The sequence below is a fragment of the Hydrogenobacter sp. genome (assembly GCA_041287335.1).
GTDB lineage: Bacteria > Aquificota > Aquificia > Aquificales > Aquificaceae > Hydrogenobacter.
Genome location: JBEULM010000032.1, coordinates 1 through 56993 on the forward strand (window position 1 = coordinate 1; position 56993 = coordinate 56993).

Genomic DNA, 56993 nt, shown 5'->3' on the forward strand with positions numbered 1-56993 from the left:
TCACAAGTTAGAGCTTCACATGGCTGTCTTTGTCAATAACCTATTTACAAACCAAACACAGAAGATAATGGAAAGCAGTTTGCCTGAAGATGTTAAAAGGCAAACCCTCCAGCTACTTCACAAGAGCCTCAAAGAATACCAGGCTTTGACAAAGGAAGAAAGAAAGGAACGGCTCAAGATAGCCATAAGCCATATTTTTGATGAGCTAACGGGTAAGGGGTAGGGTATTAACTCCATTCCACAGGTTAAAGCATTAAGGGAGTTAAAACCAGTCAAAGCATTGAAAGACAAGGCTTTTATGCCTTTTAACATGTTAAAACCCTTCCAAGCCTTTACTGGCAAGGCTTTAAGGCATAGTCTTTTAACACCTGCGGGCGGGTTATAGGCTTTTAACACCTGAAAACCCACCTAAGCCTTTACTGACAGGGCTTTCCTGCCATTTCTTTTAACATGTTAAATTAAACCCTCTTCAAGTGCTTGATAGACAAGCTTCAGAAGTGTTAAAGAAAGGTTAAAGATTGGATGTAATTTAGTGGGTCATAATGGGTCATAGTGGGCTATTCAAGTTATTGACTGACAAGGCTTTTAAAAGGAGCTATTTTCAAGGCTTTGAAAGGCAAGGGTTTGAAATCGGGGTGAGGGGACTTGAACCCCTGACCTTCGGCTCCCGAAGCCGACGCTCTACCACCTGAGCCACACCCCGGAATAAGTAAAAATTATAAACGTTAAGGAATTAGAGGGTGTCTATTATCCTTTTTATTATTAACTCCGCAGAGGAAAGCTTTTCACCGAGTTCTATCTGCTCTTCTGTACCATCTTTATATAGTATGTATCCAGTGTGAAAATCTTTATCCATAACTTCCAAAGGGTTGGCAACGATCATGTCTAAGTTTTTTGCCTTCAATTTCTTACGGCTGTTTTCCAGAAGGTATCCTTCCTCTTCAAGGGAAAAACCTACTAAGAACTTCCCATCTTTATGTCTGCCTAATTCTTCAAGTATATCCGGCGTCCTTACAAGCTTGAGTGTTATACTTCCAGACTTTTTCATTTTTCCTTCCTGTTTATTTTCCGGCATGTAGTCAGATACAGCAGCGTTCATCACAATTATATCAGCCCACCTTTTCAGTTCCATAACCTTCTGATACATTTCCTGAGCTGACACTACCTTTAGTACTTCAATTTCTGTTGGCTCTTTTGCGGTTGTAAATCCAGCTACCACTTTCACCTGCGCACCGTACCATCTGAAAACACTCGCAAGGGCAAAACCCATCTTTCCGCTTGACGAATTGGATATAAAGCGTACGCTGTCTATGTGTTCCCTCGTTGCACCGCACGTGATCAGCACCTTTTTATCCTTTAAGGGTTTTGGTCTTATAGCATATTCTACCCAATCAAGTATCCTGTCTTCACTGGCGAGCTTTCCCTGACCTTCTTCTTCACACACGAGCTTCCCCTCCTCTGGCTCTATGATAATATGTCCCATAGCTTTTAGCTTTTGCACATGCTCTCTTATGAGAGGATTTTGGTACATGTGTGTATTTGCAGCCGGGGCGATCAAAAGTTCACGATTGTGTGCCAAAACTGTTGTAGTGAGCAAGTTATCACCTATACCTAAAGCTATCTTGGAAAGAGTATTTACACTGCAAGGTGCTATAACAAAAACATCGCACCACCTTGCAAGGTTTATATGGGCTAAGGGGTCATCTTGCCAATCTGAGTAAACTTTGTATCCAGTGAGAGCCTCAAAAGTAAGCCTGCTGACAAATCTCTCGGAAAAGGGTGTCATTATTACTCTAACTTGATATCCTTTCTTCTTTAAGGATCTCACAAGGTCACACGCTTTGTATATTGCTATACTTGAAGAGACACCGAGAAGGACGTTCGTCATTGAAGATAATATTTTAACAAACCCTCAAGCTCTCCTCTTAGCTCAAGCAGGTACTCTATAGCTTCCCGGACAGCTCCGCTACCACCGTTTGCCTTCGTAACATACAGAGCGGTTTTCTTTACCAAATCCGGCGCATCATTCACCGAAATGGGAAAACCCACCTTCTTCAGTACGGGCAGATCCACGTAATCATCTCCGATAAAAGCTACCTCTTCGTAGCTCAAGCTGTTTCTACTGATTATATTCTCAAGTAAGGGAAGCTTTTCGTTGTATCCCAAATGTATTTCCTCAACCCCCAGCTCTTTTAACCTGTTTATCAGTGGTTTTGAATTTCTTCCGGATATGACTCCCGTTTTGATACCTACCTTTTGTAGCATTTTTATACCCAAACCATCTCTTACATTGAAAACTTTTATCTCCTCACCTCTTTCCGTGTAGTAAAGCTTTCCGTCTGTCAAAACACCGTCCACATCCATAAGGAGCAGTTTTATCCTTTTAGCTTTTTTGACCAGTTCCATAGTATAATAATTCAATATAACCCTTAGGAGGAAGCGTATGAACCTTTACGAATATGAGGCCTATGATAAGATATTTAGAAAATACGGGATCCCTACACCAAAGTATATGTTTGATAACAGTTTAAGTGACAATCTTATCCAATTTATAAACGATTTGGGGGAGTGTGTAGTAAAGTCTCAGGTGCTTGTAGGCAAAAGGGGAAAGGCTGGTGCGGTAAAGGTGTGCTTTGATCCTCAGACTGCTATTGAAACCGTGGAGACCTTATTGAGATACCCCGTTTACGGTGAAATGCCTGTAGGAATAATTGTGGCTCAAAAGGTGAACATTCTCAAAGAGCTTTACGCTTCCGTTACATACTCAACGGAAGTTAGATCTCCCGTGCTTACTTTAAGTTTGGAAGGTGGCATGGATATAGAGGAAGTTCCTCCGGAAAAGGTAAGAACATGGAGCATAAATCCTCTAAAAGGACTTTATCCCCACATGGTGAGAAATTACCTTTTAGAGCTTGGCTTTCCTCAAGAGTACATGGGAGTTCTCAGAGAACTTTCGGAAGTTATATCCAACATGTACAGAGCCTTTTGGGAAGCTGAAGCGCGACTTTTAGAGATAAACCCCCTTGCTATATGTGATGTTGATGGAAAACTGAAGGTCTACGCTCTTGATGCGGTTGTAACTATAGATGATGATGCTCAAGTACCGCCTTCCAAAATATATGGTGTAAGAACTGCTATGAAGAGACCTCCAACTGAAAGGGAGGTAGAGGCATCCCTGATAGACAGGGATGATCATAGAGGAAAGGCAGGTTCTTATGTAGAGGTGGATGGTGATATTGCTATGATGACCTTCGGTGGAGGAGGTTCTACGGTTACCATAGAGACTACTTACGCGGTTGGACTCAAACCCGCTAACTTCACCGACATAGGTGGGAATCCCCCCGCTGAGAAGATGTACAAGATAACGAGAATAATCTTATCAAAGCCTGGTATAAGGGGAGTGCTTGTATGCGGTGGAACAGCCAATAATACGAGGATAGATGTAACACTTGGTGAAGGAGTAGCGAACGCTATAAGAGATCTCCATAAGGAGGGTAAACTGAATCCCGATTGGATATGGATAGTGCGCAGAAATGGACCGGAAGCTCAGAAGGGTCTTAGGATGCTCTTTGAAGCCTTTAAGGAGTGTGGCGTAAAGGGGGAGATATACGACTCCTCTCTGCCTTTGACGGAGGCTCCCATAAGACTCAAGGAGTTACTTGACAGATGCTCATCCTTAGAAAAGGAGGATAGACATCTGACCGAAGAGCAGGCAAAAGACTTGGGAGTGTAATTATTACCTAACGCCGCACTCGGTGAATTTACTCCTTATTGAGGATAGTATTTCTCCAAACTCTTCGTCGGAATAAGTGGTTTTGTTAGAAAATGTTGGATCAAGAGTCTTATCAGGGAGGAACTTCTGAAGGTAATATCTCTTCGCTCCTTCTATGATCTCAGCTATCTTCATTATATCCTCTTTTGTTAGCTGTTCTTTAACCACGGTAGTTCTAAATTCGTAATCTACTCCAGAACTCATTATGAGGTTTATGCTTTTGTGGATCGCCTTAATATCCACCTTTGCCCTAACTACCTCCATATATTTATGGGGAGGTGCTTTTACATCCATAGCAACATAATCAATAAGTCCATCTTTCAAGAGTTCTTCTATAACCTCAGGCATAGATCCGTTCGTGTCAAGTTTTACAGAGAAGGGAAGCTTCTTAACTTTTAGTATGAAATCTTTAAGCCCAGTATGTATGGTTGGTTCCCCACCAGTGATGACCACACCTTCGAGTTTTCCTATCCTTAAATTTAGAAATTGGAGGATATCTTCTTCGGGTATGGTTTCTCCGAAATGTTCTGGAAGAACAAGTTCGATATTATAACAGTAAGGACATCTGAAATTGCATCCTTGGGTGAACACTATACACGAGATCTTACCGGGGTAGTCTATTAGACTAAACCTCTGAAAGCCTCCTATTTTAAAAAGGCAGTGAGGACTTTTGTTGTTTTCTGAATGTTCCTTGTAACTCCTAAGCATCAGGATATTCTCTCCTTTTTGAAAGCCCTTCTTAGCTTGAATTCTTCCCTTTTACCTTCATTCCACTGATGGACAGGTCTTAAGTAGCCCACTATCCTTGAATATATTTCCGTTTTTGCTCCACACAATGGACATACCTCTTTTTCTCCAGATATATAACCATGATTTGGACACACGCTAAAAGTTGGGGTTATGGTAAAGTAAGGTAATCTGTAGTTTTCGCAAACCTTTTTTATAAAGTTTTTAAGTGCCTTCGTATCGTATATCCGCTCACCTATAAAAAAGTGAAGTACGGTTCCTCCGGTGTACTTGACTTGAAACTCATCCTGTAAGTCAAGGGCTATAAAGGGATCGTCCGTATAATTTACGGGAAGTTGAGTGGAGTTTGTGTAAAACGGCTCCGCTCCTTCACGATACCTATCCTCATTGGCAACAATTATGTTGGGAAATCTTTTCTTGTCTAGCTTGGCAAGTCTGTAGGCTGTTGACTCTGCAGGTGTAGCTTCAAGATTGTAGTTGTTTCCAGTCTCTTCTTGAAATTCAAGCAACTTTTCTCTCATAAAGTCAAGTATGCGAAGGGTGAAGGACCTACCTGCGTCCGTATATATAGGTTCACCAAGAAAGTTCAGGCAAGCTTCATTCATTCCAACCAAACCTATGGTGGAGAAATGATTTTTCCAATACTCGCCAAACCTCTCCTTTACGTTCCTTAGATAAAACTTGGAGTAAGGATAAAGCCCTCTCTCCGTGAGATCCTCAATGATCTCTCTCTTTCTCTCAAGGCTTTCTTTGATGAGTTCCATCAGATGGGATAGTCTCTCAAAGAACTCCTCTTCAGAGCTGGACAAGTAGCCTATTCTGGGCATATTTATGGTAACAACGCCTATTGAACCAGTGAGTGGATTAGCACCAAAATAGCTTCCCCCCCTTCTCTCAAGCTTCTTTACCTCAAGTCTCAACCTGCAACACATACTTCTCACATCCTCTGGCTTCATTTCGGAATTTACAAAGTTGGCAAAGTACGGTATTCCATACTTACCGCTCATTTTCCAAAGACCTTCGTAATTGGGATTATCCCAGTCAAAATCCTTGGTAATGTTGTAAGTAGGGATCGGAAAGGTAAATACCCTTCCTCTGGCATCTCCTTCCGTCATAACCTCAAAGAAAGCTTTGTTTAACATATCCATTTCTTCCTGAAACTCCCCGTAAGTTTCGTTCTTTATTTCTCCACCTACAAGAACGCCTTGATGCCTGTAATACTCGGGAACCTTTAAATCAAAGGTAAGGTTAGTAAAAGGTGCCTGAAAACCCGTTCTTGTAGGTACATTAAGATTGTATACAAACTCCTGTATAGCTTGCTTTACCTGCTTGTAACTAAGTCCATCATACCTGATGAAAGGTGCAAGAAGAGTATCAAAATTGGAAAAAGCTTGTGCGCCAGTAGCTTCACCTTGCAAAGTATAAAGAAAGTTAACTACCTGACCGAGCGCTGAGCTAAAGTGCTTGGGTGGCTTACTTTCTGTTTTACCGGGAACGCCTCTAAACCCGGTAGCCATGAGATCCCACAAATCCCATCCTACGCAATATACACTTAAAGCCTGTAGCTGATGTATGTGGAAATCGCCTTCCGTATGTGCCTTTTTTATGTCTTTACTGTATATTTTATTGAGCCAATAGTCCCTACTTGCGTGTGACGTTACATAAAAGTTAAGCCCTTGAAGTGAGTAAGTCATATTACTGTTTTCTCTTACCTCCCAGTCTTCTAAGTTTATGTATTTATCAATGAGTTCAACGTTGCTTCTGTATAGTATAAAGGCTTTGGCAAGCTTTTTAAAAGGACTTTCCAAAAGCACCTCTTCTACTATACGGAAAAACTCGCTTTCGCCGGGTTGTACATCTCCGACCCGTTTGACCACTTGCGAAATTATACTTTCTATTTCTTCGTCTTTTATCCCTCCCTCTTCAATTGCGAGATTCCTTATAATACTTACTGCAAGATCTTCTATATCGCTCATATAATTTATTTTAATACAGGCTTATCTTCGTTTTCTTTTTCTCCATAAAACCTTTTCTGAGTTGATACCCCTCTTGAGGATAAAGCCCGTAAAATAGGTTTTGTACGTGGTTACCCTCTACAAAGAAAGACCATCTTTCTAAAGAGCTTCCAACTAATAAGCTTGCGTATGTGAGAACGTAAAAAGCGTAGTTGTAGTTTTGGGTTACCAAGGAGTAAAGTACCAACAGTATAGGTAACACGAAGGTAAGTATGTAAGCTATCGGGAGAACGAAACTTAGCATTTCTTTACCCTTTCTGTAGTAAAACTCTTCCGTACAGTAATTGCTGGTAGTAGTCCCAGTATCAAGTACCCTTATGGATCTGTTGTGTGGAAGGTTTAAAGCCTCGTTTATGGTAGGTCTTTTGATGTAGAACTGTCTTATGTTAAAGGCAAGCCTGAAGGCAAGACCCAAAGAGAGGAAGAGGAGGGTAAGGAAAAGGTAAGTGTTTATAAACTCAGGTCTGTAGTGATATGTAAGAGCCAAAAAGGCAGAAGATCCAAGCATCAGATACATGTTAAGGTAGTACAGAACAGTCAAAGAGGTGTTCCACTCAAGCACAAATTTGTTAGAGGCGTATATCATTGCGGTGGAAAAGGCAGAAAGCCAACCGAGTATAAAAGTGAGGATGCCAAAGAAGTGAATAATAAAGGGTGAAACCTTAAGGTAATAGGAAAGACCAAACAAAAGTAGTGTAAAGCCATAAGCTCCGCTAAAAACCGCTTCTCGGGAAAGCCAGGAGGTGTGAAACCTCTTTATAGCCTTCCAAGCCCTTAGCTTGTGTCCCAAGTGAAAGCTGGCACCTACGGCTCCAAGACCTATGAGGATTAAAGAGACAACCACAGAAACAAGCATAGCCCTTTCTGGCATTGCGGTTTGTTTGCCAAAGAGGGTTAAAAACTCCATAAAGTAGGTAAAGGTAAATAGTCCTATGGAAGTGCCAGCAGTTAAGAAAAACCATATTAAAGAAAGGGGTGGATGCATATTAGCCTCCTTTATAGTGTTTTTGCATAACCTCAAGAAAGAGAGGGTTTTCTGGCTTTAAGAGGTGGTCATCAAAATGAATTTTGGTTTCTGTTCTGGGAAGATAGTGGTTGGCGGGGTTTGTGCCCATATCTGGGAATAGCACAAAGCCGTTGCGCTCCTTTATAACCTTATACACCTCGCTGTTGGGGTCTTCTATATCTCCAAAGAAGCGAGCCTTTGCGGGGCATGTTAGCACGCAGGCAGGTTTTCTGTGTTCTGGCGGTAAAGACTCATCGTATATCCTGTCTATGCAAAGGGTGCATTTTTTCATAACCTTGTCAGCTTCGTCAAACTCTCTACAGCCATAGGGACAAGACCAGGAGCATAGCTTACAGCCTATGCAATCATCGTAATTGACAAGCACTATACCGTCCTGCTCTCTTTTGTAGCTGGCACCGGTGGGGCATACAGGCACGCAGGGAGAGTCCTGACAGTGCAAACAAGACTTAGGAAGGTGAAAGACCTGCGTATTTGGAAACTCACCCACTTCATAGGTCATTATCCTGTTATACCACACACCTTGAGGTTCCCTTCCGTAGGGGTCAAAGTCAGAAAGGGGTCCAAAAGATGCCTGCGTGTTCCACTCTTTGCAGTTTGTAGCACAGGCATGACATCCAACACAGGTGTTTAAGTCTATAACCAAGGCATACTGTGGCATGTTTATACCTCCGAAAAGACTTCAGAAATTTCCAATTCAAGCTCTAAGACTTCTGAAAAAACCTTGCCTTTTCCTTCTGCCCTGCAAAGCATTTTAAAGCCCTCTTGTGTGTTTTTGTATATCCCTACAGACTTTTCTATGGGGTCAATAATCCAGTATTCCCTTACTCCAGCCTTCTCATAGACATTCTTTTTTATTTTAAGGTCGTAGTAGGCGTTTGAAGGCGAAAGTATCTCAATAACCACATCAGGAGATCCATAAACACCCTCTGAAGTAATCTTAGCCTTTGAACCTTTTAGAATTACCATAAGGTCTGGATGGTAGGCATCTTCTTCATCAAGGTATAGGTCAAAGGGTGCGTAAATTACCTCTCCCTTGCCTGCCTTCTTCAAAAGCCCATAGAGTTTTACAAAAAGTCTTTTAGAATTTTTAAAATGCTCAAAACTTGGGCTTGGGCTCATTACAAGCTCCCCCTCTATCAGCTCATATGGACTTCCTTCTGGCAGTTTTTCATAATCCTCTACCGTGTATTTCTTTTCCTTTTCCAAAAGCCTCATAGCTCTACTCCTTCAAATACCTCTGAAAGCTCCAGCTCAACGCCAAGAAGCGGGGACAGTATTTTTCCTTCTTCTTTTGCTTCCACAAGGAGCTCAAACCTGCCTTCTCTGTTTGTGTATATCTCAAGGCTCTTTTTTAATGGGTCCGCTATCCAGTATTCTTTCACGCCATACTTTTCATAGACTTCTTTTTTTATCCTGAGGTCATAGTATGCATTGGAAGGAGATAGCACTTCTACCACAAGCTCTGGAGCTCCATATATGCCCTTTGCGGTAAGTTTAGCCTTTGAATTCTTCAAAAGCACCACAAGGTCTGGCTGATAGGCGTTTCTCTCATCAAGGTATACATCCACAGGAGAAAAAAGCACAAGACCCTTTCTTTTCAGTTCCCTTCTGAGTATGCTGTATATATTTCCTAAGACCATCTGGTGGTAGGGTATGGGCGCAGGGCTTATTACAAGCTCACCTTCTATCAACTGATAGGGACTTCCCTCCGGAAGCTTTTCATAGTCTTCTACTGTGTATTTCCTTTCAAGAAGCTTCATGGCTTATACCTCAGCACAGGCACCCATCTTTCTTTAATATAGTCCAGAGGCTCTACTCTAAACTGTGGATATGTCTCTGGCGTCTGGTCTTCCGCCTTATATACCTTTACCTTAGTGTCAAACCAAGCCAGGTGTCCTGTTATCGGGTCTCCGTAGTATATCTCCTTACCTCCTATCTTTATGCTGTGGGGTATTACATGGTTCAAGAGAAAACCTTCATGTCCTTCTTCAGCTTCTGGCTTAAGCCCCCATGCTCCCTGCATCTTACCTATGGCATTCCATGTCCATACAGAGTTTGGCTCTGTGGTTTCTGTTAAAAAGACCTGACACTTGACTTTGCCTATACGGGATTCTACCCACACCCAGTCTAAGTGCTTTATACCAAGCTTTTCTGCGGTTTTTGGGTTCATGTACAGGTAGTTTCTTGAAGAAATCTGCCTGAGCCATGCGTTCTGAGAGTCCCAGGAGTGATACATCCACTGAGGTCTTTGAGTAAAGGCATAAAGGGGATATTCCTTTCCGGAAACTTCCTCCTCAAAGGGTGGATACCAGAAGGGCAGTGGGTCAAAGTATTTTATTAGCCTTTCTCTTAGGATTGGGTCGTTGGGTGGCTGGTTCTTGCCTTCCCATAGTCCCTGTCCTGCAAGCCTGAAGGTCTGGAGGGTTTCAAGATAGAAGTTAAAGATGATGGGAGCCACCTTTTTCATAAAGCCTACGCTTACAGCCCACTCCTGATAGTCCTTATTAACATGCCTGTAATACCTCATATTTTCTGGCAGTTTGTAATAGAAAAAGCCCTTGTTCTTTATATACATCTCAAGCTGGTTAGGGTTTGGCTCTCCCACAAAGTGCTTGTCACCCTTTTTACCCCTCCAGCCTGCAAGGGCACCCACGCCAGGACGCACCTGCCAGTTTATGAGAAAGTCCTTAAAGTCTTTATACTTTCTTGAGCCATCAGGATTTACAAAGCCGGGCAGTTTAAGTCTTGAGCCAAGCTCCACCATCACATCACCCCATCCCTTCACATCGTAGCCGTTTTCTTTCGGGTCTATTATGGGATGCCTGAGAGCATCTACTGGACCATCTACAGCGGAGGGCGGTCTGTCAAGAAGCGACAGAGCAAACCACTGCTCAAGATAGGTGGCATCTGGAAACACCAGGTCTGAGTATGCCACCTGCTCGCTATAAAAGGCGTCAATGGTTATAACCTTTGGTATGATGTAGTTGCCTGCATTGTCCGTGGCGGTAAGTGCTTCTATTATGTAAGGAATGTTCTGGGAAGAGTTCCAGGCCATGTTTGCCATGTAAATCATTAAAACCTCAATACCGTAGGGATTTTGCTGGTAAGCGGCAGGTATAACATTCTGGATACAGCCGTGGGCTGTCAGTGGAAACCACCAGCTGTAAGCCCAGTCTATCCTTATGGGATTGCCCTTCTCATCCACAAGGAGGTCATCGGGGTTTTGAGGATACCCAAGGTGAGGACCCGGATACACTTCTCCATACTTTATCTCATCAGGTTTTGAGATTTTGTAGGGCTTTGGAAGGTCCTCTATGTGTTTTGGATAAGGAGGCTTGTTCAAAAAGCCCCCGGGCACATCCACCACACCCAAAAGCATCATGAGCAAGAAAACAGTCCTTGCACTCTGAAAGCCATTGCTGTGAGAAGCCACACCCCTCATCATATGGAAAGAGACAGGTCTTCCTATAACTTTTTTATGTTTTCTGCCCCATACATCCGTCCACTCAATAGGTAGCTCTATGGGATGATAAAGGGCTATGGTGCCCATTTCTTTGGCTATTCTTTCTATATCCTTAGCAGATATGCCCGTTATCCTTTCCACCTTTTCAGGGCTGTAGTCCTTTACCAGCCTTTCCGCAAAAAGGTCAAAGGCTGGTCTTACCCTGTAGCCTTCCGGTGTGGTAAACTCTCCTATTAATGCAGGCTCTAAGTCCTCAGGCACTATGCGGTCTGCCGGTTTAAAAGTGCCGGACTTTTTGTCAAAGACCATAGGCTTGCCTTCTTCGTTTCTGTAAAAGAGTCCGTCCTTTGAAGTGCCCGGTGCCTGAATTACAAGCCATGGAGCATTAGTGTATTCTTTGAGAAATTCCCAGTTTATGAGGTTATACTTGAAAAGCACATGCATAATGCCCATGAAGAAGGCACCATCTGTCCCGGGTTTTATAGGCACCCACTCGTCCGCCACCGCCCCATAACCCCAGCGGACAGGATTTACCACCACAAACTTTCCACCCTTACGTTTCATCTCTTGAATACCAAGCTTAAAGGGGTTTGATGAGTGGTCCTCCGCCACGCCTATGAGCATGAAGTATTTGGTGTTTTCAAAGTCCGCCTCACCAAACTCCCAGAAGGAGCCTCCTATGGAGTAAAGACCGCTCGCCGCAATATTTACAGAGCAAAAGCCACCGTGAGCTGCCCAATTAAAGGTTCCCAGCTGGCTTGAAAACCAGCCATTTATAGCCTGCATCTGGTCCCTGCCTGTAAAGAAGGCAATCTTCTGAGGTCCCTTCTTCCTCGCCTCTTCCAACCACTGGACAGCTATTTCAAAGGCTTCTTCCCACTCTATCTCTTTGAACTGTCCTGAGCCTCTTGGTCCAACCCTTAGAAGAGGCTTTCTCAGCCTTGCAGGACTGTACTCTTTCATTATTCCAGAAGAACCTTTCGCACAAAGTACTCCTTTATTGGTGGGGTGAGCGTCGTTTCCCTTTATGTAGGTTACCTTGTTGTTTCTCACATATACTTCTATACCGCACCTGCAGGCACACATATAACAGGTGCTGTATGTCTTTCTGTCGTAAAAACTACTCATAGAAAAAACCTCCTGATTTAATAAAATACATCAGTATTAATAGCTCTAAAGTTTCAACTTTCTTATGAAATTATAAGAAGAGCTTATAGAAATTATAAGCTAAGCTTAAGTTTTCTTTAACTTTCCTCTTTCCAATATTCTTCAAAGGCTATCCAAGTTTTTGGGATTATATTATGAAGGTTTTCCCATTTTTTCATATATCTTTTGCGTTTATGGGCAGCTCTGTTGAGAGTAGCTCCGAACACCTCCTGTGCTTCCTCTTCATAGTCTTCCAACTTACCACAAATCAACGCCTTGCCCGCCATAGATCCAGAAAGTATGGCACTGGCTATACCTCCACCCGTTATGGGATGACAGAACCCTCCAGCATCACCTACTAAAAGCACATTTCCCCTGACAACATCTAAAAGCCCCTCTGCTGGTATCCAGCCTCCCGTTCTTGATACTATACTGTGTTTTACTATACCTATGTCTAAAAGTTCTTTGATAAAGATCTTCAAACTTTCCATGACGTTTATTGGATAAACTGGATCTATACCCACACCTACATTGGCAAATCCACCCTTAGGAAATACCCATCCGTACCCGCCAGGTATGTAGTCTCTGAAGAATATGAGGAGATCCTTCTGCTCTTTCTTGAGTGGCATTTTAGCTTGAGCGGTAGTCAGAAACTCTTTTGTATGCTGACCAGTCAATTTAGCGACTCTTGAGTGTGGTCCGTCTGCACCCACTATTATGTCCGCTTTAACCCAGAACTTTTCTCTGGTATCTATACTTTCAAGCCAGATCTTGCCTTCTTGAATACCCAAAAATATGGTGCGCAGAGAATATTCTGCACCGAACCTTTTAGCCAGTTGTGCTATATGATGATCGAAGATATCTCTGTTTAATACCAAACCCCTGGAATTCATGGTAATCACTTCCCCCCAAGGAGTGAAGTGAACCATATCTTGAACCTCTTGAGAGATGCTATCTTTGGTAAAAAATTCTGGAAAGGAATTAAAGAGCTGTATGGGTACAAACTCTGCACACTGGACGGGAGTACCTATCTCTCTCTTGAAATCGACCACCAATACGCTCGCACCTTCTTTTGCTAACGTGTAAGCGCACGAAGATCCTGCAGGACCACCACCCACTATGAGGATATCATATTTCTTCATTGAGCTTTTTGAGAAGTTTTTTTGAAGGTTTGAAACTTATCAGATACCTGTCTTCTATGTACATCTCTATACCCGTTTTTGGATTTTTAGTAAAACGTCCGTTCCGTCTTTTGAGTTTGAACACACCAAATCCTCTGATCTCCACCCTACCTTCTTCTGCTGTCTTCTGGACTATCCATGAAAGAACTTCCTCAACAAGTTTTTTTGCAACATCCAAAGATATATTGTGATCCTCCGAGAGCTTATTTATTATTTCCGACTTTCTCACCTTTCTCCTCCACGTAAAAAGTCCTCACTCTCTTACCCTTACTTAAGGCTATTGCCCTGTCTTCTCTCTTATAGTACACTATCTCATCAGCTTCAACAAAGTTTTTATTATCTTCCACCTTTGCGTTTCCGTAAAGTTTTATCACATCACTTTGAAAATCGTATTCAGCTTTATCCGCAAAAGCTCTTCTGCTGCCTTCTATGTACTTCACGTGTCCCTCAGCTTCTGCCCTCTTTGCCTTTTTGTTTTCATCCAAGTATATGATCACCTTATCGGCTGTAAGCACACCGTTACCCTTTGTTAGCTTCACGTTACCCGTATATACGATTTTATCTTTCTCGTAAGTCAGACTGTCCGCTTCCCCCAGTATAGGTTGGGAAAAGGCAACATAGACTGAAAAAAGCCACATGATCAGCAAAATTATCATCCCATTCTCACCTTAGCTTTTTTAATTATAATCTTTAGGGGTCTTAGCTGCACTTGAAAGCCTGTGCCTGTCGTTTCTTTACTCCCTTCCCTCAAAAGTATATATCCGTCACCCCACACTTTACCTTCTTTGAGATCAAGTTCGGCTCTTTCTGTTCGTGCGTAAAAGTCTTCACCGAATAGTTCTACATTTCCTTCCACATATCCTCTGAGCGTATCTCTGTTTATAAAGGCTCTATCAGCCTCTATCCTTTCCTTATCGGTTTGCATAAGAGCGTTATTGAGCATCACGTCCCTGCCTTCTATGGAAAGACTTTTACCTTTCAACGTCCATTCAAATCCGGATTTGCCATATGCCCTTATACTTATATCCTGAGCGGTACCTTTATTTTCTTCTGTGCTCCTGGGAATATTTTGATAAGTTTCGTTCACATATAGATTCAAAAAAGTGAAAAGGACTATCAGCGACACACTAAACAGCAGTATTCTAATCATCTTTTAAAGCTTTGTATAGCACAGCCATACGTGTATAAACCCCATTTTGTACCTGCCTTAGAATAAGGGATTTTTCAGAGTAAACTACGTTGGCGTCTATATCCACGTTTAGGTTGACGGGACCAGGGTGCATGAAGTAGCCCTTCAGTTTATTGTGACGCTCTAATGTAAGTCCGAACTGTGAAAAGTAACTTTCTTTTGACGGTACGTACCTCTCTTTAAATCTTTCCTCTTGAAGTCTCAAGCATATTACCAGATCAGCCCAACTTAAAGCATCTTCGTAATTATCAAAAACCATTTCCACACCGAAAGGTTTGAGATCCTCCGGTATAAGGGTTTTTGGTCCAAACACACCTACCTTTGCAGAATACATGTTGAAGAGATAAGATCCTGACCTGAATACCCTGCTGTGAGCTATGTCACCTACGTATAAAACCCTAAGTCCCTCCACAGACCCGTAAACTTCCATAGCGGTGTAGAGATCTAAAAGTCCTTGCGTAGGATGCTGGTGAGTACCATCACCAGCATTTATGAGCGATATACCCTCGTCAAGATAGGCACTGTAAGGGAAAAGTACAAAAGGCACTCTAAAGACTAAAGCTTTGAAGCCCAAGGAAGACAAAGTCCTTATAGTATCGTAAAAGGTTTCCCCCTTTTCTAATGATGTTTCTTTAGTTCCCGCAAAATAAGTCCTGAGAGAAAGGTTTCTGCAAGCTTTCTCAAAAGATAGCCTTGTTCTCGTTGAACTCTCCAAAAATAGGAGAGCTACATCTCCTTCAAGCACTTCTCGTCTGCCAGCTTTAAACTCCGTAAAAAGCCTAAAAAGCTCATCTACTTCATCTTTTGTGAGGTTAAAAACGCTTATAAGGTGTTTCATCGGTAGTTATAGTATATCAGAAAGTGTATATCCGAAACTACCGGAAAACTTGACAATAACATACTAAAGTTTAATATAAATATGATGTAAAGGAGGAAAACATGGCACAGTCTGCAAAGAAGGATTACTACGAGATCTTAGGTGTACCCAGAAATGCAACACAAGAAGATATAAAAAAGGCTTATAGGAGGCTTGCAAGAAAGTATCATCCCGACTTTAACAAAGATCCGCAAGCTCAAGAAAAGTTTAAGGAGATAAACGAAGCCTATCAGATACTTTCAGATCCTGAAAAGAGGAAGCTTTACGATCAGTACGGACATTCTGCTTTTTCTGCACAGGGAGGTGAAGGTTTTGCTCAAGAAGTCTTCAGCACAAACATAGGTGACATACTTGAGGAAGTTTTCCGAGGTTTTGGCTTTGAAGATATCTTTGAGAGGGCAACCAGGGAAAGAAGAAAAGCTTACAAAAGACCGATAAAGGGTGAAGACATTTACTACACAGCGCAGATCACCCTTGAAGAAGCTTTTACAGGTACCACTGTAAAGATACCGCTACTTCGTGAAGTGGCGTGCGATGTATGTCAGGGAAGTGGATACGATCGGTCTAAGGGTGAAAGGGTATGCCCTACCTGCGGAGGTAGGGGAGAAATATACCAAAGGCAGTTTTTCGTTACCATATCCCAGACATGTCCGACTTGTGCAGGTGAAGGTATCATAAGGGATATATGTTCTAAGTGTAAAGGTAGGGGAAGCTTACCGATAAAAGAAGAGCTTACCGTCCGTATACCACCTGGTGTGGACAACGGTTCTAAGATACTCTTTGAAGGCAGAGGGCATGCGGGAAAAAACGGCGGTCCTTATGGCGATCTTTACGTAGTAGTGAAGGTTCTACCACACAAGATTTTTGAGAGGAAAGGCGATAACCTTTACGTAGATGTGAATGTTAAATTTACAGAGGCTGTTCTTGGAACCGAGATAGACGTTCCTACTTTGTCCGGAGATAAGATAAAGGTAAAGATACCACCCGGTACTAAGGAAGGTGATATAATTCGTGTTTCAGATCAGGGCATGCCAAAACTTAGGGGGAACTCAAAAGGTGACCTTTTCGTTCGTGTACACATAGATGTACCAAAGTTAGGTCTTATGGACAAAATGTTCGGAAACGGAAAAAGAATAAAACACATACTTGAGGAACTTGACAAACTGCTTCCTGAACCCAGCAGAATAAAGGAGAGGGAAACATGAAAGAGAGGAAAAGGTATTATACCATAGGTGTGGTTGCACAAATGTACAGCATTCATCCACAAACTCTTAGACTTTACGAAAAAGAGGGACTTTTAAAACCATCAAGAACAAAAGGTAAAACGAGGCATTATACGGACGAAGATCTCCAGAAATTGGAGTTCATACTCACGCTTACCAGGGATCTCGGTGTTAATTTGGCAGGCGTTGATGTGATACTTCGTATGAAGGAGCAGATGGAGGAAATGGAAAGGCAGATAGAGAAACTCGTTGAGTTCATACAGAAGGAGATGTCTAAAATATACGGTGAAGACGAAAATATAAAATCCATAGTACTTTCGGAGAGGAAAAAGGTCGTAAGGATACAGGATATAATAGGGAAGAATGAAAGTAAGAGAGACTGACCTGCCTGGTATAGGCAAAAAGTATGCGGTAACGCTATCTGAGGGAAGGGATCTGGTGATCATTATCTACAATACGGGCAAAAGGGAGATATACCTAATGGATCAGGAAGAACCTGTTTGCTCCTTTGAGCTGACAGACGAAGAGGCGAAAGAGCTGGGCTTTTTAGTTGCGGGCGTACTTTATCAACCCATAAAAGTTGAGAAGATGGAGCTTATACTTAAAGAGGTACTAATTGAATGGATTAAGGTGGAGCAAGGATCTAACTTTGTGGGAAAAACCATCGCCGATCTTCAGATAAGAAAGCTCACAGGTACATCGGTGATAGCCATAGACAGAAGTGGTAGAATAATACCTAGTCCAGACCCTTATAAAGAAAAGGTAGAGGTGGGGGACATTCTCATAGTGGTTGGTACTCGCCAACAAATAAAGCATCTTTTAGAACTTTGTGGCAGGTGTAGTACGTAATGTCTCACAGTACGGATCTTACTTATGCAGGTCTCATTCTGCTTTTTATGTTCTTTTTAGCCTACAGCTTGAAAGCTTTAAAGTTTCCTTACATAGTTTCTTTTATGCTTTCTGGCTTTGCTCTAAGACCCTTAGTACCAGAGAGTATTTCGGATTTTCTTTTGGTATTTGAACACTCAGCTGTTAGTCTCCTTTTTTTCTTTGTAGGGCTTGAGTACTCCTTTGAGAGGCTTGCTGGGATGATCCGTATTGTAAAAGCTGGCTTTATAGATCTTTTTATAAATTTCGTGCCTGTATTCGTCATATCCTACCTCTTTACGGGGGATCTTATTCTTTCCTTGGTGATCTCCTGCGCGATATACCCTTCAAGCACCGCTATAACCGCAAAACTCTTTATGGATTACAAAAGACTTATATATCCGGAAGTGGATCTTCTCATAGGTATTCTCATATTTGAAGATCTCGTTAGTATAATTCTTTTATCTCTCTTGGCAGGCTTTTTATATTCAGGTAATTTGAGTGTGTACTCGGTTGGTAAATCCATGCTTTTTTTATTCTCGATCTTTTTGTTTTTTTACTTTCTTAAGGATATTACAAATAGATTGCTTGAGTTTCTTGCCAGAAAAATTGATGAAAGTATGCTCATCTTTCTCACTCTGGGAACTTTAATGATGTTCAGCGGTATAGCTATACAATTTCATATGTCTGAAGCCCTCCTTGCCTTCATTCTTGGTGTATTGGTACCTGAAGATTCAAAGATTTTCAAAAACATACAAAGCTCTCTTTCCTCTCTGAAGGAATTATCTGTAGGTCTTTTCTTTTTTTTCTTTACATACAAAGCGCATCTGAGTTATTTGGTAAATACATCTTTTATAGTTATTCTGATCTTCACATCTTTACTTTTTAAACTTATTTCCACGTACATCTCCTCGCTTCTGTATGGTTTTGATAGGAAAGTTTCGCTTAGGGCATCCCTATCTTTCCTGCAAAGGGGAGAGTTCTCCCTCATATTTGCGAGTCTGTATCAGCCGGCTCAAGCTGTTACCTTTCTCCTCATACTCATCACATCTTTGATAGGTAGTTTCAGTTTTGTACTCGCTCCAAAACTGGCTGACCTCGTTTTTCCAAGGAGGAGATCCTCAAAAGCTCCTCCTCAAGTTCCATGACCTTTTGTACCGTGCTATCTTTGCTTTCCACTTTTATAGGCTTTCCCACAAGTACCCTACCCTTTGTAAAGGGCAGAGGTATGATAAGACTGTCCCACGAGTTTAGCTTTATGTATCTGTTAAACTCCGCAAAGGCTGGAAGTATGACAGCGGAGGTTTTTTGGGCGAGAAAGATTACTCCTTCTTTCACTTTAAAGGCTGGTCCTTTGGGTCCATCAACGGTTATAGCTACGTTTCCACCCCCTTTTATGACTTTCACGAGCTTTATGATACCAGATCTACCACCTTTCTCAGTTCTACCCTCTTCCGTTGAACCTCTTATCACTCTGTATCCAAGACTTTCAAGAAGGTACGCGGCTATATCTCCATCCCTTGATCTGCTAACCAAGGTGTATATGCCTCTGTCCATACCAAAAAGCGCGATGCCTAAAGCGTTTCCATGCCATATGGCGTATATTTTGCCTCTGTCAAGATCAAAATCGTACCTCTTTTCCCATCTTATAGTTCTTCCCAAGATGCGCACCAAAAGTGCAATGAGAGGTAAAAGTAGTTTAATCAAGATAGGCTTTATACTCATTGTGTACTAAAAACCCTCTCTATTCTGGTCTTTATCCACTTTGCGTCAAGCCACTCTTTTGGATTTACCTCAATACCATGAACAAGGATGCCAAAGTGCAGGTGGTCACCGAGAGCTAAACCTGTGCTACCTGTGTTTCCTATAATATCACCCTTCTTTACAGTTTGCCCTTCCTTTACTGTTACACGAGAAAGGTGACCATACAGACTCATAAGACCTAAACCGTGATCTATGACAACAGCATTTCCGTATATACCCAACTTTCCCGTAAAAACAATGACGCCATCGTTACTCGCAGGCACAGGAGATTCCTGAACAGATGCAAAGTCATATCCCATATGTCTGCTTGTGCTTATTTCCTCACCTTTGTAGTAATAGTACCTTATATCTCCGAAAGTGGATATAACTTTACTGTGAGGAAGCTGTAAAAAGTTACCGTTCCAAAGCTTTTTTCCTTCACTTCCCAGACCTATACGCATAAGCTTTTCTACATCCTTTTTCCTCCACACTTCATTTACCTCCTTAAATGCCAAAGCGGGAGGCAAATGTTTTCCGATTAAGGGCATTATAACTTTATCTATAAACTCATCGCTGAGCTTAATCCTGTCCACTCTAAAAATACCTTTACCTATTCTGGTTTTTAAATCTAATGTGGAAATATTCCCTGCATTATCAAAAGCTACCACCCTAATAGGTGTGGACGGATCCTGATCAACTTTAACAGGGTATAGTGTAAAGAACTCCCCATTACCTACCGGATACATAGGGTACTTATCCTGCCCTACATAAAGGTATACGTAAGCCCCATCCTTCACTTTTACCTTTACTGCTCCCGTTCCGCCTTGAGGTACGTACTCAGTGTAACTCAGCAGATTAACGGTGGGTGGAACGGTATCAATGTTTGCATCCACACTGTAGGTTCTCCTACCTATTAGACCGTATCTCAAGCTTATAAGTACCTGTGCTTTACCATCTTCAAGTCCCATCTGTTTGGGAATAATCTTCAGACGAACAGTACCATCTTTGGCGGGCGCAGAATTATACAAAACAACTTCCTTTTGCCCCTGAAAGATTTTTACACTTACTTGCTTTATACCAGACGATGGTTCCAGCTTCAGAACCACTTGTTTATGCGCAGGTATTTCGGTAAGGGAGCTTAGATCTTTCACCCTGGGCTTTTGAAATACGAAGATGTTTATAGTATACAAAATGACTCCCAAAGTACTCAGAAGAAGTATGAGTCTCACAAATTTTTTACCCTTAGGCTTTCTGCTTTCCCTCCTTTCTAATTTGTACCCTTTATATCTCATTGCTCCACCACCACTCCGTACCAACCCTTTAACTTTCTTATTTTAGTAACTCGAAGACCTTCAAGCATATCCAGAAATTCATCAAGTTCATCCTTTCCGTATATACCCGAAAATACAGCTCGCCTTTTAAAAAGAGGTAAAAGGTGTTTCATTTCACTTTTGAAAATATCCAGCTCCAAATTTGCGGTGAGGAAGTCAAAACTATCTTTTATGTCTTTTGGTGTTGCCTGGAAACACTTTATCTTCAATCTGTTGACTTTCGCATTTTTTTTGCACTCTTTTATGGCTTTTTCATCTACATCTATCGCTAAAACCTCGCTTGCCAAACACTTTTTAAGAGCTAAGGCAAGGATACCACTTCCACAACCCACGTCTATAGCGCTCCATCCCTTTTTGAAAAACTCCTCTATAAGCATAAGACTTAACTGCGTTGTAGGATGGAGTCCTGTACCGAAAGCCATACCGGGATTTATAATGAGTATCTTCATTCGTGGAGGCACAACCAGAAAATTTCCCACTTTGACGGATTTTAATATACCTTCTGGAGATTTTACTGAAAGCTTTTCAACCTTCAAAGGTTCTTGATCTTTTAACTCTTTGTATGTGGCAAAAAACACCATCTTGCCTTCCCTTTTGATAACCTCAACACCCTCAGAATAATCAGCTAAGAATTGGTAAAAATCCTCCTCAGATAGTGAGTACATGTACCTTGTATATATCACTTTATGCGCTTAGATATAGCTTTAAACTCTTCAGTACCTGCAACTTGAAGGTGTTGAAAGAGTACAGTTTCTGTACATGTTATAACAGCTCCAGCATCTCTCATGAACTCAAGTCCTGCACGATGGTTTTCATAAGAGCGTGAGCATACCGCATCTGAGACTATATGCACCTTATAGCCTTCCTTTAAAAGTCCCAAAGCTGTTTGAAGTACGCATATGTGCGTTTCCATACCAGTAAGGATTATACTTTTCCTGCCGTAGCTCTCTATTGCCGAAATAAATTCTCTTTCGTTACAGCAGTTGAAACTTAGCTTCTCTATAGGTCTGTATTCGGGAAGAGCGGTCTTTATTTCCTCAACGGTCTGTCCAAGTCCTTTCGGGTATTGTTCTGTGAGTATTATGGGAATAGAGAGTAGCTTAGACATCTCCACAAGGTGAAGTACATTGTCAATTACGCTCTGTCTCTTTTCCATAACTCTGGCGAGCCTTTCTTGAATGTCAATGATCACAAGTAAACTATCTTCCTTGTTCAGGAAAAACCTATCTAAGTTCATGTGCCAACCTCCCACGAGGATAGATATGTGACCTGCTCTTGAGTAAGGCTATCTATATGAACGCCCATACTTCTAAGTTTTAACTCAGCTATCTGTCTATCTATATGATCCGGTACTTTATACACATTCTTTTGCAGTTTGTCATGATTTTCAAGTATATACCTTGCTGAAAGCGCCTGATTGGCAAAAGACATATCCATAACCGATGCAGGATGACCTTCCGCACTTGCGAGGTTTACAAGTCTTCCTTGAGCCAAAAGGTAAATCCTCCTTCCGTCTAAAAGTTCATACTCCTCTACGAATTTCCTTATTTCCCTCTTTTTTACGCTCATCTTCTCAAGGGCGAGTATGTCTATTTCTACGTTAAAGTGCCCCGCATTAGAAATGATAGCACCATCTTTCATAACTTTGAAATGTTCTTCCCTTATGACTGATGTGTTACCCGTCACAGTAACAAAGAAATCTCCTAACTTTGCTGCCTCCATCATGGGCATTACCAAAAAGCCGTCCATTTTTGCCTCAAGCGCTTTTATAGGATCTACTTCGGTGACTATCACCGTAGCACCCATACCTTTTGCTCTTTGAGCTACACCTTTACCGCACCATCCGTAGCCAGCAACTACAAAGTTGGAACCAGCTATGAGCCTGTTGGTAGCTCTCATGATAGCGTCAATGGTAGATTGTCCTGTCCCATACCTGTTGTCAAACATATGCTTTGTATACGCATCGTTTACAGCTATAATGGGAAATTTCAGAACTCCCTGTCTTGCCATAGCCTTGAGCCTTATTACACCTGTGGTAGTTTCTTCCATACCACCAAGCACCTTCATAGAAAGCTCAGGATAATCTTTGTGAAGGGTAGATATGAGGTCAGCGCCGTCATCTATAACTATGTGAGGTTCTTCTTTTATGACTTGGTGGAGATGCGTGTAATAAGTTTCCGTGTCCTCACCCTTTATGGCAAAGACTGGTACTTGATAATACTTTACGAGCGCCGATGCTACATCATCTTGTGTGGAAAGTGGATTAGAAGCTGTCAGATATACCTCAGCGCCACCTTCCTTAAGGGTAATTACCAAGTTGGCTGTTTCTGTAGTGACGTGAAGACAGGCTGAGATCCTAATACCCTTTAACGGTTTTTCCCTTGAGAAGCTTTCCCTTATGCTCCTGAGAACAGGCATATCTTTTTCTGCCCACTCTATCCTACTTTTGCCTTCCTGTGCGAGAGAGAGATCTTTAACGTGGTATTCCATACCTTTCATTATAACCTTTCCAGAAGCTCTTTGATCCTTTTCATGTCCTCGGTAAATTCCTTGTCCGCAGAAGGGTTTCTCAGCACGTAAGCGGGATGATAGGTGAGAAAAACCTTTATGTTCCTGTTATACGGGTACTCAAAGAGTTGTCCACGATGCTTGGTTACTGGAAGGCTCTTCCCCAAGAGACCCTCAAGGGCTGTAGATCCTAAACACACTAAAAGCTTAGGCTTTATTATATCTATCTCCTTTCTCAGATAGGGAAGACAGCTCATCATCTCTTCCTTAGTAGGCTTTCTGTTACCAGGCGGTCTTGATTTTACTACATTGGTTATATAAACTTCCTCCCTTTTGAGTCCAACCTCTTCAAGCTTTGTATTTAAGTATCTTCCAGCCTTTCCTACAAAGGGTCTCTTTTGCCTGTCTTCTTCCTCACCAGGTGCTTCCCCTACAAAAACTACAGGAGAATCGGGATTTCCGTCACCGAACACGTAACCTCCACTGCCTTCGTAAAGGATGCATTTTTTCTCCGCACTCAACCTTTTAAAAAGATCCTCAAGCATGATTTTTTTGTCAGGTTCTTCCGCTTTACTTTTAAACCCGTAAATCTCGTTTATACCTATCTCTTCAAGGGATCTCAGCGTTGCAAGAAATTTTCTATCCATGATCTTTCAAAGCAAGCACTACCTTCTTCGTAAGTTTGGCTCTTGTCTATGCAATCTCTCAGCTTCTCAAGTTTGTACAGAGTGGCTTTTTTACATAAAAACCAGGCATATTTGCACCAATCGTGATCCTTTAAAGGATTTGTATTACAGCTCTTTTCCTCTCCGAAGGACAGTCCAAAGGTAAGTATCAGACAGAGACAAGTTTTCTGTATCTTTCCCATTCCTGTGGAAACTTTTTCATCGTTTGTCTTATAAGTCTTCCCGCTACTGCACCCAGACCGCATATGGAAGTAGGTTGTATGAACCTGTTTACGAAATCGAAGCCTTCCCAATCTCTCTCGGTTGCTCTGCCTTCTACTATCCTTTCCAGAAGATTTGCCTGTTCGTAAGTTCCTACTCTGCAAGGCGTACACTGCCCACAGCTTTCGTGAGCATAAAACTCAGCCACCTTCAGACACATCTTGACTATATCATCTTCTTCGGTAAGTACTATTACTGTACCAGTTCCACCAAAACCTAAAGGTGAGTAATCCATAGGTGTATCCAGCTCATCAGCCGAAAAACAGTCCAGAGCGCCCGAAAATACCGCCTTTACCTTCTTGTTGTTTATTGTACCGCCCGCATATTTATAAACCACTTCCCTAAGCGTTGTATTCATCGGAAGCTCATAAACTCCGGGTTTTTTTACCTTACCGCTTACGGGGAAGAGTTTGGGTCCCGGGTAATCACTCGGTCCTATATACCTGTACTCCTCCCATCCGAGCTTTATTATAAAGGGTATGTTACATAAAGTTTCTACGTTATTGACAACCGTCGGTTTCCCAAAAAGTCCATACTGCACTGGAAAGGGAGGCTTGGTCCTAGGAAATCCCCTTTTACCTTCCAAAGACTCTATCAGCGCACTCTCTTCACCACATATGTATGCACCTGCACCCCTTGCTACGTATATCTCAAGATCAAAACCGCTCCCCATTATGTTCCTTCCAAGAAAACCTTTCTTCTTTGCCTCCTCTATGGCATCTCTGAGTATATAGTAACCTGCTGGATACTCTCCCCTGATGTATATGAAGGCTTGATTTGCACCGAGTGCGTAAGCTGATATGATCATGCCTTCTAAGAGGAGGTGTGGGTCTCTCTCTATAAGCACTCTATCTTTAAAGGTACCCGGTTCGGATTCGTCCGCGTTGCATATAAGGTATCTGGGAGGTGGATTCTGAATAGCGAACTTCCATTTTCTCCCTGTAGGGAAACCTGCCCCGCCACGACCCCTTAACTGACTCCTATCTACCCACTCTACTATCTCCTCAGGCTTCATGTTGAGAGCCTTTTCAAGAGCTTGATATCCACCATCTTTGAGATAATCATCTATAAAATGGACTCTCGGCTTTTTTGCTCTCTTCAGAAGCATATCAAGTGTGGTTTCTGTGTATATGTTAGGTGTAACGGGATAAGATCTCATGGAGTTTCTCCTTGTTTTCAAACTTATACGAATCCTCGTCTATCATAAAGAAGGGGGCTTCGGAGCATGCACCCAAGCACTGTACCGCTATAAGTTTAAAGCGCCCATCCTTTGTTACCTCGCCAAAGTCTATGCTGAGAAGCTCTTTAAGAGCCTTTATCAGTTTATCCTTGTTCATAAGGTCACATACTATACTTGTACATACCCTTATTCTGTGTCTCGCAGGTTCCCCTCTGTCAAACATATCGTAAAAGGACACCACATCTTCTACATGGTTCAAAGGTAGATCAAGAAGCTTAGACACTTCCTCAAGAGCAAACTCAGGTATTTTCCCGTAGTAGTCTTGGACTTCATGCAGGCACATAAGTATAGCTTGCTCTTTTTTGGGAAAGTAAGCTGCATGATCCTTGAGTTTTTCAAGGAGCTTTTCTTCAAGCATAACTTGATAGATTATACCTTCACTTTTGATCAAGTGTAAACTTTTTATGATTTAAATCATAATAAGTTGGAGGATTAAGAAAGATGTGATATCTTAACTGGAAGCCATGGAAAAAAAGGTGAAGATAGTCATAGATGGAAGAGAGATAGAGGCTCAAGAAGGTAAAACTTTGCTTGAGGTAGCCCTTAAGGAAGGTGTTAGTATTCCATACTTTTGTTATCATCCCAAACTTAGAATCATAGGTGCGTGCAGGATGTGCATAGTTTATAACGAAAAAACGGGAAGACTCATAACTTCCTGTAACACAAAAGTTGAAGATGGTATGATCATATCCACACAGCACGAGCTTGTCAAAAGTAATCAAAAGTATTTACTTCAAGCTTTTATGACGAGACATCCTCTTGATTGCCCCATATGTGACAAAGCTGGTGAGTGTGACCTTCAAAATTATGGCGCTATCTTCGGACCTCAAAGGCAGATCGTTCCAGTTTCTGCCCTTGAAAAAGAGAGGCATTATACAGACTGGGAGAGCGATTTTCTTGAGTACTACACAAATAGGTGCGTTGTGTGTTATAGATGCACGAGGGTGTGCGATGATATAAATGGAGCGCGCGCCCTCTACGTTGAAGAGAGGGGTTTTCACGCTAATATAGTGCCTACTGTGAGACCTATAGACACATCCTCGTGTGAGATGTGCGGTTTGTGTGTGCATGTGTGTCCGGTGGGAGCTATAATTTCTAAACCTTTCAAGTACTGGACAAGAAGCTGGCTGCTCAAAAAGGAAAAAACCGTATGTAACGTGTGTCCCGTAGGATGCGAAGTTCAGGTGGAGTACGGTATAGGTGACTGGCGATCCAAGAAGAAAGTTTACAGAACTAAGCCTACAGATGATCTCAATATATGTGCAAAAGCTTTCTTCGGCTATGACGTTTTAAACAAAAACAGACTTTTAAAGCCATACATATACGAAAGGGAAGAAACAACGGGGAACGCCGTAAACTTCCTGTCCCATCTTTTTAGAACTAAAGGGGAAGAAACCGCTTTAGTGCTTTCTTCATACCTTACAAACGAGATCCTCGCTAACCTGAAAGAAATAGCTTTAAGGAGCGGTTGTTTTGTTAGTTCACCGCTGACTGCTGACTTTTACACCTTTTTGGAAGGCTATGGTGATTATACACCTATGTACATACGAGAAATAGAAGGTGCAAACCATTACATACTTGTAGGAGACGATATTACTTCCACTGCCCCAGTTTTATCTTACTACATAAAGGGAAAGGTGTACAAGTATGGCAGGACTTACAAAGATGCCAAATTTAACCCTAAATATCTGAAAGATCTTGAGGAATTGTGGGATGTGGTTGATAAAGGTAGCGTGCTTGTAATAAACACTACAGGTATGGGAAAGGAAGGTACAGACATAGGCACTCTGATAAGAAAACTCTCTCAAGAGAGAAATTGTAAAGTACTTTTACTTCACAAGGATACAAACTACTTGGGTATATACAAAACCTTTGAAAAGGATATGCTTTCCCATCTGGGTAGTATTATGGAGGGGGTCAAAAGGGGTAGTATAAAGAACCTCATTGTGTTTGGTGAGGATCTCCTTGACTACTACGAAATGGAGGAACTTGAAGAGATCTTTAAAGGGCTTGAGAATCTTATAGTCTTCTCTCCTTTTGCCGATGGGCTTTCGGAAATTGCGAACGTAAAAATTCCTATGTGTCTTTATGGTGAGGTGGAAGGTAATTATTATACGATTATGGGTGTACGAAAGTCAAAAAGATTTCTCCCTTGGGCTTTTAAAGAGGAAGATTTTTATAAGGATATACTTGAGAACATGCCAAAAGAGAAAAGAGGGGTTAAAGTGTTAAAAGGGTATAATCCCCACACGAAGCGCAACGTTCACCTATACAGAAGTAACTGGATAACACAAAGGAGCGAAAATCTCACAAGGCTTTACGAAAAGAACGCTTATTTAGAGACGAGCAGATATCCCGCTTAAGAGTTTAAAATATAAATTTTCGGAGGCTAAGATGGAAAGGGATCAGACTGTCATAAATACCATAAGGTTTTTGAGTGTTGATCAAGTAGAAAGAGCCAAATCTGGACATCCTGGTATGCCTTTGGGTGCTTCACACATAGCTTACATCATCTTTGATAGGTTTTTAAAGTTCAATCCCAAAAATCCAAACTGGATAAATAGGGACAGGTTTGTACTTTCTGCAGGTCATGGAAGTGCTATGCTGTATTCTCTACTTTTCGTCATGGGGTATGACATCAACCTTGAAGACCTTAAATCTTTCAGACAGCTCGGAAGCAAAACACCTGGACATCCGGAAAGCCATCTCACACCTGGTGTGGAAGCAACCACCGGACCTCTCGGACAAGGCATTGGCAATGCGGTAGGAATGGCTATAGCTGAGAGGTATCTTTCAAGCTATTTCAACAGGGAAGGCTTTCCTATAATAGATCACTACACTTTTGCCTTAGTAAGCGATGGGGATCTCATGGAAGGAGTTTCGTGTGAGGTAGGGGAGCTTGCTGGACACTTTAAACTTGGAAAGCTCATAGTACTTTGGGATAACAACGGAGTATCTATCGACGGTCCCACATCCCTCGCGTGGTCGGAGGATGTACTAAAGAGATTTTCAGCTTTTGGGTGGCATGTGCAACATATAGAAGATGGATACGATCTGAAGAAGTTAGAAAGAGCTATAAGGGAAGCTATAGAGGAAAAGGAGAGACCATCCTTTATTTCCGTTAGAACTCACTTAGGATACGGCAGTCCAAAGCAAGATGATGCGAGCGTTCATGGATCACCTCTTGGTAGGGATTTGGTTCTTGAAACTAAGCGTAGATTTGGTTGGAATGAAGAAGATTTTTACGTACCAGAGATGATTTATGAATACAGAGAAGAAAAAATACGGAAGGGTAAAAAAGCGGAGGAAGAGTGGAATGAACTTTTTAGAGAATACAGCGAAATTTACCCGGACCTCGCAAAAGAGCTTTCGGATGTCTTTAGAGGAGATTGGAATAAGAAGTATAAAAATCATATACCCATATTTACACAGTCTATGGCAACACGTCAAGCCAGCGGTAAGGTGCTGAACGCTATTGCAAAGCACATACCTACGATGATAGGTGGATCGGCTGATCTTTCCGAGTCTAACAATACTTACCTTCACGGGATGGGAGATTTTCTAAGTGACAATCCACTTGGTAGAAATATACACTATGGTGTAAGAGAACACGCCATGGGTACTATACTCAACGGTATGGCTTACCACGGTGGTGTACTGCCTTACGGAGGTACATTTTTAATATTTTCCGACTACATGAGACCTACTATAAGACTCGCTGCCATGTCTAAACTTCACGTTATATACATTTTTACCCATGACTCCGTCGGTTTGGGAGAGGACGGACCAACGCACCAACCTATAGAACAGCTAAGTTCTCTGAGACTCATACCTAACCTCTGGGTACTGAGACCTGCAGATGCCAATGAGGTTAGTGTTGCGTGGGATATAGCTATTGAGAGAAAAGATGGTCCTGTAGCTCTTGTACTTTCAAGACAAAAGCTTCCTATTATAGATAGAAGCAAATATGCGTCTTTTGAAGGTGTAAGAAAAGGTGCGTATGTGCTTGCCGATACGGAAGGTACACCGGATGTAATCCTGTTTGCGAGTGGTTCGGAGATTCATCCATCCTTAGAAGCCAAGCATCTCTTGGAAGAGGAAGGCATAAAGGTAAGGCTTGTGAATATGGTCTCCTTTGAACTTTTTGAACTGCAGGATGAAAATTACAGGAAGGAAGTTATACCATCGGAAGTCAAAAAAAGGGTAGCGGTTGAGGCTGGAAGGAGCTTATGCTGGTACAGATACGTAGGGTGTGAAGGTTTAGTTATAGGTATAGATGAGTTTGGGAAATCCGCACCCGGTGATATCCTCATGGAGTATTTTGGATTTACAGCTGAAAATATTGCCAAAAGGGTAAAGGAGTTTTTCTTCAGATAATAGGTGCGTTACAAAAATTTATGGCACTTTCAGGTGAAAACTCGACGCATCTCAAAAGACATTCTTTTGAGCGATCAAGTACTTTGTAAAGGAGAGCTTCTTCCTCCTTATTAAAGGGAGAGAGGACATAACTGACTACTTGATTCTTATCTTTTGGTCTGCCTATACCCACTTTGAGTCTGGGAAACTTCTCCGTCTTTATCTCTCTTATGATGGACTCAATGCCGTGGTGTCCCCCACTACTCCCTTCGAGTTTGAGCCTTAACTTGCCCAATGGCAGATCAAGATCATCGTATATGACTATCATCTCCTCCGGTAGGATTTCATACTCTTCAAGCAAATTAACAACTGCAAGACCGGAGTTATTCATGTAAGTTTGAGGTTTTGCCAAGATCACTTCCCTCCCGTCTATCTTCGTCTTGTATAGATGTGATAAACACTCTTCCCGATGATCCTTCAGCTTGAGCTTTTTAATAAGCTCGTCAATAATCATAAAACCTACATTGTGACGTGTCTTTTCATACTTTTTACCGGGATTTCCCAGACCTACAAGTAGCTTTATCATCAGGCGGATGCTTCTTCGGTTGTCGTTTCCTCCACCTCTGGTTCAAGGACTACAGCAAGCACTTCTTCAGGTGAGTCCATTATTACGCATCCAGTTGGAGGTGCTATGTCTCTTACGTGAAGCACATCACCCAACCCCATATAGCTTACATCAACTGTAATTTTATCAGGTATACTGTCTACAGGTGCTTTCACCGTTAAGGTGTGCATCATGATCTCAAAAGTACCACCAAGCCCTACACCTGCAGGTACTCCAGCAAACTCTAAAGGCACTTCTACTTCAATCTCCTTAGTGTGAGATATGTCATAAAGGTCTACATGCATCGGGTTATCTCCCAGATAACCCATCTGGATATCCCTTAATAAACACACCTTTTTATCCCCGTCTATTTCCGCTTCTATAAGAAAGGCCTCTCCGTGAGGCAAAGCCATAAGTTCTTTCAAACTCACATAAGCGTGCTTATTTTCCACATCCTTACCATAAATTTCTACAGGTACGTAACCTTCCCTTCTCATGTTTTTTAGCTCGCTTTTTTTACCCAACCTTCTCGGGATCAACTTAAGCGATACCTTTTTCATGTTTACCTCCTTGTTTTTTTATGCAAATAGCGAACTTACCGATTCGCCTTCGTGTATCCTCTTTATAGACTCTGCAATGAGGGGAGCAACAGAAACTACCCTCAGCTTTTCGCACCGCTTTCCTTCTGTAGGAATAGTGTTGGTTACAATTACTTCCAGCAATGGAGAGGTATTTATTCTCTCTACAGCTGGACCCGACAGTATCGCGTGGGTGGCAACTACCGAAACGCTTACAGCACCCTTTGATATGAGTAAATTCGTTGCGGAGACTATCGTTCCAGCTGTATCTATCATATCATCAATTATTATAGCTTTTTTCCCATTAACATCACCTATGAGATCAAGCACTTCAGCTACGTTTGGTTCTGGTCTCCTCTTGTATATTATCGCTATACCACATCCAAGCTTGTTGGCAAGTCTCCTCGCCCTTTCCACACCTCCAGCATCTGGAGAAACCACTACCGTATTTTCGTCAACTTTATCTTTTAGATACTCGTAAAGAACGTTCAGAGCGTAAAGGTTATCAACGGGTATGTTGAAAAAACCCTGTATTTGGGGAGAATGAAGATCCACTACCACGAGTCTTTGAGCACCTGCAACCGTTATGAGATCAGCCAAAAGCCTCGCACTTATAGGTACACGTGGTCTGTCCTTTCTATCCTGCCTTGCATAAGCGTAGTACGGTATAACCGCTGTTATCCTACCTGCCGAAGCTCTTTTTAAAGCGTCAAGTATCAAAAGAAGCTCCATAATGTATTCGTTCACCGGAGGGCATAAGGATTGTATTATAAAAACATCCTCCCCTCTCATAGACTCGTTTATCTGAACCCTTATCTCACCGTCACTGAAACGGGAGACGATCATGTCTGATACGGATATACCGAGGTGATCGGCTACCTCCTTAACCAAAAGAGGATTACTGTTACCAGTCAAGAGCTTTATATTGCCCACCATAGTATCACCTCATAGTTTCAAAAGCTGGGGTGCCTGGACTCGAACCAGGAACCCCCGGATCCAAAGTCCGGTGCTCTGCCAGTTGAGCTACACCCCATCACAGCTTTTAACCTCGTAAAGTCGCCATCCGCGAAGGGCTGCACCTCTTTTTACCTCTTGAGAAGCTTCACCTATATAAAATATACACGAACCGCTACCACTCACCATAGGTCTGTAACCCAGGTACTTAAGAAATCTATAAGCTTCCTTCATTTCGGGAAATATCTCCATAGCGATCTCACCCAAACGATTTTCCATCACCTCAAAATTACCCTCTACCAAGCTCCTTATTATTTTATCATCGTCAATTTCGTGTGTCAACGAAGTATCTCTCACGGCATTGTAAACCTGTGAAGTAGAAACAGCTATATTCGGATACACAATAGTAATTTTCAGATCAAGATGATCAATAGGCTGCACTATGTCTCCCCTACCTCTTCCCACCGCTGTGCCACCATATAGAAAGAAAACCGCGTCGGATGAGATTTTTTTAGCTATTTCTTGGAGCTCCTCCATACTTAAAGGTTCTCCCAATATCTTGTTAACAGTTTTGAGAACTACTGCACAGTTGGAAGAGCCTCCTCCTAAGCCTGCGCCTTGCGGTATATTTTTCTGAATGTATACGCTCAGCTCAAGCTCTTTCCCGAGATATCTCTCCATGACTTTTAAAGCTTTGTAAACGAGATTCTCTTCCTGCGGTATTGAGTTACTCGTCTGAACCCTTAATGGTCCCTCTTTTATGAATATCTCATCAAAAAGAGATACACTGTGGTACACGGTGAATATTTCATGATAGCCATCAGTCCTCTTTTCCAAAAGCCATAAACCAAGATTTACCTTAGCAGGGGATAAAACCCGCATAGCTATATATATTATATTTAGGGCTTGAGATATGACGAGACTTTTTTCGGATGTACGCTTCCTTGATCCACAAAAGCACGGACAACTCAATTGGGAATGTTTAAAATCACGCTGTCCTTCAAGTTGTTGCAATGTTCCCGATCGCACTTTTGTGGTTCTTGAAGAGTTAGTACGGCTTTCAAAATACTTTCCTATAGTTATAACGGTAGAAGTGGATCATATAGGAAGGGAAGAAAAACTCCTATGCGCCTATTTCAGGCTCAAAGAGGACAAGAAGGGCTGTGTGTACTTGAAGGAAGGTTTAGGTTGTTTGATAGAGGAGGAAAAGCCATACACTTGCAGGCAGTACCCTTTCTTAATAAGAGAAAATTATCTGGCTGCGGACTTTACGTGTCCGGGATTTTCTCAAGACGTAGGCACACCTGTGTGGAATAAAGAAAGCATAAATCCATATTTTGAAAGCGATTTCTTCTTATACTCTCTGAAGCTTGAGGAAGGTAAAGCGCAAACTGAGGAATTCCTAAAGACACTTTTTGATCTTGACCTTATAGTAGGAGGAAAACTCACATACGAGACTATAGATGTGTCTTTCAATATGGTAGATGAAAAAAGGCTTTTGGAACTTCCAAAGGATATACTGAGGGAGTTTTATCATAGAGGATACTTGCGCCTGGTGTATGCACACCTCAACTCCCTTCAAAATTGGGAAAAGCTCATCAAAAGGTACCTAAAGCCTTGATCTGCTTTTCCATAAAAAGATGTTTAGCATCAAGGCCAAGGAGAAAGAGACAAAAGCGGGTACGAAGAGTATATACATCCCAAAACCGGTATGCCATCTTCCTTTATAGTAATTAAAGCAACTCAAAGGACCTTTCTCCACAGGAATGGTGAAGACTGTTATTCCTCCGCTAAGTTCCCTCAGAAATATATCAAGAAGCTCAAGGTTTTTTATTCCATCTATTTCCCAGAGTATATTACCTTTTGCATCTACACCTACAAGGAGAAGATCATGTTCGTATGCTCTTTTCGCTCTGCTCCACGAGTAGTGAAAGCCTACACGCTGTAAAAGCTCAGGAAGATTTTCTTTATCAATTACACCAAAAAACCAGTTTTTCTCTTTGTCCATATTTAATTCATAAGCCATCCTTTGCATATCCTCCAGATTGTCTCTTATGTCAAAACTCAAAACAACAAAGTTCACATTTTTCATATCTCTCACCTCATCCTTTATCATCAAAACATAGGGATAGCAAGCACCTGTGCATTTTGTATATACAAAGGTCAAAACCGCAGGGAGTAACTTCCTTAAACTTATATTACCGTAAGGTGTTTTTATAACATACTCACCTACGCTCTTCATGTAATAAGCTTCCCTGTTTAATCCCGCATATTCACCGAAAGACAAAGAAAAAAATAAAAGGAAAAACAGAAGCATTTATTCCCTCATGATCTTTAAACTTTTGCTAAGGGAGTAAATAAGGAATATAGCTGAAGATATAAATACTAAAAGGGCAAATCCAGCTCCCCAAAAGGCAAGAGTAGGTCCTACATGTATAAAATCCGGATACTTATCGACCCTTCTCATCACGGAAAAGGCACCCCCTAAATAGAACATAAATACAAAACCTGTACCACCTACTATATACATAGGTAAAAGTAGCTTAGGCGGTGAAAATTCACCAGCGTTTTCCCTTATAAACCAAGTTATGAAAGCTAAACTAAAAAGTACGTTGCCAAGAAGGTTGTAAGTGTGGAAGTGTGCAGGTACCCAAAGGGTATTGTGAAGCACAAAATTATTCATTATTGTGGCATCAAGGATCGCACCTATACCTCCAATAGCCCAAAAGAGGGTACCTAAGAAAAAAAGGGACATAGCTAAATTCCATCTTAAACCAGAACCATAAACTGTCGTTAACACGGTGAAAATAGTAACAGCAGCGGCAGGTATAGGTGCTACCCAAGAAGCTATCTGCCCTATGAATTGAAAGGGTAAAGGTTGTACAAAATCCATGTAAAGGTGATGAAAGTAGGCTAAAAGAACTATGAGAAGAACGGCGTTCCATGCTAAAGCTACATAACCTTTAATTTTGTAAGGTGGCTTACCCACAAGAAGTGGAAAAAGTTCGTAAAGGGTTGCTATACCAAAATAAAGCATTTCATTAACGAGAGTGTGACCAAACAGGAATGTAAGGTTTTTGGCAAGCAAAGCATCGCTTTTTACACCAAAGAAATACTGAAGGTAAAAGAGGATAAGAAGTATAACACCAGCTATCAGGCAAGCGATTACCCCAATTAGGGTTACTGTAGTTATGAGTATAAAAGGTGGTGTATCGCTCTTTTTGCCAAATAGAGCTGACCACGCAAGGGCTGAAGATAAGGAATACTTTCTTAAAATGGAAAAAAGCATAGCTAAAGACCATACGAACCATCCTAAACCTAAAAAGGTAAGAGATAGTATAAAAAGTGGTAAAGACCAACCTGCACCTTTTGTGTAAAAAGGTAAGGGATACAAAAAGTACCAGCCTGGATGTTCACCGCCTAAAAGGAGAGAGAATATGAGGAGTAACGCACCTGAAAGTGTCATTACGTATGCAAAGGCGTTGGTAAGTATAGGTGGATCTGTATACTTGCTCATAAGATAGTTAACCCCTGCCATGCTCATTACAAACCACACACCTGCCATTAAAAGTCCATGGGCAGACATGAGTGAGTAAAATATGTTTGGAGCTAACTCGATAAGGTTAGCTTGATTTAGCCTCATGAGTATTCCCATAAAAATGGCAAATAAGAAAACCGAAAGAGTAGTCAGTATCCATAAGAAGGTTAATCTTTTGAGACTCACGGTACCACCTCCATCTTAGCATTCATATAAGCATGGGCAATTCCGCAGTATTCCAAACACTGGATGGTATATATGCCTACTTTTTTAAAACGATACCTAAGCCTGTTTATGTATCCTGGCATAGCTTGTACCTGAGCTATAAGCCTACCTTCTGGATCGTAAATACCAAAACCGTGGTTAACGTCAAAGCTCGTAACCCTGAACTCAACAACTTCACCCTTTTTTACCTTCACCTCATTTCCTAAACTTCTGCTGAAAGTTTCTTCATCAGTTATAGGAAACCCGCTTATCGCAAAGCTGAATTGCTTTGCTACCACGTGCAGTACTCTATCAGGGGGAGATTGGGAGAAGGCAAAATAAGGTGCTTTTGGTAGAGTAAGTATGAGGTATATTGCTACTGTGATTGAAAGGAGTAAGAAGAAAAAGAATCTGAACTTTTCAGAATTTTTTAATATTTTTTCTTTAAAAGAGGACAGCGCCACATAAAGGTAAACGGAGGCTATAACTGTAGAGGATATCAAAAATGCTAAAAAGACAATCCATTGAAGACTCATCTTTACCCTCCTCTAAACCTCTTAAGCAGTACGGTCACAAAAATAGCTATAAGAGAAAGTATAACATAAATCACAAACCCCTTTGCGTAGCCGGAACTTCCCATGAATTCAACAAAGGCACCGAGGATGGGTGGAGCTACAAAACCGCCTAAAGAACCAAGCCCACCTACCCACCCTGCTGCTCCTCCAACCGCTTCAGGTACATACTTAGATACAAGTTTAAACACCGCAGCATTGGCAAGTCCCACACCTGTACCTAACAGAATAGTGCCTATTAATCCAGTATAGAAGTTACCTGTTAAGAAAACGATCGTGGAACCCACAAGCATGAAAACAAAACCTAAAAGTGCTACCTTTTCACCACCTGTCTTGTCACTTAGGTATCCCCCTAAAACCCTTACGAGAGAGGCTAATATAGAGTAGCCCAGGGCGGTTAATGTACCTGCAATAACTATAGATACACCGTGATATATAGACCAGTAGGCGGGTAGCCAAGCGGTCAATCCCAGAAAGCCTGCTCCGAAACATACCGCATAAAGAAATACGAGTATCCATGTTCTGAAATTTTTGGCTGAGTGTGTTAGAGCCGCAAAGAAACCGCCTTTGGGTATAAGCTCCTGCCCCAGCTGTTTTGCTATGTTCACTGCACGTTCCCTGGGAACACCCTTGGATGTCAGCTGAAAGTAGCATGCATCAACGGCAAATACAGCGTAAAGTAAAGTACCTATTAAAAGGAAAACAAACCATGCAAGGTAAGCTCTGGGTAGCCCCCATGCGGATATGGCTATAGGTAAAACAAGGGCAAATATACCAGCAGCTGTATTCCCAATACCTGCATAAATACCAAGAGCCGTACCCTGTTTACTTTTCGGATAGCAGTACGAAACCTGAGCTATACCTACAGAGTAAGTGGCTATACTGCATCCGCTTAGCACACCTAAGAGCAGTATAACTGGATAAAATTCTTTACTCATTCTGTCAGGGTAGTAGGAAAACAAAAGGAAGGTGAGCCCCCCCATGCCAAGTATAGAAAGGAATAGTAGAGTAAGCATAGGTTTTTTCCCACCGACCTTGTCCACCCACGCTCCAAAGGGTAATCTCAATAAAGAACCTGTCAAATAGGGTACGGACACCAAAAGCCCAAGCTCTATGCCTGAGAGGTGTAAAAGTCCTTTAAAGCTCTTCGCGGCAGGTCCATACAGAGAAACTGCAGCAAAACCTACAAAGAAGGCGAACGTTGCCCATATAAGACCAAGAGTGGGGTTATTTACAAGCTTTAACTCTATCTCTACTATGAGCCTTTCCATCTTTGTTACCTCCTTCATCTCTTAAGAGCCTGAAGTCTTCTGAAGTTTATATAAGGTCTCCACAGGTAGCTTAAAGGAAATGTTACCGAGTGTACGAGCTTAGTAAAAGGGAAGTATGAGAAAAATATGAGAGCAAAAATTATGTGGAGTTTGTTTGTAAAAGGTATACTCGCCGAGAACGTCGCATTAGGCAAGAACTTAAGTATGCTACTCAGCCAAGGACCTACCGCATAGGACACTCCAAAAACACCTTTTATTACAGACTGATACATACCTAAGGAGGTTATTATTAAAAGAAAAAGCAAAACAGCATAATCTTCAAAGGTGGACATGGACCTGATCCGAGGGTTACTGATCCTTCTCCACAACGCAACTAAAAGTCCCCAAAGAAGCATAACACCTCCTACAATACCAATCCAGCGGAAAAAGTCCACAAGATAAGTAAGTCCGTACGCACCTCCCACAAATCCCACCACATGAGCTATAAACAGGGTTAGCAATCCCCAGTGCATGTTGAGAGACGCTACTCCTATGGAAGACCTACCAAAGAAGCCTGAAGAGCGCGTCGTCCAAAGTAAGTCTCCGCGAGCTGTTATATCCCACTTTCCCCTATAGCTTCCCTTAAATCCACTGAAGAGTCTGTAAAATATACCCCCAAAAAATAGGAACAAAGCCACATAAGGTAAAGCTATAAATAGGAAGTTTTCCATCATTTTTTCACCTCCTCTTTTTGTATGTCAAGTTTTAAAAGTTCTGCAAGCACGTCAAAGAGCAGAATGTAGTATGAACCGAGTTCTTGGAGTCTTTCGCGCATACGTTCAAGGGCTGGCAGTATATACTCCTGTATACACCTTCCCCTTACTTGGTCTTCTTTTCTGTCCGCTGTTAATGCAAGAAATTCAAGCACCATAGGGAGAAAATCAGGCAACTCTTTACTATCAGGCTTTAGCCCAAAGTATTTGTAAGCACCAAGAAGGTCTATCATGTAGTCGTTCCTATCGGATACACCTGCTTGCGCGCAGGTATTTGATTCTTCAAAGAGATGAGCGCCGAGATAAAGAGGGCATTTGGGGGAAAGCTCAAAAAGGTCAATATACTCTTCTGCTGACGGTGGATAAAAAGTTAAAAAATCCAGAAGTTTTTCGGATAACTCATTTCCAAGAGTATAAAGATAGGTTGCAAGAAGATATCCTTTCTTCTTTACATCTTCTACAGCCACCTCCTCTGGGTTACAGAAAAGTTCCGATAAAAGTAAGTACAGTTCCTTCATCACAACCCCTCCGTTGCGTGATAGGATTTTCTTCTATTTACGGGTGACCAAGGATTCATGATGTCAAAGCCTGTCATCCCTCTTTCCGTGTATGGGTCAATTTCCGCCTTTTCTCTCCTCGTTGTAGGAAGAACAAAGCGCTCGTTATAAAAAGCAAGAGACACACCTCTCAAAATACTCTTAGCATCTTCTTCACTTAACCCAACCCTTTTGAGAATTTCAGTATTTGGTTTACCATCAACTTTTAAGCTTCTAAAGTAGTGCCTTACTGCAAGCTGTCTCCTTATGGACTTTTTGACTTCCTCCTCGTTTCCTGCTGCAAACATATTGGCTAAGTATCTTATGGGTATACGCATTTTATCTATATCTTCTATATCTGGCAGAAAACCTCCATTCTCAGGTTTTTCCATATCAAATATGTCCGTATCAGAAGGAGAGCTTTTGCCTTTCGCTGTGGCAAGCGGACTTAAAGGTGGTATGTAAAAAACCATTGGAAAAGTTCTAAACTCAGGGTGAAGGGGAAGCGCAAGTTCCCATTTTTTAAAGAGTTTGTAAACGGGTGAGCGTTGCGCAGCATCTATCCAATCATCCGGTATTCCTTGTTTTTTCGCCTCCTCTATCACTTTCGGGTCAAAGGGATCAAGGATAACCTCTCTTTGAGCTTTGACAAGGCTGCGCTCATCAGCCAAAAGCGCTTCCTCAAGCTTTTCCAAATCGTAAAGGACCAAACCAAAAGACCTTATTCTACCTACGCATGTGTGGAAGCAAACCGGAGGAAGCCCTGTTTCAACTCTGGGATAACATAGTATACACTTCTCCATCTTCCCAGTTCTCCAGTTATAGTACGGTTTTTTGTAAGGGCATGAGGATACGCAGTACCTCCAGTTTCTGCATCTCACTTGGTCTATGAGGACTATGCCATCTTCTTCCCTTTTGTAAGCTGCACCCGATGGACAGGCACCCACGCAAGCTGGATTAAGACAGTGGTTGCATATTCTTGGAAGATAAAAGTAAAAAACGTTTTTAAAAGTGAGGAGTGCTTCCACTTCTTCCTTGCTCATACCTTTGAAGTTCACATCGTATTTACCCGTTACGTGTGTACCACCAGCATTGTCTTCCCAGTTTACGTTCCAAGTTATAGGTATGTCCTCCTCACCTGTCACCATTGATTTGGGTCTTGCTACGGGCTGTTGTTTCTTTTGCTCTTTTGTGTGTAGTTCTTCGTAAGTGAAAGTGTAAGGATCTTCGCCGTAGTAATCCTTCATTTCGGGTATATGCGGATTGAAAAAAAGGTTAAGAAGCATATAAGATTTCCCACCATAGCGCAATTTCAGTTTGTTGCCTTTTTTAACCCATCCTCCTTTCCACAGCTCTTGGTCTTCCCATCTTTTTGGATATCCTATACCCGGCTTCGTTTCTACATTGTTCCACCACATGTACTCTGCACCTTCTCGGTTTGTCCACACATTCTTACATGCGACGGTGCATGTGTTGCATCCTATACACTTTTCAAGGTTAAAGGTCATACCAAACTGTGCCTTTACTCTCATGTCAGACCTCCTTATTTGGCAGGTAATTTGTTCATCTCCTCCTCTTTATAAATGACCTTCTTTCTACCTTCGGCGTGAGGCATTTTGCGTATGAGAACGCAGTGATCTCTTTCGGAAGGTGATGTTCCCCAATAGTTGGTATAATAAGAAAATTGAGCGTACCCTCCTATCATAGTACCAGGATTCATCAATATCCTCGTAGTTGCGTTGTTGTTTCCTCCCCTAAGGTCAGAGCATTGGTATTTTTTAGCTAAAGGTGAGAAGGGTATATTTACGTGTCTTTCCACCTGGTGATAGGTTATCGCCATACCCCTCGGAACCTGATGACTCACCACAGCTCTAACTACCTCTATACCGTTTTCGTTCCACATCTCCACCCAATCGTTGTCTTCTATATCCATCTCTTTGGCATCTTCCGGATTGAGCCACACTGTTGGTCCACCCCTTGATAACTGCATCATAGGCCAGTGGTCTCTAAAAGAACTGTGTATCTGCCACTTTCCGTGAGGTGTTATAAAGCGAAGCACTTTTGACTTAGGCTCAATTCTTTTTAGGTTTATGTCGCCAAGCACCACCGTATCCAGAGGAGGCTTATAAGTAGGTAAGGCTTCTCCAAGCTCTCTAAAGCCTTGATGGTCGTAGTATATCTCTTGCCTACCAGAAAGTGTGTGCCATGGTTTAAGTCTCTCCACATTTAACGTCCAAGGTGCAAAGGTTCTCTGTTTCCCATCTTCGTTTATAAGTATGGCTCCCCACTGGGGTGTAGTGTGTATCCTCCTTGGTTGCGAAATGATATCCTTGTAATGAACCTTTCTGTCTTTCACTGGCTCTACAAGATCCGTCAAAGGTAAGCCTACCTTTTTTTCCATTTCCTTGAAGAACATGTAAGCTAACCTTCCATTTAGCTCTGGAGATATCTGAAGTATGAGTTCACAGATTTGTTCGGGCTTTTCAAAATAGATCTTTCCATTTCTAACCTCCAAAACCTCGTTGTTTTTAAGCTCCTCCACTATAGGTGTAAGGTCCACATAGTGACCTTTTGAACCATAACCTTTAGGCTGGCATACAAGAGGACCCAAAGAGACAAGCTTGTCATATATCTTCGTGTAATCCCTTTCAACTATCGTAATTTTGGGGAATGTCTTTCCTGGCACAGGTTCACACTCTCCGTATTTCCAATCTTTCACTTCACCTTTAGGTTGTGCGAGCTGGTCAGGTGAATCCATGAAGAGGGCTGTAACCACAACATCTTTTACTGGTTTAGGAAAGTGCTTTTTAGCAAGTTCTGAAAACTTCTGAGCTATGAGCTTGAAGGCTTCCCAATCATGCTTTGCCTCCCACGGGGGTTGTATTGCTGGTGTCAAAGGATGTACAAAAGTGTGCATATCTCCAAAGGTTACATCGTACTTTTCGTACCAAAAGGCAGCTGGAAGTACTATGTCTGCATAATTTGCGGTTGAATCCATCCTTATGTTGAGATTAACGAGAAGGTCAAGCTTGCCTATTGGAGCTGGCTCTCTCCACTCTATCTCCTTTATGAGTCCCTTTGCAGGCTCTTCTTCCCAAAGTACATTGTGGTGAGTTCCAAGAAAGTGTTTAAGCGCTATCTCCTGTCCCCTCATACTTGTACCTATGAGGTTGCCTCTCCAAACTATAAGTACTTTAAGATGGTTTTCTTTGGCATCCGGGTCGTGTATTGCGAATCTGTACCTGCCCTCCTTAAACTGCTTTACGATCCAGTTTACGACTTCTTCATCAGTCCTGCATCCCGCTTTTATGGCTTCTTCATAAACTTCCAGAGGGTTTTTCTTATCAAAAGTTGGATAAAAGGGTAACCATCCAAGCCTTACAGCTAAGGCATTCATATCCGCAGCGTGGTTGTATCTTTCTTTCATCTTCGTATTTTCAGCCCATTGGGTATCAAAGGTCATAGGGTCGTATCTCCACTGACCTGTGTGGAAATACCAGAAAGATGTAGAGTTCTGCATTCTTGGCGGTCTCGTCCAATCAAGGGCACCACCTAAATTTACAAAAGCTGCGTGTAGTCTCGTGTGCTGTGTACCTACATAATGGTTAAAGTTGCCACCATTCCTTCCGTTGCATCCACAAAGAGCGAGCATAACAGCTAAGGCTCTGTAATAAAGAGGTCCGCCATGGTAAAAGTGTAAAAGCCCAGGACCCGTTATAACCATGGATCTACCTTGGGTTTTTTCTGCATTTTCTGCGAACTCTCTACCTACCTGTATGGCAAGGTTCCTGCTAACCCCAGTCTGAGACTCCTGCCACGCAGGAGTAAAAGGCTTAGGATCATCGTAATCCTTGGGATAATCACCTCCTAAACCTCTTGAGACACCTACCTGTGCCATGAGAAGGTCAAAGGCTGTTGTCACGATGATTTCTTTACCGTCTTTACCCTTTATAACCTTTGCTGGAACATCTCTTATTATCTCTTTGGGTGGCTTGCCCTTCCCTTCAGTCTTCCCTGGGAATATACTGAAGGTATCAGTGAAATCGTAAAAAATCACGGGACATCTCAGGTTCTCATGGTCTAATAAAGAAAGGAGCGGATCAAAGTCCTCCCCAGTTTTTGCATTCTTCAGCTGAAGGTTCCACCTACCCGTGGGTTCTTTTTCCCATCTGAAACCTATACTACCCATAGGCAGTTGAAGCTTTCCATTTTTATCCATCATAATGAGCTTCCAGTCAGCATTCTCTTCGTCTGAGTATTCATACAAGTCAGAAGCTCTCAAAAATCTACCCATGCGGTATTTGTTTCCGTCTCTATCAAGCATTACGAGAAAAGGAAGGTTTGTGTACCTTTTTACGTAATCCTTAAAGTAAGGTACCTCCCTTTCGACAAAGAACTCTTTGAGAATTACATGAATACACGCCATGAAAAAAGCACCATCGCTACCCGGAATTAGGGGTATCCATAAGTCAGCGTATTTGGTAACATCCGAGTAGTTTGGTGAAACGCTCACTATCTTTGTCCCTCTCATTTTTGCCTCAGGTATGAAGTGACAGTCTGCTGTTCTCGTCATATTTAGATTTGTCCCCGCTATTATGATGTAAGTGCTTTGATACCAATCCGAGCTTTCACAGTTTTCCGTTTGGTCACCCCACATAGCGGGAGAATTGTGCGGAAGGTCATGATACCATTCGTAGTAACTGCAGTATATACCACCCAAAAGGTTGTTATATCTTTGCCCGGAGATAAAGCTCACAAGGCTCATAGCGGGTATAGGTGAAAAGGAAGCTATATGATCAGGTCCATACTTCTTTATAGTGTATATTTGAGCACCAGCTATTATTTCAGTAGCTTCATCCCACGTTACCCTCTTCCACCCCCCTTTACCTCTTGCGGATTTGTATCTTTTAGATCTCTCTTCATTTTCAACTATGCTTGCCCATGCCTCCACAGGGTCCTTACCTTTCTTTTTTTCTTCATAGTACATATCCCATAAGACCTTACGCACATATGGATACTTAGGTCTTAATGGTGAGTAGGGATACCATGAGGCAGTCACACCTCTCTGACAGCCTCTTGGTTCTACATTGGGAACATCTGGCTCTATCTGAGGATAGTCTACTTTCTGAAGTTCCCAAACTATCATGCCATCTTTAACAAACACCTCCCAGCTACAAGCCATGGAACAATTAACACCGTGCGCAGTTCTCACGCTGTAGTCATAGGACCATCTTTTTCTGTAAAACTCTTCCCACGACCTTGAATCTTCCGTTTCTCTGAACCACCTCATACTTTAACCTCCACAGATTTTTTGCTGAAAAGAAAAGCCAAAAAGCTTAACATAATGGCTAAACCCGTCCCCAAAGCCAGCGAAATGTAGTAGGTAAAAGTGCGGTTCGTAGTCCTACTTTCTTCAGGAGACTTAAGATAGTTAACCAAAGCGTTCACCTCATCGTCGGTGAGTCCAAGATCTGGCATAGGGGTGCCATACTCCTTTAATAAGGAAAGAGCAACGTTATCCTTTGCATTAATAAGACTTGTAGGTGACTTAATGAACCTCTTCAACCACTCTAAATCCCTCCGCTCTGACACGCCCTTCAAGTCCGGTCCTACCAGCTTTCCCTTGCCAATGGTATGACATGCTGAACACTTCTGCTCAAAAATCTTTCTACCTATATCATCCGTACCGTAGGATGACACTATACAGAGGATGAGGAGTAAAAACAGAATTTTATTCATATTCATACCTCCTAATTCAGGAAATTTAAAATATTATGACCTTTTTGTCAAATATATTAGGTAATCAGAATATCAATATATTTTTATCAAACTAACTTGACTTGGGAGGATTTGCGTTTATCTTTTGAAGGAAAACTTTCCGGAGGTATAAAGATGGAAATAGCCGGGATTTTAGAGCGTATCTCGGATAAGAATTTGAGATATATAGGAGAAAAGGTCCTAAAAGGTGTGAGGCTCTCTCCGGAGGACGCACTCTATATGTTCAGCTCACATGAACTTACTTTTATAGGAGCGCTAGCTGAATACGTAAATAGAAAGAAGAACGGCATGTTCGCTTACTTTATCATAAACAGGCAGATAAACCCTACAAATGTGTGTGTGTATCAGTGTAACTTCTGCGCTTTTGGGGTTACTAAATCCGATCAGAGAGCTTATGAGATGAGTCTTGAAGATATACTCAAAAAGGTAGGGGAAATATATGCGCAGGGTGGTAAGGAGGTTCACATGGTTGGAGGTATTCCACCCCATTGGAAGGTGGAAGATTACGTAAGACTCGTAAGAGAGATAAAGAAAGCCTTTCCTCAAATTACAGTAAAGGCATGGACAGCTATAGAAATACATCATATGTCCAAAATATCGGGAAGGTCTTACGAGGACATACTTAAAGAGCTAAAAGATGCAGGTCTTGAGGTTATACCCGGAGGTGGTGCTGAGATCTTCTCCGAGCGAGTAAGGAAAATAATAGCGCCCTATAAAGCCAATGCGAAAGAATACCTTGAGGTACACAGAACCGCTCATAAACTTGGTATACCTACCAACGCTACTATGCTCTACGGACATATAGAAACTTACGAAGATAGGGTGGATCATATGCTAAAGCTCCGAGAACTTCAAGACGAAACTGGAGGTTTCCAGGTTTTCATACCCTTAGCCTATTGGCCAGAAGGCACAAAGTTGGGTGGAAACAGAACATCCTCCGTTGATGATCTAAAAACCTTAGCAATATCAAGATTATTTCTTGATAACTTTGAACACATAAAAGCCTATTGGGTGACACTCGGTGAAAAAGTAGCTCAGATAGCTCTCAATTTTGGTGCTGATGATCTTGACGGTACGATACAGGAGGAAAAGATAGTACATTCTGCAGGTACAAAGTCAGCTTATGGACATTCAAAGGACAGACTTATAAAGCTTATAAGGAACGCTGGAAAGATACCTGTAGAGAGAGATACCTTTTACAGACCTGTATGTATATATTCATAATTGATCCTCGTCAAGTATACATTCCCCATCAATAGTGTAGTAAGGTCTCTCGTAGGTGGAGTAGTAATAGGGCGTATAAGCAACAAATTCGCCTGCGCATGTATCTACACCTTTAAAGGCAGGCACTATATAACTCTTTCCCCTTAGTTCTCTCACATCATCCTCTTTTAGGTTCTTTAGCTTGGCTATCTCAAGATCGGAGTATCCAAGTTCTTTGGCACGCCTGAGAGTCTCATTATCAAGCTCACTTTCTATGAGCACTCTTTCAAAATCCACGATCTGTTTTACGTTATGTAGAAACCATCTGTCTATCTTGGTGTATTCGTAAACATCCTCCACCGAATAGCCTCTTCTGAAAGCCTCAGCTATGTACCAAACTCTGTCCGGATTTGGAACTCTCAAGTTTCTTACGAGCGTATCATCCGGAACACGATCAAGGTAAGGGTAAGTAAGACCATATGTATCTATCTCAAGACTTCTGATAGCTTTCATAAAAGCTTCTTTAAAGGTTCTACCTATTGCCATAACTTCTCCTACGGATTTCATCATTGTTGTAAGAGTCCTATCCGTTTGGGGAAATTTGGCAAAGTCAAATCTAGGCATTTTAACCACTACGTAATCTATTGAAGGTTCAAAGGATGCAGGAGTATACTTTGTTATATCGTTTTTAAGCTCGTCAAGGGTGTAACCTATTGCAAGTTTTGCAGCCACTTTCGCTATAGGAAAACCAGTAGCCTTAGAGGCAAGAGCCGAAGACCTTGACACTCTGGGATTCATTTCTATTACATAAAAGTCTCCATTTTCAGGACTCACCGCAAACTGTATGTTTGATCCTCCCGTATCCACACCTACTTCTCTCATAATCTCTATACAGGCATCGCGTAACACCTGATACTCCTTATCGGTGAGAGTTTGAGCGGGTGCTACAGTAATTGAATCTCCTGTGTGAACACCCATAGGATCAAAGTTCTCTATTGAGCAGACTATAATGACGTTGTCCTTTGAGTCCCTTATTACTTCAAACTCGTATTCCTTCCAACCTATCAGGGATCTATCTATGAGAACCTGATGAATGGGGGAAGTCTTGAGAGCTGTTTCAAGCTTTTCTCTGAACTCTTCAATGTTGTATGCTATAGAGCCTCCGGTACCACCTAAGGTAAAAGCTGGTCTTAGTATAGCGGGAAAGCCTATCTCCTTTATGGCACTTAGCCCATCTTCAGTAGAAGATATCACAGCGCTTTCTGGCACTTTCAGTCCTATTTTTCTCATAGACTCCCTGAATAATTCCCTATCCTCGCCTTTTTTGATAGCCTGATAGTTCGCACCTATTAGTTCCACACCGTGCTTTTCTAAAATGCCTTCTTCGTAAAGCTTTACAGCCAAATTGAGAGCTGTTTGTCCCCCTAAGGTAGGAAGAAGGGCGTCGGGTCTTTCTATTTTTATTATTTCTTCAAGTACATCCGCACTCAAAGGTTCTATGTAGGTTCTATCGGCTACGCTTGGATCCGTCATTATGGTAGCTGGATTTGAATTAACAAGCACTATACTGTAACCTTCTTCCTTCAGAGCCTTACAAGCCTGAGTACCAGAGTAATCAAATTCTGCAGCTTGACCTATCACTATGGGACCAGACCCTATTATAAGTATCTTTTTTATGTCATTTCTCTTCGGCATTTTATAAAATTATAAACCTTTCTCCTCTCTGCTCTCCAGCACCTTTTTTGCTTCAGATAGAAATTCGTTGAGGTCTAAACTGTATTCTTTAGCGACTTCTTGAAGGGTTCTGTGTCCCCCACAACAATAGTCTATGTAATATCTGTCAAAGAGAGACTGTAGCTCAGGATAGGTTCTTAAAAGCTCGTTTAAAGTGATATTTTTGTCCAGCATGCCATACCTCCTTTTAAGGTGCAGGGGCTATGGTAGCTATAACCACCATATCCATATCGGCTTTCATGCCGTGAGTTTCCAAAGGCTCACAAGCGACCAGATCACCTTCCTCCACCTGTATCCATTCTTCGCCTTTGAGAAATTTGCCACTACCCTTTGCACAGTAAAGGAGAACCCTTGAGGGGCTTGTGTGAGGAGGTATTTCACTTTCTGATGGCATATAAAAGATTACTATCCTTACTTCTTTGGAATCGTATGCGAGTCTGTGTCTGAACTGCGCTTGATCTGAAACCTTCAAAAGATTCGTCTTCATCTTTTACCTCCAATTCATGCTTTTTAAGATGTTAAAGAGATACATGACAACGGATAAAAAGAGCAGTAAAGACCCAAGGTTTTTGAAAAATAAGCTATTTGTTAAAAAGCCGTAAACCTGAGTTAAAAGCCCTACATTTAGAAGGGTAGTGTGTAGGTATCCGAGCTTAAAGCTGTATATTTTACCTCTGCTCAGCATGGGGACTACGTGGTAAGTAACGCCTATTATCATTTGAGTAACAAATCCTATCAGCTGGATGTGTGCATGAACAATAGAGGGAAGCGTTTGTCTAATACTGAGTATCAGCCCTAAGGAACTTCCTAAGAGAAGGTAAAGAAAGCTCAAAAGTAAGTTCATTCGTGTAAGCGGATTCATGCTTATGTATTGTAAGTGTTTTTTTTTAATATGTAAATGATTACTATCATAATTACGCTTTGTCCCTCTCCACCAGATCCCTGACCGTTTTTATAGCCTCCTCTATGGGAATATCTATCCTCTCTCCAGTATGACGCTTTTGAAGCTCCACCTTACCATCCTTTATCTTTTTACCTATAACTATTCTGTAAGGAAAACCGCAAAGATCAGCATCGGCGAATTTAAAACCTGCGCTTTGTTCCCTATCGTCGTATATAACATCCAGATTATATTCCTGAGCTAAGTAATAAAGCTTTTCAGCAATTTGTTTCTGCTCTTGGTCAGCCGTGTTAAGACATATAATATCAAGCTCAAAGGGAGCTACCATCGTAGGCCACTTTATACCAAACTGGTCACTGTACTGTTCCACTATGGCTGACATACATCTTGATATACCTATGCCGTAACACCCCATAAATATGGGCTTGTCTTCCCCTTGCTGGTCTTTATAGTAAGCTTTCATCGGCTGAGAGTATCTTGTACCAAGCAAGAATATGTGTCCAAGCTCAAGCCCTTTACTCACTTTCAGCGGAGCATGACACTTAGGACACGGATCGCCTTCTATAACCTGTGCCACGTCAAAAAACTCTCCATAAGAGAAATCCCTTCCCGGGTTTGCGTTTACGCAGTGATAGTCAGGTTCGTTAAAGGCTACCGTCATATTTTTTATACCAAAAAGGGAATTATCCCATATTACCCTAACACCTTCCGGTAAATTGAGAGGACCTATAAAACCTCTCTCCGTTTTGAGATGCTGGTAAGTTTCCTCATCGTTGGCAAGTCTAAAGTTCTCAGTTCCCAAAATAGCTTCAAGCTTACTTTCATCTACCTCCCTATCACCTCTTATGAGGACTAAGACGGGCTTGCCTTCAACTGTATAAAGTACCGCTTTGAGTATCTTCTTAGGAGGTACACCTAAAAACTGTGAAAGCTCTTCTATGGTTCTTATACCGGGTGTATGAACACGCTTTAAAGGTCTTTCCTCTTCTATCTCCTCCTCACCCTTAGGGAGTTTTACTATCTCCGCGTTTGCTGAGTATCCACAGCTTTCGCAGTAAGCAACTCTCGCTTCACCGTATTCAGTGAGTATTACAAACTCGTGAGAACTGATCCCTCCTATGCTACCAACGCTCGCTTCTACCATAAGCGTATTGAGTTTGAGCTTTTTAAATATCCTTTCGTATGCGAACTTCATAGTTTCGTAAGAGAGCATAGCTGAAAATTCATCCGTATCAAAAGAGTATGCATCCTTCATTATAAACTCCCTTCCCCTTATGAGTCCGAATCTGGGTCTCTTTTCGTCTCTGAACTTTACCTGTATCTGGTAAAGTATGAAAGGTAATTGTCTGTAAGAATTCACAAAGGTTCTTACGAGATCCGTGACTTCCTCTTCATGAGTAGGACCAAGACAGTAATCCCTTCCATGCCTGTCCCTAAGTGTAAATAGCTCCCTACCGTAAAGATCCCATCTTCCCGTCTCTTTCCATAATTCCGAAGGATTAAGCACCGTTAGTAGTATCTCTTGCGCACCGCTTCTGTCCATCTCCTTTCTTACTATGTTTTCTATCTTTTTTATCACTTTGTATCCTGGTGGTGTGATGGCGTATATACCTGATGCCACCTGCTTTATAAAACCCCCCTTAATTAGATACCTGTGGGATGGCGCTTCAGCATCCGCGGGATCTTCCTTTGATGTATGCCAAAAGTATTTGCTCCAACGCATGAATGCCTCTTATTATATCATAAACTTTTTTTGTTTGGTTATATATTATAATGATATAAGCATGTCCTTATTTAGGAGGAGAAGCCATGACTATGGATAGGGCTTTGAGACTCACATCAGGTGTATTTCTTTTGATCGTTTTTCTTTTTGGCATAAGAGGTTCGGATGTTCATTGGTTTTGGAAGTTATTTCTACTGTTTATGTCTCTAAATCAGATACAGTCAGCTTTTACAAACTGGTGTCCTATAATGAGCCTATACAGGAGGTTAGGGATTAGGGACTGATCAAGTGATAAAATATTAAACTGTTTTGAATATAAGCTTGAGACTTCCAGAAGAGTATTACGAAGAGATATTTGAAATCTTAAGGAGTTTGGGTTTTTATCAGAGGGAGGTAAAAAACGCTTTATGGTCTGTATGTAAGGAAGGTACGTGCGCAACGCTTTATCCTTCAGGTTCTCTGCTTTTGCAAGGTGAAAAGTCTCAACATATCAGAGATCTTGTACTTTCCTTCATAAAAATACCGAAAAATGTGCAGATAGGTTGTGATGAATCGGGTAAGGGAGACGTATTTGGTCCACTCGTGGTGTGCTGTGCTGTTATATCCCCATCTTCATACAAAGAAGTGCTTTTAGCGACTCCGAAGGATTGTAAACTTTTGAAGGATGATGAGCTTTTAAAGAGGGTACAGAAACTGTCTTTGCTTGTAGAAGCGAGATGTGTCATTTACGAACCGGAGCTTTTGAATGCTCTTTACGAAGAGGTTAAGAACTACAGCAGGATAATGGATAGAGCTTACGGTACGCTTATAGAAGAACTGCGTAAAAACTATGACGCTAAAATACATATAGATGCTTATTCATCACATAATCCCTTTGGAAGGGATGTAGTATTTGAGCGCAAGGGTGAGAGGGAAGTTGCAACTTCAGTAGCGAGCATGTTTGCGAGGGCTAAGTTCCTCCTCTGGTTAGAGGAACATAACCTTCCAAAAGGTTCGGGTAGTAAGGCTATGTATATGGCAAAGGAACTACTCAAAAAGGATCCTCAAAAGGCTAAAAAGCTCGTAAAGATCTTTTTTTTAGATTGAGAAACACCTTCCAGATGGTAAATATTAAAAATATAAACACCATAGATAGTACCACAGAACCACTTGGTGGTATATCTAATCGCAGTGAAAGTAAAATTCCAAAAACTGTGGCAATAAAAGATACGCTCACAGATACCATCATGGTGGAAAAAAAAGAAGTGCAGATGAGTAGCGCAGACATAGGAGGTATCGCTATGAAAGATGAGGCAAGGATCAGTCCAACAGCCTTTATTGCAAAAACTATGTTTATGGATGCTACACTTACAAGCATATAGTTTAATACACGTACCTTTACACCTCTTAAGGTGGCTATTTCTTCGTTAAAACTTATTAGTAAGAGCTTTCTGTAATTGATAAAAATAAACAAAAAAGTGAATATTGATGTGGCTACCGCGCTAAAAAGTTCGGTATCCGAGACGGTGAGTATGCTCCCAAAGAGATAAGAGTATACGTTAGTTCCGAGATTTTGGGTGATGCCCAAGATGACAACAGCCAAGGCTACTCCTACAGAAAAAAATAAGGATATCACTGTATCCGCGGGGAGTCCCTTGCTTTCTATGAGGTACTGGAGGATAATTCCGGAAAGCAGTGTATAAAACACTGTAAAAAGTGTCGGGTCAGCATTAAAGAGTATAGCTAAGGCTATACCACCAAAGGCTGCGTGAGAAAGCCCAGCTCCTATGAGGGATAACCTCTTCATAAGCAGAAAAACACCGATAAGTGCTGTAGAAGCGCTAATTAATAAACCGCTTAAGAGTCCCTTCCATATAAAGGTGTAATCTAAAAGAGTCATGTCAGTGGAGTCTGTAAAGTTCTTTTAGCATACTCTCAAGATCCTGAGCCTTTACAAGTCTACATTCGTGCATACCCAAGCATAGGATCCTGCTTGAGTTCCTTACGATAAATCCTACGTCGTGAGAAACCACTATAACCGTTCTCCTTTGGCTTATTTCCCTGAGTATGCTTTCTATATGCTCTTGAGCATGTATATCAAGACCAGTGAGTGGCTCATCAAGTATCAAAAGATCGGGATTTGTTGTAAGGGCAAGAGCGAGAAGTACCTTTTGCTGTTGCCCACCAGATAGATGAGTGAAAGGCTTTCTCAGTATGTCCTCAAGGTGAAGGTAAGCTATGATCCATCCTACCTTTTCCTTAGGAGCTATAGCTCTGAAAAGCTCACCTACTGTTCCGGTAAAAGCTCTCTCCACATAAAATCTCTGAGGCACATACCCTATCTTCTCCCAATTTTTGAAACTTTTTATGTCTCTTCCGAAGATCTCCACGCTACCCTCAAGAGGTTTTAAAAAACCAAGCATGATCCTAAGAAGGGTGGTTTTACCAGAGCCGTTTGGACCGAGTATACCGAAAAACTCCCCTTCAAATACGGAAAAGTTTAAGTTTTCAATTAAAGGCTCTTCCTTTCTATAGCGAAAGGTGAGGTTTCGCACAGTTAATACTTCCCTCATCTGCATTGCAATCCCTCTTTCAGAACTTTGAGATTTTCTTCCATAATGGTAAAGTAGTTATCGGAATATCGTCTTGGAAAAAGTGATGAGTTGAGCAAAAGCACTTTGGCACCTGTCTGACTTGCTATAAAGTCTGCCACTTTTTTGTCTTGACCAAGTTCCGCAAATATGTACTTTATCCCTTCCCTCTTTACTGTCTGTATTATCATCATTATTTCCGAGGGTCTTGGTTCTTCCTCCGCATGCACACCTGTGAGACTAACGGTTCTCAGATTATAATCCTTAGCTAAGTAATCCCACGCTCTGTGCGTGCTTACTATAGTTCTGTATTTGCAGTTTTTCAAGGTGTTTGCAAAGGCTCTTTCAAGCTTTACAAGTTTTTGCATATATTCTTCGTACCTTTTTTGGTAGTATGCTTTACTTTGAGGATCATATCTCAAGAGGGCTTCCTTCACGTTTTTTATGAGGATGGCATACTCTCTTGGAGAGAGCCAAATGTGTGGGTCCGGGAACTTTCCGTACTTTACAAAGCTTATACCATCTTTTAATAAAACCACTCTTCCCTTAGGAAGATCCCGAAGGATGTTTTCTTCCCAACCTTCCACACCTAAGGTAAAAACAAGGTCGGCTTCGATTAGCCTTTGGGCATCTTTCGGTGTCAGCTCGTAGTGGTGAGGATCTGCCTGCGTTTTTATCAATACATCTACATTCTGTCTTCCCTTAGCTATGTAATATAGAGGGTAATATACGGGATAAGTGGTAGCTATAAGCTTATGGGAAAAGGAGAAGCTAAGCGCAACTAATAAGGTTAGAACCACTCTAAGCATAGGTGCTAATTTTACCACACTTACTCTATAATGCGCCTGAAGCTCAGTGAAGATATAACAAACATCACGACATCAAAAAGAAAGATCACAGCCATATCAATACCAAGGTGTGAGATATTACCTGTGATGAGAAGCCCTCGCACGGCGTCAACTACGTAAGTGAGTGGATTGATTATGGATATCTCTTTCACAATAGGGGGCATAAGCTCAACTGGGTATAAAGCGCTGCTGGCGAAGAACAGAGGCATTATGATCGCCTGTCCTATTCCCATAAATCTCTCCCTCGTTTTCATAAAGGAAGCTACGAGTATGGACACAGATGCAAAACCACCTGACGAGAGAAATATAACTGTGATCGCCAATAGAAAGTAGAAGGGATTAGATACAAACCTGACACCTATAATGTAAGCTATCGGTACGATGATGAAGACTTGAAATAGTGATCTCACACCTGATGCCATAGCTCTGCCTATAACTATGGAGTGCCTTGATGCGGGTGTGACGAGAAGTCTTTTGAGTATTCCCATATCCCTTTCCCAAACCATCATAAGCCCATAAAAAATGCTTACAAAAGTAGTTGATTGTACAAGAATACCCGGAGTTATAAAGTCGGTGTAAGGTACTCCTTCGGTGGGTATTGCCCTTACACTGCTCATGACAGGTCCGTATATGATAAGCCAGAGCAAAGGCTGAACCGCTCTAAAGTATATCTCAGTTCTGTCATGTTTGAGTCTCCTAAGCTCTAACTCAATCATAATGAGGATATTTTTAAGAGTATTCATCTTATGTCCTAATGAACATCTGTCTTGTACGCCTCACATCGCTTATTCTTTCCGCACTCTCAAACTTGGTTCCCGCATACTTCAAGAATACATCCTCAAGTGTTGGTTTAGAAACGGAGACCCTTTTCACACTTATCCCTGTATCTCTGAAAAACTCCATGATAGCAGGCAAAGATCCTTCCGCATCGTCAACGAGAATTCTCAGCTCATTCTCTTGCATATAAACCTCTTTAACCGCCTGTACCTTCTTTAGAGGATCCAAATTTGTGTAAGAATTTGCTAAATGAAGGATTATCATCTCACCACCAAGTGAGCGTTTTAGCTCCTCGCAGGTTCCACTGACAACTATACAGCCGTTGTTTATTATGGCTACACGATCGGCATACATATCCGCCTCATCCATATAGTGTGTGTTGAAAAATATAGTCACACCAAACTCATTTTTAAATTGGTTGAGTTTTTCCCACACCCTCTTCCTCGCGGCAGGATCAAGCCCAATAGTAGGTTCGTCCAAAAACATGACCTTGGGTTGTATAAGCATGGCACAGGCTATCTCAAGTCTCCTTATCATACCACCCGAAAAGGTGTTTACCAGCTCGTCCTTGACCTCTTTAAGATCCATATCTTCCAAAACCCTATCTATGACCTTACTCCTTTTCTCTTTTGGAAGACCGAAAAGTTTTGCATATATTAGGAGATTCTCGTAGGCTGTTATGTCCGTCCATACGCTCATCTCCTGAGGCACGTAGCTTATGAGTCTCCTTACTTGAGCGCTTTGGCGCTCTACATGATAGCCCAGTATGTATGCTTCCCCTGATGTGGGCTTTATTTGAGTTGTGAGTATACGCATGAGGGTAGTCTTACCAGCACCGTTCGGACCGAGCAAAGCAAAAGCTTGCCCTTCTTCAACCTTAAAGCTTATACCGTTAAGGGCATGCACTTTTGCGTCATAAACTTTAAAAAGATCCTTTACCTCAACAGCGTAAAGGGACATTACACAAAATTATAGCTTCACTTTGATATAATGGTTGTATGAAAGTCCCTTACAGCTGGCTATCAGAATTCACAGACGTACATGACATATCTCCAGAAGATGTAGCCAGAGAACTAACTTTGAGGAGCGTTGAGACAAGCTTAATTAAGCTTGATACGGATATGGATGGGGTGGTTTTTGGAAAGGTGGTTGATATAAAGCCTCATCCTTCAAGACAAAACTTATTGATCTGTGCTATAGATGTAGGTAGCGGATACTGTCCTAAGGTAGTTACAGCTGATAGATCCCTCAAAGTGGGGGATGGTGTGATTTTGGCGCTTCCTAACGCAAGAGTAGGCAATATGTGTATAAGCAAAAGAGAGTTTGACGGAATTGTTTCTGAAGGTATGCTACTTTCGGCTGGAGAACTGGGACTTGAAGCTTATTCAGAAGGCGTGCTGAAGATCTGGGAGGATTTAAGTCCAGGTATTTCAGCTTACGATCTTTTAGGCTTTGGCGAATATCTGCTGGAGATTGAAGTAACTCCCAACAGAGGTGATATGCTAAGTGTGAGAGGATTGGCAAGGGATATATGCGCAATTTTTGGAAGGGAGTTTAAAGAGGGAGAGAGAGTTGGCTTTGAGGACACAAACGACATAAACATAGAGATACTTGATGAGGATTGCAAAAGATACAGAGGCGCACTCATAGAGGGAATCACAGTAAGGGAGTCACCTCTGTGGATAAGGAAGAGATTATGGCAATGCGGAGTAAGGAGCATAAATAACGTTGTAGATATTACCAATTATGTGATGTTACGTGATGGTCAACCTCTTCACGCTTTTGACGCAGACACACTAAAAGGCGGTATAAAAGTAAGAAGTGCGAAGCCAGGTGAAAGGATCCTTACACTTATGAATTCTGAGAGGGAACTCACCCAGGAGAATTTAGTTATAGCTGATGAAGAAAAACCTATCGCTATTGCTGGAGTGATAGGTAGTGCAAATACGGCTGTCAGCTGGAATACAAAGAGAATACTCCTTGAGTCCGCTTACTTTGAGCCTTACAGGATAAGAAGGTCTTCTAAGGTGTTGAGCATACAGACGGATAGCTCTTACAGATTTGAAAGGAGTGTGGATATAGAAGGGGTCAAGAAGTATCATGACTTAGCTATAAAACTCATACTTGATACCGCAGGTGGAGTATTAACCGCTGTGAGGGATGTGTATCCCGTACCTTACAGACCTAAGAGCATCTTCTTGAGCATAGAAAAGTATAAAAGATACGCCGGTGAATATATGGACAAAAAGGAAGCCTCACAAATACTCACAAGACTTGGCATACCAAATACAGCACTCAGATGCGGAATTGAAGTACACATACCATCCCACAGGAGTTTTGACATACAAAGGGACGTGGATATAATAGAAGAAGTTCTTAGGATAAGAGGATACGATCGTATACCTTCGCAGGTGCTTACCCTTCCCTCCATACCTTTTCGCTGTAAAAAAAGCTTAGATGAGGTAAGGTCTCTTCTAAAAAGCAGGGGTCTTTTTGAGATCATCTCTTTCTCCTTTGAAGATACAGATATGTACGAGCTTTTGGGCATAGAAAAACCCAGTGTAGAGATAACAAACCCCCTTGTTAAAAGCCAAGCTTACATGAGGACATCTCTTTTGCCGTCGCTCATAAAGGTGTGCCTTTACAACCAGAGACAACACAATCATCACATGGCACTCTTTGAAGTAGGAAAGGTTTACACACGTGAAGGAGAGGAGGAGATGCTGGGTATACTTCTCATGGGAGCGCGAAGGCTTTATCCCAAAGAAGAGTATACAGCTTACGATTTACTTAGCTTGCTTCTTGATGTTGGAAGGCT

Annotated in this window: 59 protein-coding genes and 2 tRNA genes (1 of these 61 running past the window's edge); 13 read left to right on the forward strand and 48 right to left on the reverse strand. The window is 41.8% G+C overall.

Going from position 1 to position 56993, the window contains the following annotated elements:
• Positions 1-223: hypothetical protein (locus tag ABWK04_04420; GenBank protein MEZ0361132.1), on the forward strand; the 223-nt coding region annotated here is incomplete at its 5' end.
• Positions 224-630: 407 nt separating this feature from the next.
• Here the strand turns inward: ABWK04_04420 and ABWK04_04425 are convergent.
• The 3 genes from ABWK04_04425 to ABWK04_04435 all read right to left on the reverse strand — a co-directional run bounded on the left by ABWK04_04425 (position 631) and on the right by ABWK04_04435 (position 2406).
• Positions 631-703, reverse strand: a tRNA-Pro gene (locus ABWK04_04425).
• Positions 704-733: 30 nt separating this feature from the next.
• Positions 734-1888, reverse strand: coding sequence for a bifunctional phosphopantothenoylcysteine decarboxylase/phosphopantothenate--cysteine ligase CoaBC (gene coaBC, locus ABWK04_04430; GenBank protein ID MEZ0361133.1), 1155 nt, complete (start codon positions 1886-1888; stop codon positions 734-736).
• On the reverse strand, positions 1885-2406 hold the full coding sequence (locus tag ABWK04_04435; GenBank protein ID MEZ0361134.1) for an HAD hydrolase family protein: 522 nt from the start codon (positions 2404-2406) through the stop codon (positions 1885-1887). The genes coaBC and ABWK04_04435 overlap by 4 nt, the downstream gene beginning before the upstream one ends.
• 37 nt (positions 2407-2443) lie before the next feature.
• Between ABWK04_04435 and ABWK04_04440 the strand changes: the two genes are divergently transcribed.
• Complete coding sequence (locus ABWK04_04440; protein MEZ0361135.1) at positions 2444-3733, forward strand: succinate--CoA ligase subunit beta; 1290 nt, start codon at positions 2444-2446, stop codon at positions 3731-3733.
• A 3-nt stretch (positions 3734-3736) separates the two neighbouring features.
• Here ABWK04_04440 and ABWK04_04445 read toward each other — a convergent pair whose 3' ends face one another.
• From ABWK04_04445 to ABWK04_04500, 12 genes are all read right to left on the reverse strand, one after another.
• On the reverse strand, positions 3737-4480 hold the full coding sequence (locus ABWK04_04445) for an anaerobic ribonucleoside-triphosphate reductase activating protein (GenBank protein MEZ0361136.1): 744 nt from the start codon (positions 4478-4480) through the stop codon (positions 3737-3739).
• Positions 4480-6495, reverse strand: a complete 2016-nt coding sequence (locus ABWK04_04450) for a ribonucleoside triphosphate reductase (protein ID MEZ0361137.1) — start codon at positions 6493-6495, stop codon at positions 4480-4482. Before ABWK04_04450 ends, ABWK04_04445 begins: the two co-directional genes overlap by 1 nt.
• A gap of 10 nt (positions 6496-6505) precedes the next feature.
• On the reverse strand, positions 6506-7519 hold the full coding sequence (gene sreC, locus ABWK04_04455; protein MEZ0361138.1) for a sulfur reductase subunit SreC: 1014 nt from the start codon (positions 7517-7519) through the stop codon (positions 6506-6508).
• 1 nt (position 7520) lies between these two features.
• A complete protein-coding gene (gene sreB, locus ABWK04_04460; protein ID MEZ0361139.1) occupies positions 7521-8219 on the reverse strand; it encodes a sulfur reductase subunit SreB in 699 nt (232 codons plus the stop codon).
• A 2-nt stretch (positions 8220-8221) separates the two neighbouring features.
• A complete protein-coding gene (locus ABWK04_04465; protein ID MEZ0361140.1) occupies positions 8222-8776 on the reverse strand; it encodes a Uma2 family endonuclease in 555 nt (184 codons plus the stop codon).
• Complete coding sequence (locus ABWK04_04470; GenBank protein ID MEZ0361141.1) at positions 8773-9321, reverse strand: Uma2 family endonuclease; 549 nt, start codon at positions 9319-9321, stop codon at positions 8773-8775. Before ABWK04_04470 ends, ABWK04_04465 begins: the two co-directional genes overlap by 4 nt.
• On the reverse strand, positions 9318-12152 hold the full coding sequence (sreA, locus tag ABWK04_04475) for a sulfur reductase subunit SreA (protein ID MEZ0361142.1): 2835 nt from the start codon (positions 12150-12152) through the stop codon (positions 9318-9320). The genes ABWK04_04470 and sreA overlap by 4 nt, the downstream gene beginning before the upstream one ends.
• 116 nt (positions 12153-12268) lie before the next feature.
• Positions 12269-13312: an NAD(P)/FAD-dependent oxidoreductase gene (locus tag ABWK04_04480; protein ID MEZ0361143.1), complete on the reverse strand. Its 1044-nt coding sequence runs from the start codon at positions 13310-13312 to the stop codon at positions 12269-12271.
• Positions 13299-13580, reverse strand: a complete 282-nt coding sequence (locus tag ABWK04_04485; GenBank protein ID MEZ0361144.1) for an HU family DNA-binding protein — start codon at positions 13578-13580, stop codon at positions 13299-13301. The genes ABWK04_04480 and ABWK04_04485 overlap by 14 nt, the downstream gene beginning before the upstream one ends.
• The gene (lptA, locus tag ABWK04_04490; GenBank protein ID MEZ0361145.1) at positions 13555-13989 is read right to left on the reverse strand and encodes a lipopolysaccharide transport periplasmic protein LptA; all 435 of its coding nucleotides are present in this window, start codon (positions 13987-13989) and stop codon (positions 13555-13557) included. The genes ABWK04_04485 and lptA overlap by 26 nt, the downstream gene beginning before the upstream one ends.
• Before the next feature lie 14 nt (positions 13990-14003).
• A complete protein-coding gene (locus tag ABWK04_04495) occupies positions 14004-14501 on the reverse strand; it encodes a hypothetical protein (protein ID MEZ0361146.1) in 498 nt (165 codons plus the stop codon).
• Positions 14494-15378, reverse strand: a complete 885-nt coding sequence (locus tag ABWK04_04500) for an aspartate carbamoyltransferase catalytic subunit (GenBank protein ID MEZ0361147.1) — start codon at positions 15376-15378, stop codon at positions 14494-14496. Before ABWK04_04500 ends, ABWK04_04495 begins: the two co-directional genes overlap by 8 nt.
• A 101-nt stretch (positions 15379-15479) precedes the next feature.
• On the opposite strand from ABWK04_04500, the gene dnaJ reads away from it, so the two are divergent.
• Genes dnaJ through ABWK04_04520 form a run of 4 tightly spaced genes read left to right on the forward strand, consistent with a single transcriptional unit; the run spans position 15480 to position 18655 of the window.
• On the forward strand, positions 15480-16622 hold the full coding sequence (gene dnaJ, locus ABWK04_04505) for a molecular chaperone DnaJ (GenBank protein ID MEZ0361148.1): 1143 nt from the start codon (positions 15480-15482) through the stop codon (positions 16620-16622).
• Positions 16619-17023, forward strand: coding sequence for a helix-turn-helix transcriptional regulator (locus tag ABWK04_04510; GenBank protein MEZ0361149.1), 405 nt, complete (start codon positions 16619-16621; stop codon positions 17021-17023). Before dnaJ ends, ABWK04_04510 begins: the two co-directional genes overlap by 4 nt.
• A complete protein-coding gene (locus ABWK04_04515) occupies positions 17004-17489 on the forward strand; it encodes a cation:proton antiporter regulatory subunit (GenBank protein ID MEZ0361150.1) in 486 nt (161 codons plus the stop codon). The genes ABWK04_04510 and ABWK04_04515 overlap by 20 nt, the downstream gene beginning before the upstream one ends.
• Entirely contained in the window at positions 17489-18655 is a 1167-nt protein-coding gene (locus ABWK04_04520; GenBank protein ID MEZ0361151.1) for a cation:proton antiporter, read from the forward strand. Before ABWK04_04515 ends, ABWK04_04520 begins: the two co-directional genes overlap by 1 nt.
• On the opposite strand, the gene ABWK04_04525 is transcribed toward ABWK04_04520, so the two are convergent.
• Genes ABWK04_04525 through nuoE form a run of 9 tightly spaced genes read right to left on the reverse strand, consistent with a single transcriptional unit; the run spans position 18573 to position 25634 of the window.
• Positions 18573-19214, reverse strand: coding sequence for a lysophospholipid acyltransferase family protein (locus tag ABWK04_04525; GenBank protein ID MEZ0361152.1), 642 nt, complete (start codon positions 19212-19214; stop codon positions 18573-18575). The genes ABWK04_04520 and ABWK04_04525 overlap by 83 nt on opposite strands.
• 14 nt (positions 19215-19228) lie before the next feature.
• The gene (locus ABWK04_04530) at positions 19229-20542 is read right to left on the reverse strand and encodes a M23 family metallopeptidase (GenBank protein ID MEZ0361153.1); all 1314 of its coding nucleotides are present in this window, start codon (positions 20540-20542) and stop codon (positions 19229-19231) included.
• Positions 20539-21246, reverse strand: coding sequence for a 50S ribosomal protein L11 methyltransferase (locus ABWK04_04535; GenBank protein ID MEZ0361154.1), 708 nt, complete (start codon positions 21244-21246; stop codon positions 20539-20541). The genes ABWK04_04530 and ABWK04_04535 overlap by 4 nt, the downstream gene beginning before the upstream one ends.
• Positions 21247-21260: 14 nt before the next feature.
• Positions 21261-21818, reverse strand: coding sequence for a hydrolase (locus tag ABWK04_04540; protein ID MEZ0361155.1), 558 nt, complete (start codon positions 21816-21818; stop codon positions 21261-21263).
• Positions 21815-23071, reverse strand: a complete 1257-nt coding sequence (gene ahcY / locus ABWK04_04545) for an adenosylhomocysteinase (protein ID MEZ0361156.1) — start codon at positions 23069-23071, stop codon at positions 21815-21817. Before ahcY ends, ABWK04_04540 begins: the two co-directional genes overlap by 4 nt.
• A gap of 8 nt (positions 23072-23079) precedes the next feature.
• On the reverse strand, positions 23080-23736 hold the full coding sequence (locus tag ABWK04_04550; GenBank protein ID MEZ0361157.1) for a uracil-DNA glycosylase: 657 nt from the start codon (positions 23734-23736) through the stop codon (positions 23080-23082).
• The gene (locus ABWK04_04555) at positions 23709-23957 is read right to left on the reverse strand and encodes a hypothetical protein (protein MEZ0361158.1); all 249 of its coding nucleotides are present in this window, start codon (positions 23955-23957) and stop codon (positions 23709-23711) included. The genes ABWK04_04550 and ABWK04_04555 overlap by 28 nt, the downstream gene beginning before the upstream one ends.
• Positions 23924-25195, reverse strand: coding sequence for an NADH-quinone oxidoreductase subunit F (locus ABWK04_04560; protein ID MEZ0361159.1), 1272 nt, complete (start codon positions 25193-25195; stop codon positions 23924-23926). The genes ABWK04_04555 and ABWK04_04560 overlap by 34 nt, the downstream gene beginning before the upstream one ends.
• Entirely contained in the window at positions 25170-25634 is a 465-nt protein-coding gene (nuoE, locus tag ABWK04_04565; protein MEZ0361160.1) for an NADH-quinone oxidoreductase subunit NuoE, read from the reverse strand. The genes ABWK04_04560 and nuoE overlap by 26 nt, the downstream gene beginning before the upstream one ends.
• Positions 25635-25740: 106 nt before the next feature.
• On the opposite strand from nuoE, the gene ABWK04_04570 reads away from it, so the two are divergent.
• Positions 25741-27639: a 2Fe-2S iron-sulfur cluster-binding protein gene (locus ABWK04_04570; GenBank protein MEZ0361161.1), complete on the forward strand. Its 1899-nt coding sequence runs from the start codon at positions 25741-25743 to the stop codon at positions 27637-27639.
• Between the two features lie 31 nt (positions 27640-27670).
• Positions 27671-29653 (forward strand): transketolase, encoded by a 1983-nt coding sequence (gene tkt / locus ABWK04_04575; GenBank protein MEZ0361162.1) that lies wholly within the window; start codon positions 27671-27673, stop codon positions 29651-29653.
• On the opposite strand, the gene pth is transcribed toward tkt, so the two are convergent.
• From pth to ABWK04_04600, 5 genes are all read right to left on the reverse strand, one after another.
• Positions 29646-30218: an aminoacyl-tRNA hydrolase gene (gene pth, locus ABWK04_04580; GenBank protein ID MEZ0361163.1), complete on the reverse strand. Its 573-nt coding sequence runs from the start codon at positions 30216-30218 to the stop codon at positions 29646-29648. The two genes, tkt and pth, sit on opposite strands and share 8 nt — an antisense overlap.
• A complete protein-coding gene (locus ABWK04_04585; GenBank protein MEZ0361164.1) occupies positions 30218-30796 on the reverse strand; it encodes a 50S ribosomal protein L25/general stress protein Ctc in 579 nt (192 codons plus the stop codon). Before ABWK04_04585 ends, pth begins: the two co-directional genes overlap by 1 nt.
• Positions 30797-30814: 18 nt before the next feature.
• Positions 30815-31750: a ribose-phosphate pyrophosphokinase gene (locus tag ABWK04_04590; protein MEZ0361165.1), complete on the reverse strand. Its 936-nt coding sequence runs from the start codon at positions 31748-31750 to the stop codon at positions 30815-30817.
• Positions 31751-31774: 24 nt separating this feature from the next.
• Positions 31775-31847 (reverse strand) — tRNA-Gln (locus tag ABWK04_04595).
• On the reverse strand, positions 31838-32650 hold the full coding sequence (locus ABWK04_04600) for a 4-(cytidine 5'-diphospho)-2-C-methyl-D-erythritol kinase (GenBank protein ID MEZ0361166.1): 813 nt from the start codon (positions 32648-32650) through the stop codon (positions 31838-31840). Before ABWK04_04600 ends, ABWK04_04595 begins: the two co-directional genes overlap by 10 nt.
• 31 nt (positions 32651-32681) lie before the next feature.
• Between ABWK04_04600 and ABWK04_04605 the strand changes: the two genes are divergently transcribed.
• Positions 32682-33389 carry a SapC family protein gene (locus ABWK04_04605; GenBank protein ID MEZ0361167.1) on the forward strand — a complete coding sequence of 236 codons (708 nt, stop codon included), beginning with the start codon at positions 32682-32684 and terminating at the stop codon, positions 33387-33389.
• Here the strand turns inward: ABWK04_04605 and ABWK04_04610 are convergent.
• Genes ABWK04_04610 through ABWK04_04650 form a run of 9 tightly spaced genes read right to left on the reverse strand, consistent with a single transcriptional unit; the run spans position 33378 to position 44380 of the window.
• On the reverse strand, positions 33378-34085 hold the full coding sequence (locus ABWK04_04610; protein MEZ0361168.1) for a hypothetical protein: 708 nt from the start codon (positions 34083-34085) through the stop codon (positions 33378-33380). The genes ABWK04_04605 and ABWK04_04610 overlap by 12 nt on opposite strands.
• Positions 34086-35492 carry a cbb3-type cytochrome c oxidase subunit I gene (locus ABWK04_04615; GenBank protein ID MEZ0361169.1) on the reverse strand — a complete coding sequence of 469 codons (1407 nt, stop codon included), beginning with the start codon at positions 35490-35492 and terminating at the stop codon, positions 34086-34088. It abuts the gene before it with no gap.
• Complete coding sequence (locus tag ABWK04_04620) at positions 35489-36046, reverse strand: hypothetical protein (GenBank protein MEZ0361170.1); 558 nt, start codon at positions 36044-36046, stop codon at positions 35489-35491. Before ABWK04_04620 ends, ABWK04_04615 begins: the two co-directional genes overlap by 4 nt.
• Before the next feature lie 2 nt (positions 36047-36048).
• Complete coding sequence (locus ABWK04_04625) at positions 36049-37353, reverse strand: MFS transporter (protein MEZ0361171.1); 1305 nt, start codon at positions 37351-37353, stop codon at positions 36049-36051.
• A gap of 14 nt (positions 37354-37367) precedes the next feature.
• Positions 37368-38066, reverse strand: coding sequence for a respiratory nitrate reductase subunit gamma (locus tag ABWK04_04630; protein MEZ0361172.1), 699 nt, complete (start codon positions 38064-38066; stop codon positions 37368-37370).
• Positions 38063-38623, reverse strand: a complete 561-nt coding sequence (gene narJ / locus ABWK04_04635) for a nitrate reductase molybdenum cofactor assembly chaperone (GenBank protein ID MEZ0361173.1) — start codon at positions 38621-38623, stop codon at positions 38063-38065. The genes ABWK04_04630 and narJ overlap by 4 nt, the downstream gene beginning before the upstream one ends.
• Complete coding sequence (narH, locus tag ABWK04_04640) at positions 38623-40173, reverse strand: nitrate reductase subunit beta (protein MEZ0361174.1); 1551 nt, start codon at positions 40171-40173, stop codon at positions 38623-38625. The genes narJ and narH overlap by 1 nt, the downstream gene beginning before the upstream one ends.
• 11 nt (positions 40174-40184) lie before the next feature.
• Positions 40185-43931, reverse strand: a complete 3747-nt coding sequence (locus ABWK04_04645; protein MEZ0361175.1) for a nitrate reductase subunit alpha — start codon at positions 43929-43931, stop codon at positions 40185-40187.
• Entirely contained in the window at positions 43928-44380 is a 453-nt protein-coding gene (locus ABWK04_04650) for a cytochrome c (protein MEZ0361176.1), read from the reverse strand. Before ABWK04_04650 ends, ABWK04_04645 begins: the two co-directional genes overlap by 4 nt.
• Positions 44381-44533: 153 nt before the next feature.
• Here ABWK04_04650 and mqnE point away from each other — a divergent pair, with 153 nt between their 5' ends.
• Positions 44534-45643: an aminofutalosine synthase MqnE gene (mqnE, locus tag ABWK04_04655; protein ID MEZ0361177.1), complete on the forward strand. Its 1110-nt coding sequence runs from the start codon at positions 44534-44536 to the stop codon at positions 45641-45643.
• On the opposite strand, the gene carB is transcribed toward mqnE, so the two are convergent.
• The 5 genes from carB to ABWK04_04680 are packed head-to-tail and all read right to left on the reverse strand — an operon-like array spanning position 45638 to position 49980.
• Positions 45638-47317 carry a carbamoyl-phosphate synthase large subunit gene (gene carB / locus ABWK04_04660; GenBank protein MEZ0361178.1) on the reverse strand — a complete coding sequence of 560 codons (1680 nt, stop codon included), beginning with the start codon at positions 47315-47317 and terminating at the stop codon, positions 45638-45640. The genes mqnE and carB overlap by 6 nt on opposite strands.
• Before the next feature lie 9 nt (positions 47318-47326).
• Positions 47327-47530 (reverse strand): DUF542 domain-containing protein, encoded by a 204-nt coding sequence (locus tag ABWK04_04665; protein MEZ0361179.1) that lies wholly within the window; start codon positions 47528-47530, stop codon positions 47327-47329.
• Between the two features lie 13 nt (positions 47531-47543).
• Positions 47544-47843 (reverse strand): cupin domain-containing protein, encoded by a 300-nt coding sequence (locus ABWK04_04670; GenBank protein MEZ0361180.1) that lies wholly within the window; start codon positions 47841-47843, stop codon positions 47544-47546.
• Between the two features lie 3 nt (positions 47844-47846).
• On the reverse strand, positions 47847-48218 hold the full coding sequence (locus tag ABWK04_04675) for a hypothetical protein (GenBank protein MEZ0361181.1): 372 nt from the start codon (positions 48216-48218) through the stop codon (positions 47847-47849).
• Between the two features lie 52 nt (positions 48219-48270).
• A complete protein-coding gene (locus tag ABWK04_04680) occupies positions 48271-49980 on the reverse strand; it encodes a proline--tRNA ligase (protein ID MEZ0361182.1) in 1710 nt (569 codons plus the stop codon).
• A gap of 92 nt (positions 49981-50072) precedes the next feature.
• On the opposite strand from ABWK04_04680, the gene ABWK04_04685 reads away from it, so the two are divergent.
• Positions 50073-50264 carry a DUF2892 domain-containing protein gene (locus tag ABWK04_04685; protein ID MEZ0361183.1) on the forward strand — a complete coding sequence of 64 codons (192 nt, stop codon included), beginning with the start codon at positions 50073-50075 and terminating at the stop codon, positions 50262-50264.
• Between the two features lie 25 nt (positions 50265-50289).
• A complete protein-coding gene (locus tag ABWK04_04690) occupies positions 50290-51066 on the forward strand; it encodes a ribonuclease HIII (GenBank protein MEZ0361184.1) in 777 nt (258 codons plus the stop codon).
• Here ABWK04_04690 and ABWK04_04695 read toward each other — a convergent pair.
• From ABWK04_04695 to ABWK04_04715, 5 genes are read right to left on the reverse strand one after another with little or no spacing between them, the layout of a single operon-like run.
• Positions 51032-51859 (reverse strand): metal ABC transporter permease, encoded by an 828-nt coding sequence (locus ABWK04_04695; protein MEZ0361185.1) that lies wholly within the window; start codon positions 51857-51859, stop codon positions 51032-51034. The genes ABWK04_04690 and ABWK04_04695 overlap by 35 nt on opposite strands.
• 1 nt (position 51860) lies before the next feature.
• Positions 51861-52532 (reverse strand): metal ABC transporter ATP-binding protein, encoded by a 672-nt coding sequence (locus tag ABWK04_04700; protein ID MEZ0361186.1) that lies wholly within the window; start codon positions 52530-52532, stop codon positions 51861-51863.
• A complete protein-coding gene (locus ABWK04_04705) occupies positions 52529-53359 on the reverse strand; it encodes a metal ABC transporter substrate-binding protein (protein ID MEZ0361187.1) in 831 nt (276 codons plus the stop codon). The genes ABWK04_04700 and ABWK04_04705 overlap by 4 nt, the downstream gene beginning before the upstream one ends.
• A 20-nt stretch (positions 53360-53379) precedes the next feature.
• Positions 53380-54114, reverse strand: a complete 735-nt coding sequence (locus ABWK04_04710) for an ABC transporter permease (protein MEZ0361188.1) — start codon at positions 54112-54114, stop codon at positions 53380-53382.
• Between the two features lie 28 nt (positions 54115-54142).
• Positions 54143-55135 carry an ATP-binding cassette domain-containing protein gene (locus tag ABWK04_04715; GenBank protein ID MEZ0361189.1) on the reverse strand — a complete coding sequence of 331 codons (993 nt, stop codon included), beginning with the start codon at positions 55133-55135 and terminating at the stop codon, positions 54143-54145.
• Between the two features lie 38 nt (positions 55136-55173).
• On the opposite strand from ABWK04_04715, the gene pheT reads away from it, so the two are divergent.
• Positions 55174-56993: the 5' portion of a phenylalanine--tRNA ligase subunit beta gene (gene pheT / locus ABWK04_04720; protein MEZ0361190.1), read on the forward strand. 496 nt of this gene lie beyond the right edge of the window; only the first 1820 of its 2316 coding nucleotides appear in the window; it begins with the start codon at positions 55174-55176; its stop codon lies beyond the right edge, outside the window.

Coding starts and splice junctions, on each gene's coding strand:
- pth (MEZ0361163.1), bottom strand. CDS start 30,218: ATGATAAAGCTACTTGTAGGTCTGGGAAATCCCGGTAAAAAGTATGAA.
- carB (MEZ0361178.1), bottom strand. CDS start 47,317: ATGCCGAAGAGAAATGACATAAAAAAGATACTTATAATAGGGTCTGGT.
- ABWK04_04480 (MEZ0361143.1), bottom strand. CDS start 13,312: ATGAAGAAATATGATATCCTCATAGTGGGTGGTGGTCCTGCAGGATCT.
- nuoE (MEZ0361160.1), bottom strand. CDS start 25,634: ATGCTTGAAGAAAAGCTCCTTGAAAAACTCAAGGATCATGCAGCTTAC.
- ABWK04_04610 (MEZ0361168.1), bottom strand. CDS start 34,085: ATGCTTCTGTTTTTCCTTTTATTTTTTTCTTTGTCTTTCGGTGAATAT.
- ABWK04_04715 (MEZ0361189.1), bottom strand. CDS start 55,135: ATGTCCCTTTACGCTGTTGAGGTAAAGGATCTTTTTAAAGTTTATGAC.
- ABWK04_04625 (MEZ0361171.1), bottom strand. CDS start 37,353: ATGGAAAGGCTCATAGTAGAGATAGAGTTAAAGCTTGTAAATAACCCC.
- ABWK04_04530 (MEZ0361153.1), bottom strand. CDS start 20,542: ATGAGATATAAAGGGTACAAATTAGAAAGGAGGGAAAGCAGAAAGCCT.
- ABWK04_04600 (MEZ0361166.1), bottom strand. CDS start 32,650: ATGCGGGTTTTATCCCCTGCTAAGGTAAATCTTGGTTTATGGCTTTTG.
- ABWK04_04555 (MEZ0361158.1), bottom strand. CDS start 23,957: ATGGGAAAGATACAGAAAACTTGTCTCTGTCTGATACTTACCTTTGGA.
- ahcY (MEZ0361156.1), bottom strand. CDS start 23,071: ATGGAATACCACGTTAAAGATCTCTCTCTCGCACAGGAAGGCAAAAGT.
- narH (MEZ0361174.1), bottom strand. CDS start 40,173: ATGAGAGTAAAGGCACAGTTTGGTATGACCTTTAACCTTGAAAAGTGT.
- ABWK04_04550 (MEZ0361157.1), bottom strand. CDS start 23,736: ATGGATAGAAAATTTCTTGCAACGCTGAGATCCCTTGAAGAGATAGGT.
- ABWK04_04650 (MEZ0361176.1), bottom strand. CDS start 44,380: ATGAATAAAATTCTGTTTTTACTCCTCATCCTCTGTATAGTGTCATCC.
- ABWK04_04620 (MEZ0361170.1), bottom strand. CDS start 36,046: ATGAGTCTTCAATGGATTGTCTTTTTAGCATTTTTGATATCCTCTACA.
- ABWK04_04630 (MEZ0361172.1), bottom strand. CDS start 38,066: ATGATGGAAAACTTCCTATTTATAGCTTTACCTTATGTGGCTTTGTTC.
- ABWK04_04435 (MEZ0361134.1), bottom strand. CDS start 2,406: ATGGAACTGGTCAAAAAAGCTAAAAGGATAAAACTGCTCCTTATGGAT.
- ABWK04_04520 (MEZ0361151.1), top strand. CDS start 17,489: ATGTCTCACAGTACGGATCTTACTTATGCAGGTCTCATTCTGCTTTTT.
- ABWK04_04585 (MEZ0361164.1), bottom strand. CDS start 30,796: ATGAAAAAGGTATCGCTTAAGTTGATCCCGAGAAGGTTGGGTAAAAAA.
- ABWK04_04560 (MEZ0361159.1), bottom strand. CDS start 25,195: ATGAGATCTTATCCCGTTACACCTAACATATACACAGAAACCACACTT.
- ABWK04_04590 (MEZ0361165.1), bottom strand. CDS start 31,750: ATGGTGGGCAATATAAAGCTCTTGACTGGTAACAGTAATCCTCTTTTG.
- ABWK04_04510 (MEZ0361149.1), top strand. CDS start 16,619: ATGAAAGAGAGGAAAAGGTATTATACCATAGGTGTGGTTGCACAAATG.
- ABWK04_04645 (MEZ0361175.1), bottom strand. CDS start 43,931: ATGAGGTGGTTCAGAGAAACGGAAGATTCAAGGTCGTGGGAAGAGTTT.
- ABWK04_04570 (MEZ0361161.1), top strand. CDS start 25,741: ATGGAAAAAAAGGTGAAGATAGTCATAGATGGAAGAGAGATAGAGGCT.
- dnaJ (MEZ0361148.1), top strand. CDS start 15,480: ATGGCACAGTCTGCAAAGAAGGATTACTACGAGATCTTAGGTGTACCC.
- ABWK04_04515 (MEZ0361150.1), top strand. CDS start 17,004: ATGAAAGTAAGAGAGACTGACCTGCCTGGTATAGGCAAAAAGTATGCG.
- ABWK04_04670 (MEZ0361180.1), bottom strand. CDS start 47,843: ATGAAGACGAATCTTTTGAAGGTTTCAGATCAAGCGCAGTTCAGACAC.
- ABWK04_04695 (MEZ0361185.1), bottom strand. CDS start 51,859: ATGACTCTTTTAGATTACACCTTTATATGGAAGGGACTCTTAAGCGGT.
- ABWK04_04710 (MEZ0361188.1), bottom strand. CDS start 54,114: ATGATTGAGTTAGAGCTTAGGAGACTCAAACATGACAGAACTGAGATA.
- ABWK04_04705 (MEZ0361187.1), bottom strand. CDS start 53,359: ATGCTTAGAGTGGTTCTAACCTTATTAGTTGCGCTTAGCTTCTCCTTT.
- ABWK04_04465 (MEZ0361140.1), bottom strand. CDS start 8,776: ATGAGGCTTTTGGAAAAGGAAAAGAAATACACGGTAGAGGATTATGAA.
- ABWK04_04685 (MEZ0361183.1), top strand. CDS start 50,073: ATGGATAGGGCTTTGAGACTCACATCAGGTGTATTTCTTTTGATCGTT.
- ABWK04_04495 (MEZ0361146.1), bottom strand. CDS start 14,501: ATGATTAGAATACTGCTGTTTAGTGTGTCGCTGATAGTCCTTTTCACT.
- sreA (MEZ0361142.1), bottom strand. CDS start 12,152: ATGAGTAGTTTTTACGACAGAAAGACATACAGCACCTGTTATATGTGT.
- mqnE (MEZ0361177.1), top strand. CDS start 44,534: ATGGAAATAGCCGGGATTTTAGAGCGTATCTCGGATAAGAATTTGAGA.
- ABWK04_04700 (MEZ0361186.1), bottom strand. CDS start 52,532: ATGAGGGAAGTATTAACTGTGCGAAACCTCACCTTTCGCTATAGAAAG.
- ABWK04_04605 (MEZ0361167.1), top strand. CDS start 32,682: ATGACGAGACTTTTTTCGGATGTACGCTTCCTTGATCCACAAAAGCAC.
- ABWK04_04500 (MEZ0361147.1), bottom strand. CDS start 15,378: ATGAAACACCTTATAAGCGTTTTTAACCTCACAAAAGATGAAGTAGAT.
- ABWK04_04535 (MEZ0361154.1), bottom strand. CDS start 21,246: ATGTACTCACTATCTGAGGAGGATTTTTACCAATTCTTAGCTGATTAT.
- ABWK04_04440 (MEZ0361135.1), top strand. CDS start 2,444: ATGAACCTTTACGAATATGAGGCCTATGATAAGATATTTAGAAAATAC.
- sreB (MEZ0361139.1), bottom strand. CDS start 8,219: ATGCCACAGTATGCCTTGGTTATAGACTTAAACACCTGTGTTGGATGT.
- lptA (MEZ0361145.1), bottom strand. CDS start 13,989: ATGTGGCTTTTTTCAGTCTATGTTGCCTTTTCCCAACCTATACTGGGG.
- tkt (MEZ0361162.1), top strand. CDS start 27,671: ATGGAAAGGGATCAGACTGTCATAAATACCATAAGGTTTTTGAGTGTT.
- ABWK04_04470 (MEZ0361141.1), bottom strand. CDS start 9,321: ATGAAGCTTCTTGAAAGGAAATACACAGTAGAAGACTATGAAAAGCTT.
- sreC (MEZ0361138.1), bottom strand. CDS start 7,519: ATGCATCCACCCCTTTCTTTAATATGGTTTTTCTTAACTGCTGGCACT.
- coaBC (MEZ0361133.1), bottom strand. CDS start 1,888: ATGACGAACGTCCTTCTCGGTGTCTCTTCAAGTATAGCAATATACAAA.
- ABWK04_04680 (MEZ0361182.1), bottom strand. CDS start 49,980: ATGCGTTGGAGCAAATACTTTTGGCATACATCAAAGGAAGATCCCGCG.
- ABWK04_04665 (MEZ0361179.1), bottom strand. CDS start 47,530: ATGCTGGACAAAAATATCACTTTAAACGAGCTTTTAAGAACCTATCCT.
- ABWK04_04675 (MEZ0361181.1), bottom strand. CDS start 48,218: ATGAATCCGCTTACACGAATGAACTTACTTTTGAGCTTTCTTTACCTT.
- narJ (MEZ0361173.1), bottom strand. CDS start 38,623: ATGAAGGAACTGTACTTACTTTTATCGGAACTTTTCTGTAACCCAGAG.
- ABWK04_04445 (MEZ0361136.1), bottom strand. CDS start 4,480: ATGCTTAGGAGTTACAAGGAACATTCAGAAAACAACAAAAGTCCTCAC.
- ABWK04_04450 (MEZ0361137.1), bottom strand. CDS start 6,495: ATGAGCGATATAGAAGATCTTGCAGTAAGTATTATAAGGAATCTCGCA.
- ABWK04_04540 (MEZ0361155.1), bottom strand. CDS start 21,818: ATGAACTTAGATAGGTTTTTCCTGAACAAGGAAGATAGTTTACTTGTG.